The sequence below is a fragment of the Bifidobacterium margollesii genome, from assembly GCF_002860355.1.
Classification (GTDB): domain Bacteria; phylum Actinomycetota; class Actinomycetes; order Actinomycetales; family Bifidobacteriaceae; genus Galliscardovia; species Galliscardovia margollesii.
The window spans coordinates 1-41659 of record NZ_NMWU01000009.1 but is presented as its reverse complement, the minus strand read 5'-3'; the positions used below and the strand labels follow the sequence as shown (position 1 = coordinate 41659).

At 62.1% G+C, this 41659-nt stretch carries 38 protein-coding genes and 1 tRNA gene; 18 read left to right on the top strand and 21 right to left on the bottom strand.

The annotated features are described in order from the left end of the window. The 7 genes from Uis1B_RS03410 to Uis1B_RS03380 form a co-directional block, all read right to left on the bottom strand. Window positions 1–568: helix-turn-helix domain-containing protein (locus Uis1B_RS03410; RefSeq protein ID WP_133124819.1), on the bottom strand; the 568-nt coding region annotated here is incomplete at its 3' end. A gap of 69 nt (window positions 569–637) precedes the next feature. After that, window positions 638–1231, bottom strand: a complete 594-nt coding sequence (locus tag Uis1B_RS03405; protein WP_133124818.1) for a hypothetical protein — start codon at window positions 1229–1231, stop codon at window positions 638–640. 634 nt (window positions 1232–1865) lie between these two features. Then, window positions 1866–3545 carry an energy-dependent translational throttle protein EttA gene (gene ettA / locus Uis1B_RS03400; RefSeq protein ID WP_101615590.1) on the bottom strand — a complete coding sequence of 560 codons (1680 nt, stop codon included), beginning with the start codon at window positions 3543–3545 and terminating at the stop codon, window positions 1866–1868. A 144-nt stretch (window positions 3546–3689) separates the two neighbouring features. Further along, the gene (locus Uis1B_RS03395) at window positions 3690–4868 is read right to left on the bottom strand and encodes a PIN domain-containing protein (protein ID WP_101615588.1); all 1179 of its coding nucleotides are present in this window, start codon (window positions 4866–4868) and stop codon (window positions 3690–3692) included. A gap of 21 nt (window positions 4869–4889) precedes the next feature. Next, window positions 4890–5291, bottom strand: coding sequence for a helix-turn-helix domain-containing protein (locus tag Uis1B_RS03390; protein WP_165782708.1), 402 nt, complete (start codon window positions 5289–5291; stop codon window positions 4890–4892). A 93-nt stretch (window positions 5292–5384) separates the two neighbouring features. Next, window positions 5385–6836: a DHA2 family efflux MFS transporter permease subunit gene (locus Uis1B_RS03385; RefSeq protein WP_165782707.1), complete on the bottom strand. Its 1452-nt coding sequence runs from the start codon at window positions 6834–6836 to the stop codon at window positions 5385–5387. A gap of 121 nt (window positions 6837–6957) precedes the next feature. Next, on the bottom strand, window positions 6958–7788 hold the full coding sequence (locus tag Uis1B_RS03380; protein ID WP_101615602.1) for a YoaK family protein: 831 nt from the start codon (window positions 7786–7788) through the stop codon (window positions 6958–6960). Window positions 7789–8012: 224 nt separating this feature from the next. Between Uis1B_RS03380 and Uis1B_RS03375 the strand changes: the two genes are divergently transcribed. From Uis1B_RS03375 to Uis1B_RS03365, 3 genes are read left to right on the top strand one after another with little or no spacing between them, the layout of a single operon-like run. Then, on the top strand, window positions 8013–9056 hold the full coding sequence (locus Uis1B_RS03375; RefSeq protein WP_243390241.1) for an ABC transporter ATP-binding protein: 1044 nt from the start codon (window positions 8013–8015) through the stop codon (window positions 9054–9056). Beyond that, entirely contained in the window at window positions 9053–9865 is an 813-nt protein-coding gene (locus Uis1B_RS03370) for an ABC transporter permease (RefSeq protein ID WP_101615582.1), read from the top strand. The genes Uis1B_RS03375 and Uis1B_RS03370 overlap by 4 nt, the downstream gene beginning before the upstream one ends. Beyond that, window positions 9862–10740, top strand: coding sequence for an ABC transporter permease subunit (locus Uis1B_RS03365; protein WP_101615580.1), 879 nt, complete (start codon window positions 9862–9864; stop codon window positions 10738–10740). The genes Uis1B_RS03370 and Uis1B_RS03365 overlap by 4 nt, the downstream gene beginning before the upstream one ends. A gap of 11 nt (window positions 10741–10751) precedes the next feature. Here the strand turns inward: Uis1B_RS03365 and Uis1B_RS03360 are convergent, their stop codons facing one another. Both Uis1B_RS03360 and Uis1B_RS03355 read right to left on the bottom strand, forming a co-directional pair. Continuing rightward, a complete protein-coding gene (locus Uis1B_RS03360) occupies window positions 10752–11273 on the bottom strand; it encodes a hypothetical protein (protein ID WP_133124817.1) in 522 nt (173 codons plus the stop codon). An 86-nt stretch (window positions 11274–11359) separates the two neighbouring features. Next, window positions 11360–12064, bottom strand: coding sequence for an HAD family hydrolase (locus Uis1B_RS03355; RefSeq protein WP_101615576.1), 705 nt, complete (start codon window positions 12062–12064; stop codon window positions 11360–11362). A gap of 234 nt (window positions 12065–12298) precedes the next feature. Here Uis1B_RS03355 and Uis1B_RS03350 point away from each other — a divergent pair, with 234 nt between their 5' ends. The 3 genes from Uis1B_RS03350 (at window position 12299) to Uis1B_RS03340 (ending at window position 15393) form a co-directional block, all read left to right on the top strand. Then, a complete protein-coding gene (locus tag Uis1B_RS03350; RefSeq protein ID WP_101615574.1) occupies window positions 12299–12871 on the top strand; it encodes a PadR family transcriptional regulator in 573 nt (190 codons plus the stop codon). 126 nt (window positions 12872–12997) lie between these two features. Beyond that, window positions 12998–14185, top strand: coding sequence for a hypothetical protein (locus Uis1B_RS03345; protein ID WP_101615572.1), 1188 nt, complete (start codon window positions 12998–13000; stop codon window positions 14183–14185). Continuing rightward, entirely contained in the window at window positions 14182–15393 is a 1212-nt protein-coding gene (locus Uis1B_RS03340; protein WP_101615570.1) for a hypothetical protein, read from the top strand. Before Uis1B_RS03345 ends, Uis1B_RS03340 begins: the two co-directional genes overlap by 4 nt. 124 nt (window positions 15394–15517) lie before the next feature. Here the strand turns inward: Uis1B_RS03340 and Uis1B_RS03335 are convergent, their stop codons facing one another. Beyond that, entirely contained in the window at window positions 15518–16195 is a 678-nt protein-coding gene (locus tag Uis1B_RS03335) for an HD domain-containing protein (protein WP_101615598.1), read from the bottom strand. Window positions 16196–16513: 318 nt separating this feature from the next. Between Uis1B_RS03335 and Uis1B_RS03330 the strand changes: the two genes are divergently transcribed. From Uis1B_RS03330 to Uis1B_RS03320, 3 genes are all read left to right on the top strand, one after another. Continuing rightward, window positions 16514–17818 (top strand): class I SAM-dependent methyltransferase, encoded by a 1305-nt coding sequence (locus Uis1B_RS03330; protein WP_101615568.1) that lies wholly within the window; start codon window positions 16514–16516, stop codon window positions 17816–17818. 81 nt (window positions 17819–17899) lie between these two features. After that, window positions 17900–18859 carry an EamA family transporter RarD gene (gene rarD, locus Uis1B_RS03325; RefSeq protein ID WP_101615566.1) on the top strand — a complete coding sequence of 320 codons (960 nt, stop codon included), beginning with the start codon at window positions 17900–17902 and terminating at the stop codon, window positions 18857–18859. 176 nt (window positions 18860–19035) lie between these two features. Beyond that, entirely contained in the window at window positions 19036–19767 is a 732-nt protein-coding gene (locus Uis1B_RS03320) for a TetR/AcrR family transcriptional regulator (protein WP_165782706.1), read from the top strand. Here the strand turns inward: Uis1B_RS03320 and Uis1B_RS03315 are convergent. The 9 genes from Uis1B_RS03315 to Uis1B_RS03275 form a co-directional block, all read right to left on the bottom strand. Beyond that, the gene (locus Uis1B_RS03315; protein ID WP_101615562.1) at window positions 19734–21194 is read right to left on the bottom strand and encodes an MFS transporter; all 1461 of its coding nucleotides are present in this window, start codon (window positions 21192–21194) and stop codon (window positions 19734–19736) included. The two genes, Uis1B_RS03320 and Uis1B_RS03315, sit on opposite strands and share 34 nt — an antisense overlap. 198 nt (window positions 21195–21392) lie before the next feature. Continuing rightward, window positions 21393–22346 (bottom strand): nucleoside hydrolase, encoded by a 954-nt coding sequence (locus Uis1B_RS03310; RefSeq protein ID WP_101615560.1) that lies wholly within the window; start codon window positions 22344–22346, stop codon window positions 21393–21395. A 33-nt stretch (window positions 22347–22379) separates the two neighbouring features. Next, on the bottom strand, window positions 22380–23711 hold the full coding sequence (locus tag Uis1B_RS03305; protein WP_101615558.1) for a NupC/NupG family nucleoside CNT transporter: 1332 nt from the start codon (window positions 23709–23711) through the stop codon (window positions 22380–22382). Window positions 23712–23895: 184 nt separating this feature from the next. Further along, entirely contained in the window at window positions 23896–25194 is a 1299-nt protein-coding gene (locus tag Uis1B_RS03300) for a pyrimidine-nucleoside phosphorylase (RefSeq protein WP_101615556.1), read from the bottom strand. Window positions 25195–25396: 202 nt separating this feature from the next. Further along, window positions 25397–26338 (bottom strand): sugar-binding transcriptional regulator, encoded by a 942-nt coding sequence (locus tag Uis1B_RS03295; protein ID WP_207763369.1) that lies wholly within the window; start codon window positions 26336–26338, stop codon window positions 25397–25399. An 84-nt stretch (window positions 26339–26422) separates the two neighbouring features. Then, a complete protein-coding gene (deoD, locus tag Uis1B_RS03290) occupies window positions 26423–27130 on the bottom strand; it encodes a purine-nucleoside phosphorylase (protein ID WP_101615552.1) in 708 nt (235 codons plus the stop codon). A gap of 77 nt (window positions 27131–27207) precedes the next feature. Then, window positions 27208–28419, bottom strand: a complete 1212-nt coding sequence (locus Uis1B_RS03285; protein WP_101615550.1) for a phosphopentomutase — start codon at window positions 28417–28419, stop codon at window positions 27208–27210. 136 nt (window positions 28420–28555) lie between these two features. Next, window positions 28556–29230 (bottom strand): deoxyribose-phosphate aldolase, encoded by a 675-nt coding sequence (gene deoC, locus Uis1B_RS03280; protein ID WP_101615548.1) that lies wholly within the window; start codon window positions 29228–29230, stop codon window positions 28556–28558. A 196-nt stretch (window positions 29231–29426) separates the two neighbouring features. Beyond that, window positions 29427–30815, bottom strand: a complete 1389-nt coding sequence (locus Uis1B_RS03275; protein WP_101615547.1) for a polysaccharide deacetylase family protein — start codon at window positions 30813–30815, stop codon at window positions 29427–29429. 127 nt (window positions 30816–30942) lie between these two features. Between Uis1B_RS03275 and Uis1B_RS03270 the strand changes: the two genes are divergently transcribed. From Uis1B_RS03270 to Uis1B_RS03250, 5 genes are all read left to right on the top strand, one after another. Beyond that, window positions 30943–31016 (top strand) — tRNA-Ile (locus Uis1B_RS03270). Window positions 31017–31204: 188 nt separating this feature from the next. Beyond that, entirely contained in the window at window positions 31205–32020 is an 816-nt protein-coding gene (locus Uis1B_RS03265) for an SDR family oxidoreductase (RefSeq protein WP_101615545.1), read from the top strand. Between the two features lie 201 nt (window positions 32021–32221). Continuing rightward, the gene (gene rpmE / locus Uis1B_RS03260) at window positions 32222–32434 is read left to right on the top strand and encodes a 50S ribosomal protein L31 (protein ID WP_101615543.1); all 213 of its coding nucleotides are present in this window, start codon (window positions 32222–32224) and stop codon (window positions 32432–32434) included. A 131-nt stretch (window positions 32435–32565) separates the two neighbouring features. After that, window positions 32566–33660 (top strand): peptide chain release factor 1, encoded by a 1095-nt coding sequence (gene prfA, locus Uis1B_RS03255; RefSeq protein WP_101615541.1) that lies wholly within the window; start codon window positions 32566–32568, stop codon window positions 33658–33660. Between the two features lie 106 nt (window positions 33661–33766). After that, the gene (locus tag Uis1B_RS03250; RefSeq protein WP_101615539.1) at window positions 33767–34798 is read left to right on the top strand and encodes a N5-glutamine methyltransferase family protein; all 1032 of its coding nucleotides are present in this window, start codon (window positions 33767–33769) and stop codon (window positions 34796–34798) included. A 19-nt stretch (window positions 34799–34817) separates the two neighbouring features. Here Uis1B_RS03250 and Uis1B_RS03245 read toward each other — a convergent pair whose 3' ends face one another. Beyond that, a complete protein-coding gene (locus tag Uis1B_RS03245) occupies window positions 34818–35516 on the bottom strand; it encodes a sugar O-acetyltransferase (RefSeq protein ID WP_243390240.1) in 699 nt (232 codons plus the stop codon). Between the two features lie 378 nt (window positions 35517–35894). Between Uis1B_RS03245 and Uis1B_RS03240 the strand changes: the two genes are divergently transcribed. From Uis1B_RS03240 to guaB, 4 genes are all read left to right on the top strand, one after another. Then, window positions 35895–36638: an L-threonylcarbamoyladenylate synthase gene (locus Uis1B_RS03240; RefSeq protein ID WP_101615537.1), complete on the top strand. Its 744-nt coding sequence runs from the start codon at window positions 35895–35897 to the stop codon at window positions 36636–36638. Then, the gene (locus Uis1B_RS03235) at window positions 36635–37864 is read left to right on the top strand and encodes a glycosyltransferase family 4 protein (protein ID WP_101615535.1); all 1230 of its coding nucleotides are present in this window, start codon (window positions 36635–36637) and stop codon (window positions 37862–37864) included. The genes Uis1B_RS03240 and Uis1B_RS03235 overlap by 4 nt, the downstream gene beginning before the upstream one ends. 120 nt (window positions 37865–37984) lie before the next feature. Next, the gene (locus Uis1B_RS03230) at window positions 37985–38494 is read left to right on the top strand and encodes a Cg1360 family ATP-synthase-associated protein (RefSeq protein WP_133124815.1); all 510 of its coding nucleotides are present in this window, start codon (window positions 37985–37987) and stop codon (window positions 38492–38494) included. A gap of 198 nt (window positions 38495–38692) precedes the next feature. Further along, window positions 38693–40240: an IMP dehydrogenase gene (gene guaB, locus Uis1B_RS03225; RefSeq protein ID WP_101615531.1), complete on the top strand. Its 1548-nt coding sequence runs from the start codon at window positions 38693–38695 to the stop codon at window positions 40238–40240. A gap of 841 nt (window positions 40241–41081) precedes the next feature. On the opposite strand, the gene Uis1B_RS03215 is transcribed toward guaB, so the two are convergent. After that, window positions 41082–41659, bottom strand: a 578-nt coding sequence (locus tag Uis1B_RS03215) for a transposase (RefSeq protein WP_165782705.1), incomplete at its 5' end; no start/stop codon positions are given.

Genomic DNA, 41659 nt, shown 5'->3' with positions numbered 1-41659 from the left:
GGTCGGCGATCGGCACGCGCATCGGGATGCGCGCCCCCTTCGCCCTCCTGCCCTTCGAACGCGTGCGGTGCCGCTTGCCGCGCGGCAGGTACTGCCTGAGGTCCAGCGCCTTCTGGGGTTTGGCGTAGATCCACTGGTAGAGGCACTCGTGGCTTATCCGCATGCGCGGGTCGTCGGGCCATTCGATTTTGAGCCGTCCCTCGATCAGCTCCGGCGTCCATCCCTTGCGCAGCGCGTCCATCACCCAGGAGAGCAGCGGGTCGTACGCCATGCGCAGGGGCTTGCGCGACCTGCGGGCGCGGGTCTCGGCCTTGCGCTGCGCGGTCAGGGCCGAGTAGAACGGGCGCGCGGTCCATGCGCCCGTCTTCAGGCGTTTCGGCCTGTACGGACGGTAGGAGTCGTTCTCGTTGGACGCGAACCACAGGCCGCGCCTCAGCTCGCGGCTGACCGTGGACTTGTCCCGGCCGATCCTCAGGGCGATCTGGCGCACGCCGAGCCCCTCTCGGTTCCTCAGTTCGTCGATCCGGACTCGTTCCTCGGCCGACAGGTGGGAATACACTTTCGTCATGGGCGCAGCACTTTCTCTTCGGTTGTGGACTTGAACACTTCCAACCTTAGACAGGTGTTGCGCTTCTATTTAGAACCCGGGGGCACCTGATCGGAACCGCATTCCTGGTACGGTGTAGTTCGTTTCCGGTGCGGGAATTCCGTATTGAAGCAGCGTCAGTCGGCATAGCGTCTCCGGTGGAGACAGTACGTTGAGTCTGGCGAGCATCAGCGCTTTCCGGCATATTCGTTGCCCCCTGAACGATGTTCGGTCGAGAAAACTCCGCAATGTCGATAACGGGTCGTTGGTTCCCTCAACAAGCATGCGCAGGAGAATCGCATCGGTGAGCGCGATGAACTGATCCAGTGGTACGAACCTCGCCATATGCGCCCAAGTGTGTACGAGGTCAAGCGCATACACCCCTTCCGATATGCGGATCTGCGCGGTTGTGTCGAACGTCGACCAGACGTGTGCGGCCATCCGTTGTGATTGGATTCGTCGGTTTCGTGTGCTGGCGACGGCATGTAGCTTTTCCGTGTCGATCGAGCATTGTTGCGGAATCGGCACCATGTGCAATGCGAGTGCGGTGGTCAAGGAGAACAGTATGCTGCGATGAAAACGCCTGGTCTCGTCAAGACATCGTTGCAGTGTGTTCCGATAGCGTTCGGCAAGGATGTCGTTCATGGATTGGGACGTGTCATAAGGATGCATGATGGATAATGCTCCCGATCTCGGTGTGATCGGTCCGAATCCTGATGGCACTGCGATTGAGCTCGATGCTGTGAAGGCGTCTCGCGACTTTGCGTTTCGATGACCTTGGTCGGTTCGATGATGATTTCGATGTGATGTGACGGCTGTTGATGGTGATCGCATGATGTCCCCTTGGTGATCGGTGTCTCTACGCTAGCGGATCTTCACTCGCAGCGGAGGGGAAACCGAGGAATGTGGATAACTGTGGCGAAGCGGTGGCGTCAATGTGGAAAAGTGAAGGTGGAGGAGCGCTAATCGTTATGTGCTATGAATGCGATGGAGCAGACTGCAAATCAGCAAAAACGCAGCGTAATCCAAGGAATTGATATTGAGGGACTTTCCAGATCATTGGAATCATGCGGTTTTTGACTTACCGAAATGGGGAGAACGATGGATTAGAGCGTGTTTTCGCGGAAAAGCGTTTTGATCCATCGCAGAGGGATGATGATCGGCTTCGCCATGCTCGTCGATGGTCATTAAACGAAAACGGCTCCCGAAGTGGGAGCCGTTGAACGGTATGCAAACGGTAGCCGTATGCGAAGTGCCTACGATTGGCTACCGTCGCGGCTCACACGCGGGTGAGCTTGCGGTGCAGGCGGTGCGGACGGGCCGCATCCTCGCCCAAGCGCTTGACCTTGTTCTCCTCGTAGGCCTGGAAGTTGCCTTCGAACCAGTACCAGTTGGCCGGATTCTCGTCGTTGCCCTCCCAAGCGAGAATATGCGTGGCGACGCGGTCGAGGAACCAACGGTCGTGGGAGATCACCACGGCGCAGCCGGGGAATTCGAGCAGCGCGTTCTCCAACGATTCGAGCGTTTCGACGTCGAGATCGTTGGTGGGCTCGTCGAGCAGCAGCAGGTTGCCGCCCTGCTTCAGGGTGAGGGCGAGGTTCAGACGGTTGCGCTCGCCGCCGGAGAGCACGCCGGTGAGTTTCTGCTGATCGGAGCCCTTGAAGCCGAAGCTGGCCACGTAGGCGCGGGTCGGCACCTCCACGCCGCCGACCTCGATGTAGTCAAGACCGTCGGAGACGGCCTCCCACAGGTTCTTCTTCGGGTCGAGTCCGGCACGGTTCTGATCCACGTAGCTGATCTTCACGGTCTCGCCGATCTTCAGCTCGCCGCTGGTGAGCGGCTCCAGACCGACGATGGTCTTGAACAGCGTGGACTTGCCGACGCCGTTCGGGCCGATCACGCCGACGATGCCGTTGCGCGGCAGCGTGAAGCTCAGATCGTCGATCAGTACGCGGTCGCCGAACGCCTTGTGGATGTGCTTGGCCTCCAGCACCGTGGAGCCCAGACGTGGTCCCGGCGGAATCTGGATTTCGGAGAAGTCGAGCTTCTTGGAGTTGCGTGCCTCCTGCTCCATCTGGTCGTAGCGCTCCAGACGGGCCTTGTTCTTGGCCTGACGTGCCTTCGGCGAGGAGCGAACCCATTCGAGTTCGTTCTTCAGTCGCTTGGCGAGCTTGGCGTCCTTGGCGCCCTGGATCTCCATACGCTTGGCCTTGGTTTCCAGGTAGGTGGAGTAGTTGCCCTTGTACGGGTACAGGTGGCCGCGGTCGACCTCGCAGATCCATTCGGCCACGTTGTCCATGAAGTAACGGTCGTGGGTGACGGCGATGACCGCGCCCTTGTACTGGTGCAGGAACTGCTCCAGCCACAGGATCGATTCGGCGTCCAAATGGTTCGTGGGCTCGTCGAGCAGCAGCAGATCGGGGGCTTCGAGCAGCAGCTTGCACAGGGCCACGCGACGGCGCTCGCCACCGGAGCACACGTTCACCGGGGTGTCCGGGTCGGGACACTGCAGGGCGTCCATGGCCTGTTCGAGCTGCGAGTCGAGATCCCAGCCGTTGGCGGCGTCGATCTCGGTCTGCAGCTTGCCCATCTCCTCCATGAGGGCATCGAAGTCGGCGTCCGGGTTGGCCATCTCCTCGCCGATCTGGTTGAACCGGGCGACCTTGTCGGCGATCTCACCGAACGCCATCTTGATGTTCTCGCCCACGGTCTTGGTGTCGTCCAGCGGCGGCTCCTGCTGCAGGATGCCGACCGTGTAGCCCGGGGTGAGCGTGGCCTCGCCGTTGCTCACCGTGTCAAGGCCGGCCATGATCTTCAGCAGCGTGGACTTGCCCATGCCATTCGGGCCGACCACGCCGATCTTCGCGCCCGGCAGGAAGCTCAGCGTCACGTCGTCGAGGATCACGCGGTCGCCGTAGGCCTTGCGCGCCTTGATCATCTGATAAATGAATTCAGCCAAGTGAGTTCCTTATCTCTATCGTTGGTTGTATTCCGTTGATTTCCCAGAATTGCCCGCCCCGGCCGTCTCGAATCGTCTCGTAATCGTTTCGTAATCGCTTCGGGGTGTGGCAAAAAGTACCAAAGCCATTATTCTACAGGCCATCTACAGCCATGCGCAACGGTGTCGGGCACGGGGAAGGAATTCGGTATTGACTACGATGAGCGGGGGTGGAACGGCTGCGATGATCGTGACGGTCGCGACGGCCATGACCGGTCTGACGGGCACCGGGATTGCGGCGACTTCAGGCACGGGAGATGGAAAGGAACGAGCATGGCTGATGGTGATGCAAACGGCGCAGGCCTGTCTCATCGGGCATTGTCGCTTATCGCCGGAGTGGAGAGCGTGGCATGTTTTTTCGGATGGGTGGTCGTCTTTGCGTTGGGTGCGGATCATCCCGTTCCCTCGGGATTCCGGAGGCTGATCATGTTGATCGGAGGGCTGATGATCGCTCAGTTTCTCCATGTGCGTCGACTGCTCGCGGATATGCCGGTGCGATCGACGTTTCGGCGCAATGAGACGGCGTTCGCCGCGGCGGGGGCGTTGACGGCGATTCTGACGGGCTGGTGGAATCGAGCGGATTTCGCCGGCCCTGCCGGATTGATATGGCTGCTGGTGGTGACCGGGGTCGGCCTTCTGTACGGCGGTGCGCTGTGGGGTGTGAACCGGATGATGGTGTCGGCGTTGTTGCGGCATGGCCGTTTCGGAATCAGCGGTGATGGCAGTGATGGCGGTGATGTACCGGAAAGATAGTGTCGTGGCGTTTGTGGGAGATCGCCGCCACGGCGACGGTGATCGCCATGATGACGAGCGTGGCGGATGTTGTTTTGATGACACCAGTTCGCGCATGGCTTGGACCGCCTGCTCCGAATGGGCTTCGGCCGGGGAGACCAGAAATACGTCGGGATGGCGGGCGGCCAATCCTATTTTGGCGAGTTGGTTTGCCGGGAAGTCCTTGAGGTTGAATGTGACGATTACGTCGGCATCGCCGTTGTGGGCTGCGGCCGCTACGTGACGGTCGTTCGGATCCGGTAGGACGACTTCGTTGGCCAGCCCTGGCTCGGAGGGGACAAGGTAGTACGGTTTGATGTTTCGGATGGCGGCAAGATAACGATCCACCCATGTTGGGTCGCGGCCCAGATCTTCCACGAACGTTCGTCGAGCCTTTTCGAGCACATCATCCGAGAATTGGGGGTCGAACAGGTGATGGTCGGCAAACGTGAGCAATACGTCCGTCAGCCATGTGTGGGGAAAGATATTCGCATCAAGGAAGGCGATGACCATGGTGGATCTGCCTTGCCTGTTTCAGTTGAAATGAGACAGGCAGGCGGCATGGTCGACGTCGTCCAATCCGCCTCGACTGGCGGAGACCCGCATGTCTTCGAGCGCCTTGTGTCCGTTGGCTTCGGATTGATTGCGGTAGGCGACGACCCGTGCGCGGGAAACCATGCGATTGCCTTTCGCGCCGTATCGGGTGAATGGGATCTCCCCGGCGTCGCGTATGCGTGCGACTGTTTTCGAGGAGACGCCGAGGATCTGTGCGGCTTCGCCCGTGGTGATGAGATCTGAGTCGTCGTCATGCATGATTGCGTCGAACGCGCGACGCAGTTCCTCGGCGCCCAACGGGATCGCCTTGCCGTCGCCTGATGTGATGTATGCGGAGCCCTTGCTGATCCGGGGAATGGGGATTGCCTCGAATGTGGTCATGGCCGTTCCTTTCCGATGGCGTTTCCTCTGATTGGAAACTTTGCCGGACGTATCGGCAATATCGGACGAATCGGACATGATGTCGGTCGCGTCTCACTTGACCCGGCGCCCCCGGTCGCGAATGAACAGCGAGGCGGCGAGGCAGACCGCGCAGACGATGGCCACGTCGCGGAACGATGCACGCACGCCGAGGGCGGAGGCTGAGGCTTCATCCATGCCGGCCCGCACGGCGCTCGCCGCATGGGTGTTCATGATGGTGATGAGCAGGGCGATGGCCATGGCGCCCGAGGTCTGACGCATGGTGTTGTTCATCGCGGTGCCGTGGGGGATGCGATCGCCGGGCAGCTGATTCAGCGCGGCGGTGACCAGCGGCATGGAGCTGAACGCGGAGCCGGCCAGCAGCACCGTGAAGTACAGCGCCGGCTGCCACACCGGCGTGTGCTCGCTCATGGTGGCGAGCAGTGCGGCCGCCACGGTGAGCAGGGTGAAGCCGATCAGAGCGATCGGCCGGCCTCCGATGCGGTCGTACAGTCGTCCGGCCACCGGGTTGAGCAGACCCATCACGATGCCGCCGGGCATCATGATCAGACCGGATTCGAGCGCGTTGACGCCCAGATCGTTCTGCAGGTACAGCGGCAGTACGTTCTCGATGCCGATGAACGAGGCGAAGCCGATCACCGAAACCGTCAGACACAGCGAGAACATCGGCAATGCGAAGATGCGGAAGTCGAGCATCGGCTGATCGAGATGCAGCTGTCGGACGATGAGCAGCGTCAGTCCCACCGCGCCCACCGCCAGCGAGACCAGCACCGTCATGCTGGCCCATCCGGCCTTGCCGGCGTCGGAGAAGCCGAACAGTATGCCGCCGAAGCCAAGCGTGGACAGTACCACGGAGAGCACGTCGATATGCGGATGCGCCGGCTCGCCCACGTTGTAGACGGTGAACCAGGAAGCGATGATCACGCTGCCGGCGATCATCACGAGGATGATGAACATCCAGCGCCAGCTGAGCCATTCGATCAGCAGTCCGGAGACGGTGGGGCCGAGCGCGGGCGCGAAGGCGATGACCATGCCGAACATGCCCATGGCCTGACCGCGGCGCTCCGGCGGGTAGACGCGGAACAGCACGGTCTGCAGCAATGTCATGAGCACGCCGGCTCCGCACGCCTGGAGGATGCGTCCGGCGAGCAGCAGCGGGAAGTTCGGTGCCATGGCGCAGGCCAGGGAGCCGGCGAAGAACATGCCCATGGCATAGCCGAACAGCTGCCGTGTGGTGAAGGTTTCGATCAGGAACGCGGTGATCGGGATCATGACGCCGTTGGTGAGCATGAATCCGGTGGTGAGCCACTGCACGGTGCTGTTGGGCACGCCGAATTCACGCATCAGCGTGGGCAGTGCGGAGATCATCAGCGTCTGGTTGAGCACGGCGGCGAACGAGCCGATCATCAGCGTGACGATCATGGCCTGCGTATGCCGGGCCGTTCGCCGGGTTGTGGTGTGTTCGGTGTCGGTGCTTTCGTCGGTGTTGCTTCGGTTCGAGGTCATTGCTGTTTCGTCCTTCATATGGCGTTCATATGGCGTTCAGGGGTGTATCCGCGAGAAAATCCGAATGTCATTTGAGAAATCCGAATGTCATTGTAGTGCCGATCATCATGAAGTCGGACGCCTACCGTCCGGTGACCCATCGGGCGTCGGACCGCACATGTGGCGCCATCAGCGCGATGACCGCCAGCAGGCAGGCGAGCATGATCATCAGGATCACGTCCTCATGACCGCGGGTCTGCAGCAGGGCGCCGATGAGCGCGCCGATGGCCAATGCGGTCAGCACCAACGCCCGACGCCCCAGCTTCGACTGCTCATGCCCGTGGGCCGAGGTGTCGGCCACGATGCCGGTGAGCGTCATCGTGAGCACGGTGGTGGGCATGTCGGGCACCGAAAGCTTGCGGGCCGTGGAGTTCTGGATGCCCATCGCCGGCGCCAGCAGCACGATCAGCGTGATGACATGCAGATCGACGTGACTGGCCGTGGGGAAGTTCAGACTCGGGCCGGTGTCTCGGACCGCCTGCGCGACTGCCGCACCCGTTCCGGCGCCGCCCATCGCGGGCTCGGGGGCGAACCGATTGAGCAGATAGATGCCGATCAGCGCCGCGGCCACGAACGCGGCCTGCACGCAGGTCGAAATCAGCAGGTGCTTGGCGCGGTTGCCCTCGAACCGGTGGATGATGCGCCCGCCGATCACCGCGCCGGCGACGAACGCCACCAGGGTCAGCGTGGACGTCCACCAGACGAACCCTTCGGCATGGGCGATCGAAAACCCCAGAAAGACGATATTGCCGGTCACGTTGGCCACGAACACATGACCGAGTGACAGGTAGCTCAGCGCATCCACCAGCCCCGAGACGAACGTGAGGATCACCAGGGCGGGGGAGAGCAGTCCGTATCGGTCGTCCCTGCCGGGGACAAGCGTGTGGACGGCCTCGGAAAGATGCGATGTCATGGTGATCGACCTCGGAAGATTGTGGCGGCGTGGGATCGGGATGATCGGTTGGGCGATCGTCCGGCCGATCGGTATGGCCGATCGGTTCGGGACGGGTGGAGTATATCGCATCATGATGTCGGCGTCGGCAACATCCGATGGCATATGGAAACCGTAAGGACGATATGACAGCCGGTGCCCGCGAACCTATCATGAACCATGAGTCGTCACAGCCGAGGGAAGGGATGGCGATCGGGATGAGGGATGACGTCGTCGGCGGGGATCCGTCGGGTGATTCGGAAGGCGTGCCGGCGATCGTCACACGGCATCTGACCAAACGGTACGGCAGGGCCCGCGGCATCGAGGATGTGAACCTCACCGTGCGGCAGGGCGAGATCTTCGGATTCATCGGGCCGAACGGTGCGGGCAAATCCACCACGATCCGCACGCTGCTGGGATTGATCCGCAAAACGAGCGGCGAGGCCTCGATCTTCGGTCTTGACTGCGAACGGGATCGCACGCGAATCCTGGAACAGGTGGGGTATCTGCCCAGCGAGGTGTTCTACTACGACGGCATGCGCGCCCGCGATCTGCTGAACTATGCGGCGAGCTTCTATCGTGTGGACTGCTCGGCGCGCATCCGCGAACTCGCTGCACGACTTGACCTTGATCTGGATCGGAAGGTCGAGGACATGTCGCTCGGCAACCGCAAGAAGGTCGGCATTGTGCAGGGGCTGATGCACCGTCCGCGGCTGATCGTCCTCGATGAGCCGACCAGCGGGCTCGACCCGCTGATCCAGCGCGCGTTCTTCGACCTGATGCTGGAGGAGCGCCGCCGAGGGGCCACGGTGCTGTTCTCGTCGCATATTCTTTCCGAGGTGCAGCGCATCTGCGATCGCGTGGCCATCATCCGCGAAGGCCATGTGGTCGACGTGCGGAGTGTGAGCGAGATGAGACGCTCCGCGGTCAAGCGGGTGACGATCGGCATCGACCACGCCGATGCGGCGCACCGCGTATTCGACGATATGCCCGGCGTCCGTTCGCTGACCGTGGACGACGGGGGATCCGCCGGCGGAACGGCAACGGTCTCGTTCCTGTATGAAGGCGACTGCAACACGTTGATCGCCTCGCTCGCCGACATGAGCCTTGCCGACGTGGAGATCGCCGAACCGACGCTGGAGGAAGTGTTCATGCACTACTATCGACCGGATGACGAATCGTCGCGGCTGGATGCGACGTCGGGATCTCACGGTTCGGCGCGATCCCATGCGGGGGAGCTCTCGCGATGAACGTTTACCTGTTCGAGGTCAAGGCCCAGATGCGCGGATTCCTCGTCGGTCTCATCGTGCTGATCGGCGTCGCCGTGCTGTTCCTGGGTGGTGCGTACCCGATCTACCGGGATTCCAAAACGGACGTGGAGCGGATGATCGACGGGTTTCCGCCGCAGTTCGCCGCCCTGTTCGGCGTGAACGGCGACATCTTCTCGTTCGGTGGGTTCTATCGGTTCAGTTCGCTGTACTTCATGCTGATCATGGCGATCATGTCCTGTGCGTGGGGACTGTCGGTTCTCGGACGTGAGAGGCGCTCGAAGGCCGGTGACTTCCTGTTCGTCATGCCGTCGCCTCGGATTCGCCTGTATCTCGCCAAACTTGCGGCCGGTCTCACGCTGGTCGTCGTGTCCGGTCTGCTGTATCTCGTGGCCGTGGCGCTGATCTACGGCCATTACGGCGACGATCCCACGGCCACGTCCATACCGTTGTCCCGATTGCTGCTCGCCGCGGCTTCGCTGCTCGGCGTCGGCGTGCTGTTCCTCTCGTTCGGGGTGCTGGCGGCGGTGCTGCTCAACCGCATCCGCAGCGTTTCCGGCATCGCCACCGCATTCGGCGTGCTTGGGTTCATGCTGGTGTCGTTGCCGGAAATGACCGGTGAGACCAAATATCGTCTCATCTCCCCGTTCACCTGGTTCAATGTGTCCGAAGCGCTGGACCACGGGCGTTACGAGGCCGGTTATCTGACTCTCGCGGCCGTGGTGGCCGTGGCCTGTCTGGCCTGTGGGGCCGTGCTGTATGCACGCGGTGATGTGAGGGGGTTGCGATGAGATTCGGCGGAACCGGGGCCGTGGCCGCCATGATCCTGCGTGAGCTCAAGGCCAACGCCAAGGCCCTGCTGATATGGAGCGTGGCCATCGCGCTGTTCAACGTGGCCGGCGTGATGAAGTTCGAAGGCGTAGCGGCGGGCGACCCCGAGGCCGTGCGCAGGCTCACCGACGCCTTCCCGAAGGTGGCGCTCGCCGTCATGGGCATCTCCGATCTGGATATGTCCACCTTCGCCGGGTATTACGCGGTGCTCGAGTTCTACGCGGGCATCATGGCGGCCGTGTATGCGGTGGCGCTAGCCCGCAATGCGGTGTCCCGTGAACTGACGGACGGCACCTACGAGTTCCTGTTCGTGCGTCCGGTGTCTCGCGCGACGATTCTGACGGCGAAGCTCGCTGCGGCGCTGGCCGATGCGGTGGCGTTCGTCGCGGTCAATCTGGTTTCCTCGCTGCTGTGCCTCGGGATGCTGGAGAACGGCGATGTTCCGGGGTTGTCGTCGGGATCGTCCGAGCTGTCCGGGGGATCCGCGTCCACGGTGGTCTGGCGCTTCGCCGTCTGGCTGCTCGTGATGATGCTGGTGTTCGGCGCGATCGGCGCGTGCGCCGCCGCCCTGTGCCCGAATCCGGATCGCGGGGCGGCGGTCGGCAACGCATCGGTGGTCGCGGCCTACTGCGCGGGCGTGGTGTACGACATGTTCTCCGATCACGACGCATCGACGGTGGCCCGCGTGCTTTCCCCATTCCGCTACGCCACGCCGGGTGAGGTGATCGACGGGCGGGCGCCGGTGCCGTTCGTCGTGCTGGCGGCGGTCATCGTGGTCGCCGGCTGTTCGGCGACGTATGTGGCTTTTGCGCGCCGTGATCTGGTTGCTCGGTAACCATCCGGGATTCAGTGGGCCAGCACGGGGATGCGGGCGTCGGGCGAGAGCGGTCCGGTCGGCAGGAACCCGGTCGGTGGTACGTGCATGAGGTCGCGATCCCTTTCATCCATCGGATAATCGGCATAGGCGCAGATTCGATGCTGGCCGTAGCCGACCTGGTATCGGCCGTCGTCCGTTTTGACCGCCTCCACGCTGGGGTCGCCGTAGCCGAACCACATTTCCAGGAACGTGCGTTCCCGTATCGAGGGCACGTCGAATTCCAGTTCCGGATTGGCTTCCGGCCGCTGTTCCAGACGGTTCGCCGCCTTGCCGATCTGATCGCGAATGGCATGCCAATCCATGGCGTCCCATTGCAGACGGTTGTATTCCTCATGCCTGCTCGGCCAGAAATCGTCGTCGAAATCGCCGTCGTACGGCTTCGGCACCTGCGGGAATTCGAGACGTCCCAGCGGTATGGTCTGCCATACCGCGTTGGAGCCGATGTTGTTGTTGGCCGTCAAGGAGAACGTGCCCATTGTGAAACCCTCCACCACCCTGATGATCGTTCGTGCCGCGGGCACTCAGTTATGCGTCGCGGCCGGCTGGCGTGATTGCGACTTGCGCCAGCGATATTCCATTATATGGATTCTTGTTTATCATTTGGTCTTGCGATGCCGAGTCTGCTTCTTGTTTGACGGGCCGACTCGAATCGAATCGCCCGAAGTCCCGCCTGTTCGGCGGCTTCGACGTTGTATGGCGAATCGTCCACGAATACGGTCCGTGAGCGGTTCAGGCCGAATCGTTCGACCGTCAGGTCGAAGATGGCCGTCTCGGGCTTCTTCACGCCTTCGATGCCTGATACCACGATGCCGTCCAGCATGCCGAGGATGGCGCCCATCCGGTGTTGCATGACCGGCCAGGTGTCATGCCCCCAATTGGTGAGTCCCCATACGCCGATGCCGACGGCTTTCAGATCCGCCAGCAGCTCCGGCATTCCGGGGATTGCGCCGGTCAGCGTCTTGTCCACGTTTGCGGCGTACGCGCGCATTCGAAGTCCGAGTCGTGCCCCGTATTCGCGTTCGTAGGAGTCGATCAGCGCGGCGTAGTCCATACCGCCGTCGTGCAGATCATCGAAATACATGAAGCCGCAATGGTCGTCGGGGGCGAGGAAGTCGTCGATCTCCTCGCTGGTGAACGGTCCCTCCAATGCTCGTCGTGGCTGCCAGCCGACAAGCACGCCGCATAGATCGAAGATCACATCTGTCGGGGTTGTGATGTCTGAGCTTTCGATGGGTGTGTTTCCGGATTTCGGTGTTCCTTCATTTGTGGTTTCGATGCCCATTGCATACCGCCTTTCCGACGATACTGTCCCAAATTCATCTCAAATAATGAAACGATGACCGATTATAGGGAATTGCGCCGTTTGGTGCATGGTCGTTTTCGGGAGTCGGACGGGGTGGATCGGGGTGGATTGGAACGGATCGGACGGGGTGGATCGAGCATGGGTGGCGAATGCGGGCGACCGTGCTCACTGTGTTGCTTGTGTCGTACATAGATAGAATATATACTTAAGTATATGAATGACAAGTATGGTGGACGACGTGGCCGAGGCCGAACGGGGGCTCCGGATCGTCAGGAGGCGCGGTGGCCGGTGTTGTGGGTGCGGGCCGCCATGCGCACGGCGATTCTGATCTGTTTGGAATCCGGGCCGTTGCATGGCTATGGCATCGCCCTGGCGCTTGAGGAGTTGGGATTCGGCAGACCCAAAGGCGGCTCGCTGTATCCGATTCTGGAGGAGCTTAAGAATGCGCGGGCCGTCGAGGATGAATGGGAACAGCATGAGGGTGGCCCCGGTCGACGGGTGTATCGCCTGACCGATGCTGGTCGCGAGCGGCTGTCGCATGAGCGCGAGCAGTGGGGTGCGCTGGTGGACGTGCTGGTCGGAGATTCGAATTCGACAGAGGTTTCGGAATCGAAGGCCGGGGTCGGTGACGGCGGAACTGATGCCGGTGTCCGGGATTCCGACGTCGCCGGCGATGACGGTTCCCGGACTGCCATCCGGGTCGCCGACGACATTCTGCAGGAGGTGCGGCGGGCGCCCAATGCTGGCCGTCGCGTCGCCGAACGTTGGGAACGGAACATGAGATAGGGGGCTATCATGACTTTTCCGAGCAGGAAAGCGATCGGAAGTGGGAAAGCGGCTGCGCGTGGGAAAGCGGCTGGCGGTACGGTCGATTGCTCCGGCTGGTCCGATGTGCTGGAACGTTATCGGCGGATGCGTGGCGATGACGCCGACCGGGTCTGGGCTGCGAATGCGGCTGGCGAGCTGCGTGGGCGCTGGCATGTCAGTGATGACAGGGTGCGTCGTGCGTTGGAGGAACAGTGCGGATTGCTGCAGGAATTCCTTGACGAGTCCGATGAGGGGAGCGGAGGCGGTCGTTCGCTGGACGAGCTGCTGGGGAGCCCTCGGGACTGGGCGGCCGAGCGGGTCGAGGAATGGCGGGAAAGCGGCATCGACGCATTCTCGTATGACCGACCGAAATCCATGCGCGAGGTTATGGTGACGGCGATGAGGGCTTCGGCTCCGGTGTATGCGGTGTTCTGGCTGATGCTGGTGGTCGGCGGCTGGTCTTCGATGGCGGGATTTTCGATGATGTGGCGGAACGTGCTGGTTCCGTCCCCTGCGATTCCTGGGGATTCGCATACGCTGTGGTCCGGTGATGGTCTGTTCCCGCTGCGGGACCTGTTCATGCCGTTTGTGATCGTGCTGGCGATGGGGTTGGTGCAGACGACGTATCGCCGTGTGCTGCGTGGCGTATCCCACACGCTGGCCGTGCTGTCGGTGATTGCTCTGGCGGTTGCCGTGGGTCTGGCGGGCGCGATGGCGTCCGAATGGCTGCTGCCGCCGATGCGGGTGAACGCGGCGTGGCTGCTGTGGATGGCCGCGATGTGGGCGGTGGCGGGATATGTCGTGGGATGGCTGTGGAAGGAGCCCCTACCCAAGACCATGGCGAGTGAATCGAGCCCGTTCGTGGACGATGCGACGTGGATCCGCGACGTCGGAAGGCTACTGAGGGAGCGTGGCGACATCACCGATGGCACCGCCCGGCGTATCTGCGAGGAGGCGAAGGATTTCTCTTCGCAGACGGGGTTGCGGTTGGCCGCCGAGTTCGGCACTCCCGCGGAGTATGCCCACCGGTTCCGCGAAACGTCCGTTCGTGCTCGTCGGGAAATGATCGGCACCATCGTCACGATGGTGATGCTGACCGTGATCATGGGGGCTGCGCTGGTGCTGATCGTCAGAGGGGAATGGGAAGGATCGTTGGTGCCGGTGGTGGTGCAGGGCGTGTTCTATGTGATCGCAGCCGTCGCCACCGCGGATTCGATCAGCGGATATCGGCATGCTTCGCGTCTGATGAGCGACGGTAAGCGGAAACGCGGGATCGGACGGATGGCATCATGAAGTATGAGACAGGTCGGCCGCTGGTTGATGTATTCCGGGCATACGAGAGACTGAGAGATAGGCGGGATGATCGCCAGTGGGCCGAACGGGCCGCTTGGGATCTCGTGGAACGGCATCATGTCGGCGTCGATGCGGTGGGCGATGCTCTGAGTCGGGAGTTGACACTGCTGCGCGACATGCTGACGGCGGATGGGTGCGGGGATGATGCCGTCGTACGGGATGCCGATGGAACGGTATCCGGTCGACCCATACGGGATCTTCTTGGAATGCCGGAGAGCTGGGCGGAGGAGACGGCGAAATCTTGGCGCGACGACGGGATTGACCGGTTTGACTATGAGCAGCCGATGACGATACGCGATGTCGTGGTCTACGGCTTCGGGTTGTCGTGCGGATTGGCGTTGATGTTCTGGATTGCTCTGGCATTCGCCGTTCGAGATTGGGGAACGCCCGGAATGACGAGCCGAGTGTTTCTGCCGTCACCGGTACTGATCGATGTCGATGATGTGACGCAGGCGGGCAAGGCCGTGGGATTGATCGCCTGGCCGATGCCGCTGATTCCGTGGCTGCTGACCATGCTGGTGCTGTTGGTTGGCCGGGCGTATCGTCAGGTGCTGGCCGATCGATCATTCATCATGGCGGTGGCCTCGTGCGCGGTGTTGGCGGTGGCAGGCATTGCGCTGATGGTTGCGGTGATGATGATGGCGGCGAACGGTCCGTATGCGCATACGGCGTGGATGCTCGCATTCGCGGGATTGTACGGACTGGCCGCCTATGGGATCGGACGACTGTGGCGCGAACGTGACGACGATGATGCGGACGTTGGCCCGATGGCTGATGACCTGCTGATGAATGACGACGAATGGCTTGAACGGGCCGCATCGCTGCTCCGGGAGCGCAATGATATGACGGACAACGATGTACGACGAATCTGCAGCGAAGCGAAGACCCATGCGAAGCACAACGGTTCCACGCTGGTTGCCGAGTTCGGTACTCCCGGAGAATACGCGCACAGGTTCGCACCTACCGGGAAGAATCGCCGTCGAGAGTTCTGGTACTGGGTGTTCGCCGTCCTGCTGGCTCTGGCGAATATCGCATGGCTCATCGTTACCGGAGGTGCGGTGACATGGTGGGTCGTCGGGCAGCTGATCTGCTTCGACATCGCCATGATTCTCGCCTGGCGCGGCTGGAAGGCGAATCGGAATCACTAGGAAACGACGTCGCCGGCGAATCCGTCGGTGGTGAATGGAACCGCGAGCTCGCGGATGATCTGTCGCGGTGTTCCGTGCTGTGCGGATATCCTACCGCTTACCGGCCCTGTTGTTTACCGTTTGATTACCGGCCTCGCAGGGCGAGCAACGTGTGATAGGCGCCGGAACGAATGGAACCGATGCCGTCGGTGTTGTTGAGGGCCCGTTCCACTGACTGCACGGCTCCCAGCGACGGTACCTTGGGCAGGGAATCAAGATCGGATGCGGAGCGACGACTCCTGCGGTTATGCATACGGAACCGGTCGCGGCTCATCGCCTCACCGGTGGCGCACATCTTGTCGCTGATGCTCACCAGCCAGCCCTCGGTGTACTTCGGCTGCACGTTGGTGAGCGGATACATGTGATTGATCAGACTGTCGGCCACCACATCGTTGACGATATCGCGCCCGTAGTCGCGGATGGCGTTCAGACAGGCGATACGACCGTGGGTGAAACCGTGCAGACGATGCCAATCCTCGTGATCATGCCAATCGTAAAGGAAATAGTCGTGGAGCAGCGACGCCACCACCAGCGACCGCATGTCGACGATGTCGTCCAGACCGAAGCGGTGGGCAAGCCGCACCGAACGTTCGGCCACGGCTAAGGAATGCTGAAAGGTGGTGGTGTTGCCATGCTGGAAATAGCGTTTTTCCGACTGCATACCCGGAGATTCGATGATGTCGAGACCGTACTCCAGTACGGTGAGAAAGGCGTCGCTTGCCGAATCGGCATCGGCATTGGCTTCGGTATCGGGAGTATTCATGGTATCCATCGCGAAGAGATTCATCACGGTAGTTCGAAGTCCTCTCTGAGTTTGCCCATCGCTGAGTTGACCCACCATTTAGAGTAGACAACAAGCCCAAAGTTGTCCATTGCGATCCACCATTCATCACCTTCTCGTGACTTGATGTTCACTGTTGTCGCATCGGTTCGGCCCAAAGCGGAAAACGGTCATATTGTTACGGACTGTTGACTGAAATCACGGTGGGAAAGGACTAAGCTCCCACACTGAATGCACCGACCCCATACGGGATCGATAAGAGACGCTTACGATGTAGTGCTGAGAATTTGGAGGTCCGGCATGGCCAGCGGCAAAGCGATGACGGTAAGTGAAATGGTCGGTCTGTTCGTCTCCCCGGAGGCGCCCCTTCGGGTCGACGCCTTCGACGGTTCGACGTTCGGTTCGCAGCGGGCGGATCTGCATGTGAAGATCAACAATCCCGATGCCATTTATCAGATCGCCGAACATCCCAACGAGATCGGTGTGGTGCGCGCCTACATTCTCGGAGATTTCGATGTGGAGGGCATTGATTACGCCGATCCGTATCCGGTGCTGCGTCGATTCGTCGAGCTGGCTCCCTATGTGCTCAAGCCCAGTCCGCTGGATATTGCCCGCGTGGTGGCCGCGGTGTTCAGCCACGGATTCCGCAAGGCTCCCGTGCCCGAAGTGGAAGGGCCTTCGAAGTGGCAGCGCATCAAGTCCGGTCTGCTGCCGCACACCGAAAAAGCCGATTCGGAAACGGTGAGCTACCACTACGATCAGTCCAACGACTTCTACGCCGATTTCCTCGGACCCTCGATGACCTACACCTGCGCGGTGTTCGAAAACGAGGACATGAGCCTCGAGGATGCGCAGGCCAACAAACTGCGGCTCATCCTCGACAAACTCGGCCTGAAGCCCGGCCAGCGTCTACTCGACATCGGCTGCGGCTGGGGGTCGATGGTCATCACCGCGGCCCGTCGCGGCATCAAGGCGCTGGGCGTCACGCTGTCCAAGGAACAGGCCGCCTACGCGCAGGAATGGATCCGCCGTGAAGGACTCGAGGATCTGGCCGAAGTGCGCGTGATGGACTACCGTGACGTGCCCGAACGCGACTTCGACGGCATCTGCTCGATCGGCATGATGGAGCATGTGGGCGTGAAGAACTACAAGAGCTATTTCGGTGAGATGTTCAAGCTGCTCAAGCCAATGGGCCGTCTGCTCAACCATCAGATCACCATCAGCCACGGCAAGCCGAACGGCAAGCCCGGCACCGACGAGTTCCTCGACCGTTACATCTTCCCCGACGGCGATCTCGGTACGCCCGGATTCATCGAAAGCTGCATCCATGACTCCGGATTCAACGTGGTGCATCAGGAGAACCTGCGCCAGCACTACGCGCTGACGCTGCACCATTGGAACCACAACCTTTCCGAGCACTGGGATGATGCGGTAAAGCAGGTGGGATTCGACCGTGCCAAGGTGTGGGGCCTGTACATGGCCGCATGCTCGCTGAACTTCGAACTCGACGGTATCCAGATTCACCAGTTCCTCGCCGTCAAGCCCGACCGCGTCGGACACCCCGACGGCAAGTGGTATCCGCTGCGCCCGTGGTGGAGGGCCTGACGGTTCGGATCGTGCCTGACCGGATGGACTTGCGGTCTGCGGCTGGCGGGTCGTGCCGTAAGGTTCGGGTCGTGCCGGACGATGGTCTCGCGGTATTCGCGGTATTATCGTCCGGTGAAGAGAACCGAGCAGATCAAGCAGACTCCCCAAGGCGTTGCGGCCACGGTGGCCCAGGCCTTCGTCTATGGCATCTTCCCCCTGTACTGGGCTGCACTCGACAGTGTTTCCGCGATGAACGTGATGCTGTATCGCATCGTCACCGCGTTCGCGGTGATGTTGCTGGTCATGGTGGTTTCCGGCCGATGGGGGAGGTTTCTCGCCTCCGTGCGATCGCTGTGGAGGACGCCGAAACTGTTCTGGCTTGAGGTGCTCGCCGCGGTGCTGGTGTCGATCGATTGGGTGGTGTACATCTATCTTGTGGTGATCGGCCACACGTCCGAGGCCAGTGCGGCGAACTTCCTGATGCCGCTGATCAACATGCTGCTGGCGTTGTTGCTCCTGCGCGAACGGACCACGCGGCTCGGCATCGTCTCCATGATCATCGCGCTGGTGGGCGGCGGGCTCTATGTGCTGGACACGGGGGCGTTCCCGACGTTGGCGTTGCTGATGACCTTCAGCTACAGCGGATACTGTCTGATCAAACGGTTCATTCCGCTGGATTCCTTTGAGTCCCTCACCTTCGAGACCGGGGTGCTCACCCCTGTGGCGTTCGTCGCGTTGGCCGTACAGCCGCGGTTCGGCGTGCCGGCCGGAGCCCCCGCGCAGGTGTGGGTGCTGCTGGCTTGTTGCGGCATCCTTACGGTGGTGCCGCTGGTGCTCACCTCGTATGGCGTCAAGCATGCGCATTTCCTGACACTGAGCTTCACCCAGTACATCACGCCGACGATCCAGTTGATGCTCGGCATTCTGGTGCTCGGAGAGCAGGTGCCGGCTCACCGGTTCATCTCGTTCTCGGTGATCTGGTTGGCCCTGGTGGTGTATTCGATCGACATCGTGATCCAGCATCGTAGAAAGTTGACGTTGGGCGGGATCGCCGGGTGAGGACGTTTGGCGACGACGTTGGGCGACGACGTTGGGCGGGATCGCCGACTGTTGAAGGTTTGGTCTTGTGCGGTGAACCATACGGTGGTTGAATGGCTTGCAGAGTAGGGGAGAATGGAGCGGCCATGGAATCATCGGTTGGGGGCGGCGGGCACGGTGTCGGTGTCGGAACTAGGATGAATCAGGGGGCTGAGCGTCAACTGGGGGCGGAGCGTCAACGGGGATCTGAGCGTCGTCGGGGGCGCCGGCCCGGTAACAGTCCCAGTCGTCAGGCGATTCTGGACGCGGCGTGTGAGGAGTTTTCGCGCAATGGATATCGCGGCACTACGCTCAAGGGGGTGGCGTCCGCGGCCGGCGTGGATGCGAAGCTGGTGAAGTACTACTACAAGGACAAGGAGACGCTGTTTATGGCAGCGGCCTCCGAACTGTTCCGTTCGCAGGAGTTCTTCAGCCTGCTGCATGAAAACCGGCATGATCATGCGATGGATTCCACTGGATGCCGTTTGGTATACGCCTTTCTGATGCAGGCGGTCGATCCACGGCGTCGTCTGCTGCTCGGGCTGCTCAAGGATCTCGGTGCGAACGAGGAGTTCCGGAACTTCTATGTGCGGTTCCTGCGCAACGAAATCGCAAACAGCGTTCAGCCGCCCTTGAACGACGAATACGCTTCGGAGCGGCTGGGGCTGGTGTTCTCGCAGATCATCGGACTGGTTTCCAGTTGGCATCTCATCGAGATTCCGGCACTGAGAGAGCATACGGTGTTGGAGATGGCGAGGATCGTCGGACCGGTGGTGGACCATTATCTGTACGACGATCTGCCGCTCGATCAGATTCGCGGTGATCGACGAATCGACGGGAGTCAGGCCGAGGGGAATCAGGCCGAAGATGAGTCGGAGGCACCCCGGTAGATCGATGTGCGGTGGATGACGAGCCATGCCACGCCGAAGACCATGACCGCTGTGTAGATGAACAGCAGTGTGCCGAAATGCGCGTTGGCTGCCGGAATCGACTGCGTGGCGGTCTGAGTCACCGCGGAGGCGCTGAGCGAGGAACCGAAGATCGCGATGCCGATCGCACCGGAACCCTGCATGGCCAGATCGTTCATGCCGACGCCTCGGCCGCTCTGCTCGGGTGGCAATGTGGCGAGTACGGTATCGACCACGGGGGAGTAGGTCATCGCCATGCCGATGTAGTACACCGAGATCGTGACGGCAAGCGGCCATGAGCTTGACGATCCGGCCGCCAGATACAGGTACAGTCCGCTGGCCAGCAGGCCGAGTCCCATCAGCGTGCCCGCGGTGAGGATGGAGCGGAATCGTCCCAGTATGCCGACGATGCGGCCGGACAGCGTGCCGGTGACGGTGGCGAGGATCAGAGCCGGCAGCAGGAGCAGGGAGACCTGCGTGGCGCTCATGCCGTAGATCATCGAGCCGGCGGCGTTGAACAGCGGGGTGACCGAGAAGTTCAGCGAGTAGAAGATCACGATAAGCAGCACGGCCTTGATCCAACGGGTGTTGCGGAAGAACGCCGGGGTGACGAACGGGTTGCGGGCCTTGCCGATGTATGCGGCGAAGCAGACGAACGACAGCAGGGATGCGGCGATCAGCGGCCACATGAGGTTGGAGAAGAACAGGGTGAGGAACAGGGCTCCCGCGCCGAACAACGCGAAGCCGATGGCATCGATGGAGGTGCCTTTGCCCGCCACGTTCGGCAGATCCTTGATCAGCGGAGGAACCACGAGTATGGAAAGTGCGGGGATGAGGAACAGCCACGACCAGTCGATGGCGCTGAAGATGCCGCCGCACAGTACGCCCAGCGCCGTGGAAAGCTGGAACACCGCGGTGAACAGGCCGAAGTACAGCAGTTTGGTTTCAGGCTTGAGGTATCGTGCCACGATCACCAGGTACACCGAGCCGGCCGCCTGGAATCCGACGGTCTGGACGCAGCGGGCCACGATCACCAGAATCAGACTGCCATGAAACAGGAATCCGAACGCGCAGCCGATCCACAGGAGGACCATGCCGACGAAGGTGAGTTTCTTCAACGAAACGAAGTCGCACAGCGAGCCGTAGATGAAGCAGGCGATGCCGAGGACCACGCCGGGGATGGCGGTGATCAGCGAGGCTTCGGACACGGCTCCAAGATCGGTGCCGATGTGTTCGAAGACCAGATTGAACGCCTGCAGGCATAGTACGCCCAGCAGATAGACGAACAGCAGGGGGAATAGGGCCCTGTGGGCCTTGTCCGCGATGACGTCGGTACTAGTGGCGGGAATGGTGGCCGTGGTGCCGGTCGCCTTGATTCCGGTCGTTGCTGATGATGGCCGATTGCTCATGATGAGTCCTTACCTTGTTCGCGGCCTTGATTGGCGGCGGTTGGGGTCTCTTGGGTAATCGGCTCGGATATTTCTTATGCGGAGGAGCCGGAGGACCGCAATGCCCAGTGTAGTGCCATGGGGGGATTGAGACGGATCGATCGGATCGGGGATGAGAGAACAATGGCTCCCCGGTAAGGAGTCCGGGGAGCCATTGGATCAGGCCTTGGCGAGGCCGGTGATGCGGGTCATGAACTCGTTGAGGAATCGCGGTACGTCGACGCCGACCGCGACCTTCATCGTCTTGACCGGATCGTTGAGCCTGTCGTTGTCGCCGATCGTGCGACCACGGGTCGGGCCTTCGACGTCCACCTGCATGTTGATGTCGAGCGTGGAGACCAGCGACGGGTCCACGGCCACACCCACGGCGAGCGGATCATGCAGTCCGCAGCCGCCGAGCTTCGGGGCCGTGGTCTCGTAGGCCTTGATGTAGTAGTCGGTCATGTCGGCGAGGAACCTGCCGGCTGGGGTGCCGAGGTCGCGCCACAGTTCGGTCTGCTGGTAGGTGAGCAGAGTCTGCAGCGTGACGTCGAGACCGATCATCGTGGCGGGGGCTCCGGAGCGGAACAGCGCATCCGCGGCGTCCGGATCCTGCGAGATGTTCGCTTCGCTCCATGCCGAGACGTTGCCGCGGACGGTGAGCGCGCCACCCATCAGGACGATCTTCCCGATCTCATCCTTGATCTCCGGCGCCTTGGCCAGCGCGGCGGCGATGTTGGTCATCGGGCCGGTGGGCACGTAGACCAGATCCTTGCCGTACGTCTTCACCGCATCGATGATGAAGTCGACGGCGGATTCGGATTCCGGCTCGCGGTTCGAATTGGGGATCTCCACGTCGCCGATGCCGTTCTGTCCGTGGATGAAGGCGGAGACCGGCTGCACTTCGAACGAATCCTTGGTGCTGGCATGCGGCAGGCCCTTGTACACCTTCACTTCGGGGTGCCCGAACAGGTCGGTGACGGCCAGTGCGTTGCGCACGCCCTGATCGAGCAGTACGTTGCCGTAGGTGCCGGTGATGCCGATGAGTTCGACTTCGGGGCTGCCCAGCGCATAGGCGGTGGCCAGCGTGTCGTCGATGCCGGTATCGAGATCGAGGATGAGTTTCTTAGCCATGATTGACTCCTTAGGAAAGCCGGATCTGCGGGATCACCAGACGAACAGGCCGACGGTGGCGGCGGAGAGCAGGGAGACCAGAATGCCGGAGAGCAGCATGCGGCCGACCTGCTTGGAGATGGCGTCGTTCTTCTCCTTGGAGACGATGCCCTTGAAGCAGCCGATGACCATGCCCAGCGTGGAGAAGTTGGCGAAGGAGGTGATGAACACCGTCAGTACGGCCTTGTAGTGGGCGGCGTAGGTGGCGACCTCGCTGGTGATCTGGCCCATGACCACGAATTCGTTGGTCACGAGCTTGAGACCCATGAGCTGCGAGAAGTGCCATGCGGTGCCCGGGTCGAGACCCATGAGCCAGGCCGGCACGTACATGATCACGCCGAGGATGGATTCGAGCGAGAGCTTGTCCCAGATCATGCCGAGACCGGCGTCGATGAGTGCGGCGAGCGCCACGAAGGCCACCACGTTGGCGGTGATGATGAGGATCAGCCTGCCGCTGCCGAGGATCGAATCGCCGAGGAAGGAGAAGAACGGTTCCTTGACCGGCTTGCTCGGATCGTGCTTGAAGAATCGCTTGTACGCCGGCAGGGCCTTGTATTCCTCGATGGCCTTGTCCTTGGCGGCCTGCTCCTCGGCGGTGAGCTCCACGACGTCGTCTTCGGAGGCCGGGTCTCCCAGACCGTAGATCACGTCCTCGTCCTTGGTGACTTCGACCGGGTAGAGCATGTGGCTGACGATCAGGGCGTTGATGCAGTTCAGCGGGATGGCGGTGATCACGAATTCGCCGGGCACCATCTGGATGTAGGAGCCGATGATGGCGGCGGTGACGCAGCTCATCGACATCATGGCCAGAGTGACGTTGCGCCCGGCCTTCATGCGCTGCAGCTGCACCTTGGAGACGGCGAGGGCCTCGGTGTTGCCGAGGAACATCATCTCGACGGCGTAGAAGGTCTCGAACTTCGGGCGACGGGTGACGAAGCTCAGTCCGCGGCCGATCCACTTGATGATCCACGGCAGGAAGCCGATGTAGGTGAGGATGTCGAACAGCGGGACGATGAGGAGGATCGGCAGCAGGGCGCTGGCGATGAAGTTCACCGGGGCGGGGTTGGTGCCGTCGGCGCCCACCCAGTTGGCGAGGGCGAAGTTGACGCCCTTATAGGAGATGTTGACGATGGCGGCGAATCCGTCGGCCGCGGCCTTCACCGCGGCGCGTCCCCATTCGAAGCTGGTGAGGAACCACGCGATGACGAGGTTCAGGGCGAGCATGCAGCCCACGGACATGTAGTCGATGCCTTTTCGATTGTTGGAGAATACCCAACCCAGGGCCAGGAAGACCACCAGGCCCAGAATGTTTACCGCTAGATACATGAGTTCCCTTCCTTTGGTTCTCAGTTCTCGGTACCGTTCAGGACTGTGTGCGCTGTTCGGTACTCCGTTGCCCACGATAGTGGGCGTTTATGTCCTTCGATTGATGGATCGAAGGAAGAGTTTTCGATGTCGTTCCGTCATCGAGCGGTGTGACGACGGGACGACATCCCCGTCCGGCGATTCGTCAGACGATGATCTGGTGGATCAGTGTGATCGGTTCAGCCTCCTTGCCGATAGTGATGTTGTCTCGGATGAGTCGTTCCACGTCCGCGATGTCCTTGCGGTCGCTGTGAACGGTGAGCAGCACGTCGCCCTTATGCACTTCGTCGCCCACCTTGTGGTTGAGCACGAGTCCGACGGCGTAGTCGAGCTCGTCGTCCTTGGTGGCGCGCCCGCCGCCGAGCATCATCGAGGCGATGCCCATCTCGTCGGCGCGCATGCCGGTGATCACGCCGTCGGATTCGGCGGTGATCGGAATGCGGTACTTCGCCTGAGGCATGATCGTCGGATCGTCGACCACCCGGCCGTCGCCTCCCTGGGCTTCGATCATCATGCGGAAGCGCTCGAGGGCCGAACCATCGGCGATCTTTGCTTCCAGCTTGGCGCGCGCCTCGTCGAGATCCTTGGCCTCGCCGGCCATCACCACCATCTGGCTGCCGATGGTGAGCACCAGATCGGTCAGGTCCGCCGGACCTTCGCCGCGCAGCACGGCGATCGACTCTTCGATCTCCAGTGCGTTGCCGATGGCGAGGCCGAGCGGCTGGTTCATGTCGGAGATCACGGCCATGCAGTCCATGCCGACGCCCTTGCCGATATCGACGAGCGCTCGGGCCAGAGCCACGGCGTCCTCCTCGTTCTTCATGAACGCGCCGGCACCGGTTTTCACGTCCATCACCAGCGCGTCGGTGCCGCTGGCGATCTTCTTGCTCATGATCGAACCGGCGATCAACGGAATCGAATCGACGGTGTCGGTCACGTCGCGCAGCGCGTAGATCTTCTTGTCGGCCGGGGCGATGTTGCCGGTGGCACCGGCGATGATGCAGCCTACTTCTCGCAGCTGACGCTTGAAGGCGTCCTCTTCGATCTCCACGGTGTAGCCGGGGATGGCTTCGAGCTTGTCGAGAGTGCCGCCGGTGTGTCCGAGTCCACGGCCGGAGATCATCGGTACCACGATGCCGAGCGAGGCGACCAGTGGGGCGAGCGGGATGCTGACCTTGTCTCCCACACCGCCGGTGGAGTGCTTATCCACCTTCCTGCCGGGGATGTCGCTTAGATCGAGACGGTCGCCGGAGTGCAGCATCGCCATGGTCAGGTGGCTGGTCTCCTCCGAGGTCATGCCGTTGAACCAGATGGCCATCAGCAGGGCGCTGGCCTGATAGTCGGGGATGTCGCCGGCGGTGTATCCGTCGACGAAGAACCGGATCTGTTCGTCGGTCAGTTCGCTGCCGCCGCGCTTGGCGTCGATGATGTCGATCATTCTCATGATGCTGGCTCCTTTGCCACGATGATGATAAAACGTTAAATCAAAATTACGGATTTTACAAATGTGCGTGTCGTTGAGTGAACGATTGTTCGCGTAGTGGAAGGTTTCGCTGAACCAATGTTCATTGTGGCGTGGTTCTGTTATGTGCTGGTGCTCCGTTGTGCTGTTGCTGTGTGGATGATGCCGGATGTCACCGGAGTCGTCATGACTGGAATTCCAACAGATCCGTAGCGCTGATCTCATCGATTACCAGGGTGTTGGCGTATCCGGCGCTTAATGCGCCGTGCGCTGCGGGAACCTTGATGGGGGTGGATATCACGAGGATGCTGTGCGGCTTGTTCCTCAGGTCGTCCAGATGCAATCCGATCGTCCTGCCATCGATGTCCTCGTCGATGATCCGTCCGGTACGGTCGATGAACCGTGAGAGCACGTCGCCCACCGCCTCGTGCTGCAGTCGGTCGCGCTCGTCCTTGGTGAGATACCCCAGGCGGAACAGCAGGGCGGAATCCTGCACGGAACCGACCGTGAAGATCGCGATGTTCGCCCGCCTGCCCATGTCGAAGATGTGGGAGATGTACGTTTCCTGCTCCACGAGCTCGCGGGTTTCCCGTCGGTCGAAGATCACCGGCAGCGGCAGATACTGCGGCAGCGTATGGAACGCCGCCGCGAAGGCGTTGGCGCTTTCGAATGCGAAGTTGTTGCTCTCCGTGTTCGAGACGCTGCCCTTGATCTGCACCACGGTCACGCCGCGAACATCCTTCGGCGCCAGATGCGTGCCGATGGCGTACAGCGTACGACCCCAGCCCAATCCGATGATGTCGTCGTCCTGAACGATCGACTCGATGTAGTCCGAAGCGGCCTCGCCGACGGTATCGAGCCGATCCTTGGGAGCGACGGTGGTCATCGGCACCACCACGACGTGCTTCAGCCCGTACTTCTGCTGAATGCGTTCGGCCAGATTCGGGGCTTCGCCGCTTGGATCGGCGATGTCGATGCGAACCAGACCGGTTTCTCGGGCGTACTGCAGGAGCCTGGAGACGGTGGGGCGGGAGATGTGCATGAGCGTGGCGATCTCGACCTGGCTGAGATCCTGCTGATAGTACAGTTTGGATACCTTCAGCGCGTCCTGGGTTCTCTTCGCCATGGTGTTCATGCTTCGCCTCCCGTCCCTTTCGATTGCTGTCTCTTCGGTCGCTGTTCCGTGAGCTCTTGACTTTCGTTACGCCGATCAGGCGATGGCGGTCTCCAGCGCAATGGTGATCATGTCGTTGAAGGTCTTCTCGCGTTCCTCGCTCGTGGTTTTGCCCTCACCGAAGATCAGGTCGGAGACGGTGAGGATCGACAGCGCGCGGAAGCCGAGCTTGGCGCCGAGCAGATACAGACCGGCCGACTCCATTTCCGTGCCGAGCACGCCGTAGTCGGCGAGCTTCTTCATGTCGATCTCGTCGTTGTAGAAGCGGTCGGCCGCGAAGATGTCGCCCACCTTCACATCCACACCCTGCTCCTTCGCCACATGGTAGGCGGTGTCGAGCAGTTCGAAGTTGGCCAGCGGGGCGTAGTGAACGCCGTGGCCGAAGGTGTTGGTCACCACCGCGGAGTCGGTGGTCGAACCGGAGGCGAGCAGTACGTCGCGCAGCTTGACGCCTGCGGCCATGCCGCCGCAGGAGCCGACGCGGATGATGGTCTTCACGCCGTAGATGGTGGCCAGCTCGTTGGTGTAGATCGACAGCGAGGGAATGCCCATGCCGCTGGCCTGCACGGAGACTCGCCGACCCTTGTAGGTGCCGGTGAAGCCGAGGCAGTTGCGCACGCCGTTGACCTGAACGGCGTCGTCAAGGAAGTTCTCGGCGATGTACTTGGCGCGCAGCGGATCGCCGGGCATGAGCACGACGTCGGCGTAATCGCCCGGTTCTGCTTCGATGTGAGGGGTTGCCATGATGAAGGTCCTTTCGTTGATGATTGTCGTTGACTGAGGATGATGCCGGGAATGGGAATGCGGAACGGGCTGGAGGGTCAGCTGATCTGGTCGAGGAAGCTGGTGCCGTTGCCGTTGCCCTCGACGCCGAAGTTGTCGAGGATGGTAGCGCCCATGTCGGAGGCGGTTTCACGGATGCCGAGCGACGTGCCCGGATTCGGCATGCCGGGGGAGTAGGCGAGGATCGGCACGAACTCGCGGGTGTGGTCGGTGCCCTTGTAGGTGGGGTCGTTGCCGTGGTCGGCGGTGATGAGCAGCAGATCGTCGTCGTGCATGCTGTCCATCACATGGCCGAGCCTCTCGTCGAAGGCCATCAGCGCGTCTCCGTCGCCCTGGGCGTTGCGTCGGTGGCCGTACATGGCGTCGAAATCCACGAGATTGGTGAAGCACAGGCCGGTGAAGTCGCTGGCCATGGCCTCGTCCACATGGTCCATACCGTCCATGTTGCTCTGGTTGCGCCATCCCTTGGTGATGCCGTGGCCGGAGAAGATGTCGTTGGTCTTGCCCACGGCGAGCACGTCGTAGCCGGCGTCATGCAGGAAATCCAGCACGGTCGGCGCGATGGGCTCCAGACCATAGTCGTGACGGTTCGACGTGCGGGTGAAGTGATCCTTGTCGGAACCCACGTACGGGCGGGCGATTACGCGGCCCATCACGATCTCGGGTCCGTTGATCAGCGTGCGGGCGTACTCGCAGATGCGGTAGAGCTCGTCGATCGGGATCACGTCCTCGTGCGCTGCGATCTGCAGCACCGAATCGCCGGAGGTGTAGAGGATCAGGTCTCCGGTCTTCATCTGATGCTCGCCGTAGTCGTGGATCACCTCGGTGCCGGAGTACGGCTTGTTGACGATGACCTTCCGGCCGGAGAACCGTTCGAGGGCGTCGACGATGGACTGCGGGAACCCGTTCGGGAACGTGGCCATCTCGAACTTCACCGGCAGGCACATCATCTCCCAGTGTCCGTCGAGCGAGTCGTTGCCGTGGGAGGTGATGGTCATCTTGCCGAAGCATCCTTCGGCCGGGTCCGCTGCGGGCACGCCCTTGATGGGGGAGACGGCGGGTTCGATGCCGCGGATGTTGCCCAGACCGATGCGGCCGAGATTGGGCAGATGCAGCCTGCCGTCGAAGAATTCGCCGATATGGCCGAGGGTGTCGGCCCCGACGTCATCGAACTTCGCCGCGTCGGGCGCTTCTCCGATGCCGATGGAATCCAGCGCGATGGCCAGAACTCGTTTGTAGGTGTATGCCATGGAAAGGCTTCCTTTCACCATTGAAAGACAGAAGACATATGAGTGGATGAACGATGGTCATGGGAGGCTCGGACGGTTGCGTGTCGGATGACATCGACGCAACCGTCCGGCGTATAGGGACCCGTAGGGGGGGGGGTTACTGCTTTGCGGCCTCTTCGAGGATCGCGACGGAGGCTGAGACGCCGAGGCGCGTGGCGCCGGCGTCGATCATCGCGTAGGCGTCGGCGAGATTGTGGATGCCGCCGGCGGCCTTCACGCCGAAGTCGGGGCCCACGGTCTCGCGCATGAGCTTGACGTCGGGTGCCGTGGCGCCCGCGGTGGAGAAGCCGGTGGAGGTCTTGACGAAATCGGCGCCGCCTTCGACGGTGAGCCTGCTGGCGCGAACCTTCTCATCGTCGGTGAGCAATGCGGTTTCGATGATCACCTTGAGCAGCTTGCCCTTGGCGTGGGTGGCATCGGCCACGGCCTTGATGTCGTCGCGCACGACGTCGTCGTTGCCGCCCTTGAGTTCGCCGATGTTGATGACCATGTCGATCTCATCGGCGCCCTTGTCGATGGCGTCGTTGGTTTCGAAGACTTTGGTTTCGGTGGTGCTGGCGCCGAGGGGGAATCCGATTACGGTGCAGGTGGCGATGCCGGTGCCGGCGAGGGCCTTGGCTACGCGGGGAACCCAGTAGGGGTTGATGCAGACGGATGCGGTGTTGTACTTGATGGCTTCGGCCACGGTGTTGTCGATCTGTTCGGCGGTTGCGTTGGCCTTGAGGAGCGTGTGATCCATGTACTTGGCGAGCTGAGCCTGGGTGAGGGACATGATTGGCTGTGCCTTTCTGATAATTCACGGATTGCCGTGAAGGGCTGGCCTTCGTTGGCCGGCTTGTGATTTGATTGTAGCACCGAATGTTACAAATGTCCACCTACGTAGTTGAACGTTTGTTCAATATGATTCATGGAACGCTGCACCGATGTACCGAATGCCGATCGCTGCCGGTCGCCGCCGCGCCCGACCCCTACCACTGCTCGGCGAAGTACGTAGACGGTCTCCATGACTCTCCCGGCCGGACCACCTGCGTCCGTGAATAATAGACGTACCCCGGTTTCGGCCGTTCGCCAAGCAGCTGTTCTATGGTCACGAACGTGAATCCCTCGGCCTTCAGATCATCGATGATGCCTTTCACGGCCTGCGCCGTGCTGCCCTGCAGATCATGCAGCAGTACGATGTCGCCGGGGCGGGTCCATTGCAGTACGGCGTCGTGCACGCCCTTCGCATCCTTCTCCCAGTCGAATCCCATGACGTCGAAGTTGATGATCGAGGAATTCATCGCCACGGCCTGATCCCGCACGTCATTGCTCCACTCGCTATACGGCGGGCGGATCATCGAGGGATACGCCCCCACGGTCTTCTCCACAAGCGCGCTGGTCCGCGTCAGCTGCGAGGCCACGTCCGACCGGCTCAATGTGCGCAGATGGGGATGATCCCACGTATGGTTCTCGATCGGATGGCCGGAATCGCGTAGCTGCCTGAGCATCGGAGCCGTCCGTTCGTCGATGTGCTGGCCCACCGAGAAGAACGTCGCGACGGTCCCGGTCTCCTGCAGCGCCCGGATCACCGGCGGGGTGTTCGTCGCGTCGGGCCCGTCATCGAAGGTGAGCGCCACGCATTTGGCCTTGGCGCAATCAACCCCGAGCTTCGCGATGTTCGAGGTGGTCACGGCATCCATGGCGGCGTTCAGGCCATCGATCGAACGCCGGTATTCGGCCCCGTCCGAGATCGTCTCGTCGTCGGTGAGCTGCCGGTCGGCCGCATCCGCGAGTCGCTTCAGCCTGACGCGGGTTGAATCGTCGGTCACCTTGCCGGACGTGTCGGAAAGCAGCTCCTTCGCCTGTGAAACCGCGGCTCGAAGCGTATACCGCACAGCCTCGTTGGACTTGTTCGCCGTGCTGCGCCGAACCGCCGCGGCCTCGACGGGCAGCGTCTTGGTCTGCTTTCGGGCCCGATCGGCAGCCTCGGCGATCGCAACGGTTCGGGAATCCAGTTCATCGGCGGTCATTTCGCCGGAACAGGCGTAATCGTCGCCGGCTGTCCTGTCGATCAGCTGCCGGGAGGACTGCACTTCGGCTCGCGCGGTGGCGAGCACGCCGGCATCCTCCAGAGAGGACGGACTGACGCTCATGACGGAAGACGACGATTCCACCGCCTTGCGCAGTGCGTCCGTCTCCGCGATCAGACCATTCCGCGCGCTTTCGCATTGCGCCAGCGCACGTCCATGCCGCGCCCGCCATGACCAGACCACGCCGCCGCCGATCGCAAGGGCCGCGATCAGGGCGATGGCGACGATGACCGCAATCGGACGTCGGGAACGTCCCGCCTTGTCGCGAGGGGATCGATGCTGAACCATATCTGCCCTTCTTCCTTGTTCCGCCTATCGCGACGACCGTGCCGTATTCCGGCCGGTTGCGCCCATTGCGGTCGGTGTGGAATTTCTCCGGCGTTTGCTACCATAGCAAAGTTGCCTTGCGCAACGTGGGGCTGTAGCTCAGTCGGTTAGAGCATCGGACTCATAATCCGCCGGTCCAGGGTTCAAGCCCCTGCGGCCCCACTCGTCGTTTGCCATTATTCCCGCTATCGTTTATTCCCGCTATCGTTCCCGGCGACCCCGACTCTGTGTCGCTTCGGGTCTCGCTGCGTTTCCGGGTTTCGTCTGAAATCCGCCCATAGTAAATCCGCCCATATGGGCCTCATGCGAATATGGGTCTCGTATGAATGATGACGATCCAAGGAGTCGCAATGGCACAGACGCATGAAGAGCCGACCTCGACAATCAAGCCGACCTTAGCGGCCGAATCGACCTCGACAATCAGACGAGCCGTGGTGACGGGCGCATCCAGCGGCATCGGAGCCGCCTCGGTCCGCGCATTGGTGGCCGACGGATGGCAGGTCGTGGCGCTCGCCCGGCGTGAGGAGCGGCTGGCCGCGCTCGCCGACGAGCTGGGCGAGGCCTGTACCTACCAAGTCTGCGACGTGACCGACGAATCCTCCACGCAGGCCGCGGTGGACGCCGTACTGGCCGGAGGGTCGGTGAAGGCGCTGGTCAACTGTGCGGGCGCGGCGATCGGCAAGGACCCGGTGGCCACGGCGAATCTCGACGACTGGCGGGATATGTACGAGCTCAACGTGCTCGGCACGCTGCGCATCACGCAGAAGCTGCTGCCGGCATTGAAGCGCACCGAGGGCACCGTGCTGGTGATCTCATCCACGGCCGGCATCGAACCGTATGAGGGTGGCGCGGGATACTGCGCCTCGAAATTCGCCGAACGGGTGATGGCCCGCGTGCTGCGGCTGGAGCAGATCGGCGAACCGGTGCGCATCGTGGACATCTCGCCGGGCATGGTGGCCACCGACGAGTTCTCGCTCAAGCGCTTCCATGGCGATGCCGACAAGGCCGCGGCCGTGTACGCCGGCGTGCCGAACCCGCTCAAGGCCGAGGACATCGCCGAATGCGTGCGCTGGGCGCTCGACCAGCCCGACACCGTGGACATCGACTCCATCGTCGTGCGTCCCCGTGCCGAAGGCTCCTACACCAAGGTCTACCGCGAACGCTGATCGCGCTGCTCGCATCCGAGGCGGCGCACTGCGTCACCTCGGTCTCATTGCGTCACCTCGGTTTCGCTGGCCCTCCCGTCGCGTCGCCGCCACCCCGGTTGACCGAACCTGACTGTGCGAGTATAATCTCATCGGTTCCGGTTCACGTTGCGCCGCAGGGGCGTGGCGACCCGGTCCTGAAATAACCCCTAGGAGTTCATTATGAAGCAGGGAATCCATCCCGAATACGTGCCGACCGAGGTCGTGTGCTCGTGCGGCAACACCTTCATCACCCGTTCCACCATCACGTCCGGTCACATCACCGCCGACGTGTGCTCGAAGTGCCACCCCTTCTACACCGGCAAGCAGAAGATCCTCGATACCGGTGGTCGTGTGGCCCGCTTCGAGAAGCGCTACGGCAAGAAGGCCAAGTAACATACGTTGCCACGCCAGTCTTGCGTCCGGGTACGATCGATCCGGCGCGGACTGGCGTTTTTGTTTATCCGTTTATCCGTTGATCCATCCGGCTGCCCCTCAGAACCCTCGGAATCCGCGAAAGGCATGGCATGACAGCAGCAGAAGAGTTTCCCGCGGCACAGACCGCGTTGGACGAATACCGCAACCTCGAAGAGGACATGAGCCGCCCCGAAGTGGCTTCCGACCCCGACAAGATGCGCAAGCTCGGCCGACGTCATGCCGAACTCGCGCAGATCGTCTCCGTATACAGCAAATACTCCGCGCTGTGTGACGATTATGACGCGGCGAAGGAGATGGCCGCCGAGGACCCGGATTTCGAGGAGGAGGCCAAGCGCATCGAGGCCGAGCTGCCCGAGGCGCGCGAAAAGCTTCGTACTGCGCTGATTCCGCGTGACCCGGATGACGCCCGCGATACGATCATGGAGATCAAGGCCGGTGCCGGCGGCGAGGAGGCCGCGCTGTTCGCCGGCGATCTGCTGCGCATGTACACGCGGTATGCGGAACGTCGCGGATGGACGGTGACCGTGCAGTCCGAGAACTCCACGGAGCTCGGCGGCATCAAGGACGTGCAGATCGCCGTCCGTGCCAAGGGTGCCGTGGCCCCCGCCGACGGCGTGTGGGCGTCGCTCAAATACGAAGGCGGCGTGCATCGCGTGCAGCGCATCCCCGTCACCGAGTCGCAGGGACGCATCCAGACCTCGGCCGCGGGCGTGATCGTATTCCCCGAGGCCGATGACGACGATGACGAGATCGAGATCGATCCGAAGGACCTCAAGATCGACATCTTCATGAGCTCCGGTCCCGGTGGACAGTCCGTGAACACCACGTATTCCGCCGTGCGCATGACCCATATCCCCACCGGCATCGTGGTGAGCATGCAGGATGAAAAGTCGCAGATCCAGAACCGCGCCTCCGCGCTTCGCGTGCTCAAGTCCCGGCTGCTGGCCATGAAGCACGAGCAGGAGGCCGCCGAGGCCGCCGACATGCGTCATTCGCAGGTGCGTTCGCTCGACCGCTCCGAACGAATCCGTACCTACAACTTCCCGGAGAACCGCATCGTGGACCATCGCACGAACTACAAGGCGTACAACCTCGATCAGGTGCTCGACGGCGATCTGCAGGCCGTGATCGACTCCGACATCCAGGCCGACGAGGCCGCCCGTCTCGCAGCCGCCCAGCAGTAGGCCTGCCAGCCGTTATTTGGTCGAATCATTCATGAAGAGCCGATTATTGACGTCTTCATGCATGCTTTATGCCCAATAACGATCAAACGGAGGGAATACGGAGGGAATGATGAACGAACCGTCCATTGCCGGATTGCTGAACGATGCGGCGCGAATCCTTGCACAGGCCGGCATAGATACCCCCCGTTTCGATGCGAAGTTGCTGCTGGCCCATGCGGCCGGCGTGGAACCGCGCAACGTGGACAAGGCCATGCTGCTTGGCGCCGATCCGGATGAGCTGAACATCGACGAGCCGGCCCTTCGCCGCATGATCGACCGAAGGGCCGAGCGGGAGCCATTGCAGTACATCATCGGCACGGCACCGTTTCGCTATTTGGAAGTCGAGGTCGGCCCCGGCGTGTTCATCCCCCGTCCGGAAACCGAGATCGTGGTGCAGGCCGGTTTGGACTGGCTGACGGAACAGCATGTCGAGCACCCGCGGATCGTGGATCTGTGCGCCGGCAGTGGGGTGATCGGACTGTCCGCGGTCACCGAGATTCCCGACAGCGAGGTGTGGGCCGTGGAATTCAGTGCCGATACCTACCGGTGGACCGATCGCAACCGGAAACGGATTCTCCTCGGCGAGGCTCACGATTCCGATGATCACGATTCCGATGATGATCGGATTGTCCGGAACGGTCGTGCCGGTGACGGCCATGCGGACGGTGACCGATCATCCGCATATTCGCGATATCACCTGATTCTGGGTGACGCCACCGATTCCGAAACCCTGAAGGAACTGGACGGCACCATCGATCTGGTGATCAGCAACCCCCCGTACATCCCCGAATCGGAGATCCCCGAGCAGCCCGAGGTGCGCGACCATGATCCGGCACTGGCCCTGTACGGAGGATCCGCCGATGGTCTGCGCATTCCACGGCTCATCATCGACCGGTCTGCGGCGCTATTGCGATCGGGCGGAGTGCTGGTGATGGAGCATGACATCGGCCAGGGCCCGGCCCTTGTGGATCATGCGCTGCAGGACGGTTTCTCGGAAGCCCACACGGGGGATGATCTCACCGGCCGACCCCGATATCTGTTCGCCCGGACCAAGCAGCTCGCAGACCGGCCCGGTCCGGCTCAGGGAGCGGGGTTCTAAGCGGTTCTCGTATGACGGCCTACTGTGCGTACTCCTGCAACGCGGAGGCATCCGCATCCGAAATCGTCTTGATCACGCGGGCGGGATTGCCCACGGCCACCGAATTCGGCGGAATATCGCGGGTGACCACCGCTCCCGCGCCGATCACGCAGCCATCGCCGATGGTCACGCCGCCCAGCACCGTCACGTTGCCGCCGAACCAGCAGTTGGAGCCGATCACGATCGGCAGACCGTATTCGTAATCGTAGAACGTGCCGTCCTCCCGTTGACGAACGTTGCGATCCTGCCAGCGCAGCGGATGCATGGGCGGCAGCAGGGACACGTTCGGGCCGAACAGCACGTCGTCGCCGATGGTCACCGGCGCGCAGTCGAGCACGGTGAAGTTGAAGTTGGCGAAGACTCGCCTGCCGATCGTGGTGTGGATGCCGTAGTCGAAGAACACCGGACCGAGCACGTCGAGTCCTTCGCCGTGATGGGGGATCAGCTCGTCGAGCACGGCCTTGCGTTCGTCGGTCGCGCCGCGAGGCAGCGCGTTGAATTTCGAACACAGATCCCCGGACTTGGTGCGCAGACGGTCGAGCTCGGGGTCGGAGGCGTCGTACAGTCGGCCGGCCAGCATCTCCTCGCGCTCGCTGGCCCGCGGCATGCGCAGTTCGACCGGGGGATACCGCCCGGCCGGTGGATGGGGGGTGATCTCACTGACGTTGTCGTTGGACATGATGCGCTCCTTCGGATCATTATCGGATGCGGGCCTGGGCATTCGCCATTTAGTAAACCCGTTCAACCAGAATGTTGGTATTCTAGCGACGACCGATGACCCGACATGCGTCTCCCTTGCTCCGATACGATGTGCGGGCGGCGGTCCGGAGTGGTGCGACGACGTCGCGGCGCCGGTCCCGCCGGCTGCGGGACGATCCGGAGACCATGCCGATAGCGGGCTTGTGCCATACTACTTGTGCCATACTAGGTAAGTTCGTAAGGCGACCGGGAATCGGAAGATCGTGCACGCACCTCGGACAGCAGGCACGATGAGCGACGGGCACGATGAATAACGGGCACGGTGAATAACGGGCACGATGACGAAAAGGAGCGCATGATGGTGGATATCCGTCCGGTGAATGACGAGTCGTTGGCGCTCGCCGCCCGTCTGGTCCATGAAGGCCAGCTGGTGGTGATTCCCACGGATACGGTGTACGGAGTGGCCTGCAATCCACGCAGTGCCGAAGCCGTGGCGAACATTTTCCGAGCGAAACGCCGTCCTCGTGCAAAATCATTGCAGGTGCTGCTCTCATCGATGCCCGAGCTCGTCCGTCTCGGCCTCGACCTGCCGGTGCCGCTGAACAGACTGTCACGAAGGTTCATCCCCGGCGCGTTCTCCCCGATCTGCGTGGCCGGGCCGAACTGCGATCTGGCCACGGTGCGATACGCGCCGAACGAGCATCCGACCCGAACGCAGGGCATCCGCATTCCGAATTCCGAAACCTCGCTGCGTATCCTGCGCGCCACCGGCCCGTTGGCCGCGTCCAGTGCGAATATTTCCGGCGGTGAATCCGCCCAGACCGTTCGGCAGGCCGCCGATGCGCTCGGCGATGCCGTGGCCCTGTATCTCGACGGCGGGCCGACTCCGGGGCCGGTCTCCAGCACCGTGGTGGCCGCTGATCCGCACGGCAGGGACGGCATCGCCGTACTGCGCGAAGGCGTGATCCCGCAGTCCGTGATCCGCTCCGCACTGCACGAATCGTCCCCCTACGGATCTTCCGGGTCCGGATCGTCCGGATCGCATGGATTCATCGCCCGAGATCATCCGCGATCGGCCGTGCGCGGGGGGATCCCGGCATGAGAACGTATCTGTTCGTGGCCGCGGTGGCCGGCGGCGTGACCTATCTGCTCACCCCGCTGATCCGCCACATGGCCATCGAGTTCGGTGCGGTCGGCGAAGTGCGCGCCCGCGACGTGCATACGGTGCCCACGCCTCGCATGGGCGGCGTCGCCATGCTGCTGGGATTCGTGGTGGCGATGATGTTCGCCAGCCGACTGCCGTTGACGAGTCGCCTGTTCGCCGGCAGCATGCAACCGTGGATCATCGTCATCGGTGCGATCGGCGTGTGCCTGCTGGGCGTGTGCGACGACCGCTGGGATCTGGATTGGATGCTCAAACTTGCCGGCCAGCTCATCATCTCCGTATTCGTGGCGTGGGGCGGACTGCAGGTCGTCTCCCTGCCGTTCGGCTCTCTGGTGGCCGCCTCGCCAAGCATGTCGATGGCGATCACCGCCATACTCATCGTTGCCTCGATCAATGCGGTGAACTTCGTCGACGGTCTCGACGGCCTGTCCTCGGGCATCGTGGCGATCGGCGGCATCGCCTTCGCCATCTACTCGTATATCATCGCCCGCTCGTCTCCGAACTATGCGTCGATGGCCACGCTGCTCGACGTCGCGCTGGTCGGCATCTGCATAGGATTCCTGCTGCACAACTGGCATCCCGCCAAACTGTTCATGGGCGACTCCGGGTCGATGCTGCTGGGATATCTGGTCACCTGCGCGTCGATCGTGATGACCGGCCGCATCGATCCCACCACCATCCACACCAGCATCTACCTGCCGGTGTTCATGCCGATCCTGCTGCCGGTGCTGGTGCTGTTCCTGCCGGTGCTCGACATGTGTCTGGCGATCATCCGCCGGGTGAGCAAAGGGCAGTCGCCCATGCACCCCGACCGCATGCATCTGCACCATCGCATGCTGCGCATCGGGCATAGCGTGCAGGGGGCGGTGCTGACGCTGTGGGGCTGGGCCGCGCTGATCGCCTTCGGATCGATCATGGTGCTGTTCTTCCCGGTGCGGTACGTGGGCGTCGGATTCGTGATCGCCGCGGTGCTGCTCACCATCATCACGATGTACCCGTATCTCAAGCATCGCATTCCGGAAATCCGGGCGGAGAACGCCGCGCTCGCCGCTGCGGGTGGCCGAGACCATGCGGGCGGTTCACGGCGACCGAAACACAGCTCCGGTATGCTTGCGCGAAGCGGGCGGCGGGATGCTCCGGATGGTACGACGAACGACGAATAGCGTCGATGCGGATAAGATACGGACAGCAGATACAGCAGATACATCAGATACAGCTGATACGGCAGATACGGACTACGAGGGTGATCCCGACAAGGGATGCCCGGCATGGGAGAGGTACCGATGAGCGAATTGAACGAGATGAACGGGACTCATGAGATTGAAGAGACCGCGGGGAGGAAGAAGGGACGCAAGCGTCTCGGCGAGGAAACGGTCGGCGATCTGATGGGTCGGGCGATCCATGAAAGCCTGTTCTTCATCGGTGTGTTCGTGGTGGTTGCCGTGGTCGTGGGGTATATGTTCGTGGGATGGCCGGGCATCTGGTCCGCGGTGATCGCCACGCTCACCACCGTGATGTTCTGTCTGTCGAACCCGCTGCTCGTGTCGGTGCTGAGCCGTCTGCATCTGCGTCCGGCCGCATATCTGACCTGGTTCCTGCTGGGATGGCTCGTCAAGGTGGGCATCTGCTTCGTGGTACTGCTCGCCATCCAGCGGCAGACGTGGCTCGACCCGAAGCTGTGCGCGATCTTCATCGCGGTGGGCGCGGGCATCATCCTGCTCGCCGAAATGCATACCGCCGCCACCAGTCGGGTGCCGTACGTCGATCCGCCGGCGCGCAAGGCCGGCGAATGATGGACCGGCGCGGTCGCCGATGGTGAACGATCGGCCATCGGCGTGATCAGAGACGGTCTCCGGCATGATCGACGGCCTCCGATGGTGAACGCGAGCTGTCGGTCAGGTGACGATCCGGTTCCCGTCGTCGTCGCTCCGATGGCGCCGCAGCGACACCGTGGTATTCATGAAGTCTTCAAGCGCTTATAGAGTGGGTTCATGGCTTCAAACAATCCTGTAGCAGAAGAGTCCGTATTTAACCCCCTTCCGTCGCCGTTCCAGAAGCTTGGACTGGCTTACGATGATGTGCTCCTCCTGCCGGAGGAGACCGATGTCATCCCCTCCGAAGTGGACACCACCACTCGTCTCACCCGAGAAATCACGATGAAGGTTCCGGCCATTTCCGCAGCCATGGATACCGTCACCGAGTCCGACATGGCCATCGCCATGGCTCGTAACGGCGGTATCGGCGTGCTGCACCGCAACCTTTCCATCGACGATCAGGCCTCGCAGGTCGACGTCGTCAAGCGCAGCGAATCCGGTATGATCACCGATCCGCTCACCGTGCACCCCGACGTCTCCCTCGCCGAGCTCGACAAGCTGTGCGGCCGTTTCCACATCTCCGGTCTGCCGGTGGTGGACAACGACGACCGTCTGGTCGGCATCATCACCAACCGTGACATGCGCTTCATCGCCTCCGAGGACTACGATCACCTCAAGGTGCGCGACGTGATGACCAAGGAGAACCTGATCACCGGCCCGTCCAACATCACCAAGGACGACGCCCACCGTCTGCTGGCCAAGTACAAGGTAGAGAAGCTGCCGCTGGTCGACGATGCCGGCAAGCTCACCGGTCTGATCACCGTGAAGGACTTCGTGAAGACCGAGCAGTACCCGGACGCCACCAAGGACGGCCAGGGCCGTCTGCGTGTGGCCGCCGGCATCGGATTCCTCGGCGATGCGTGGCAGCGCGCCACCGCGCTGATGGAGGCCGGCGTCGACGTGCTCGTGGTCGACACCGCGAACGGTCAGGCTCATCTCGCCTGCGACATGATCAGCCGCATCAAGAACGATCCGGCCTTCCGCGACGTGCAGGTGATCGGCGGCAACATCGCCACCCGCGCCGGTGCGCAGGCCATGATCGATGCCGGCGTCGACGCCGTGAAGGTCGGCGTGGGCCCCGGCTCCATCTGCACCACCCGCGTGGTCGCCGGTGTCGGCGTTCCGCAGCTCACCGCCGTGTACGAGGCCGCCCAGGCATGCCGCGCCGCGGACGTGCCCTGCATCGCCGACGGTGGCATCCACTACTCCGGCGACATCGCCAAGGCTCTGGTGGCCGGTGCCGATTCCGTGATGCTCGGCGGTACGCTCGCCGGCTGCGAGGAGGCTCCGGGTGAGAAGGTGCTCCTGCACGGCAAGCAGTACAAGCTGTACCGTGGCATGGGCTCCCTCGGCGCCATGGCTCCGCGTGGCAAGAAGAGCTACTCCAAGGACCGCTACTTCCAGGCCGACGTGACCAGCAACGACAAGGTGGTGCCGGAAGGCATCGAAGGCGAGGTGCCGTACCGCGGACCGCTGAACGCCGTGCTGTACCAGATGATCGGCGGCCTGCACCAGTCGATGTTCTACATCGGCGCGCACAACATCGCCGAGATGCGTGAACGCGGCCACTTCATCCGCATCACCGACGCCGGTCTGCGCGAGTCCCACCCGCACGACATCGTGATGACCGCCGAAGCCCCGAACTACTCCGGCTTCCACAACTGATCGGCGGCGTATGGGTCGGCTGATCGGCTGATCGGCTGATCGGCTGTAATGCCGGCCGGTACCGCATAGCCGTTCCGAATATTGCAATGGCCTTCTCATGCAGGAGAAGGCCATTTTGTTTTGCGGCGGTGCCGTCCAACCTGATGATGGTTCCAGTTGATCGATGGTGTTGATCGATGCGGTCCGTTGAATCGTTGCCGTATGCCGATGAAATCAAATCCGGAAAGAAACGTTTCAGGCAAGCATTCGTTGTACTAGGACGCATTTGATGCAGGAACGCCTCTAATCCACGAATGTTGGAGCTGGAATGGTATCGGAGCCGCAGAATTTCAGCGATCCTGAGACCGAGGATTTTGGGTCTTGAAGGACGGAGATCGCAAAACGGCGATTTGTGGCTTGGTCCATCGGCGATATCCAGTCGTGTTGAGGATATAAGTCGTGAGAGGTGTAAAGCGACGCGATGATGGTTTATGAGTGAATGCAGGTCAAGGTACCCTGCTGCCCGATGTATACGGAACCATTCCGAATTCGGAATAGTTCCGCATGCACATAGGGGTATGGCTATCAGAACGAATCGGACTTTGCTCACGTGGCAGGAGGCCTCTCGCTTACTCGGAGTGAGTGAGCGGCGAGTCGGCGCACTGTGCGCTGCGGGCCGGCTTGAATCGATTCTGGACAGTGGCACGCTGATCACGGAGGCGCCCGTACGCCGCCAAGCGCGCTGGCGGGGTGCGAACGTTCGCCCGTATTTACCGAACATGGTGTTCGCCTCGGCTGCCGGTTCTCGGCAAGCGGTACCGGTCCAGATGAAAAAGTTCGAGGCTTCTGTTGTTTTCGTGGGTTAGTTGGTGGGCTCCGGCAGTCGGATGTCGAGGCCGCCGCATCTGAGCATGACGAAGCTGATGAGGTTGTTCACGTGGTGGAAGCCGTAGGCCATGCGGATGGTGACCTTGATGCGGTTGTTGAACGCCTCGAGCCTGGCGTTGGAGTAGCCGAGCTCGATCGTGCGCAGGATGTCGGGCCGGCGTCTCCTGATCTTCCTGGAGAGTTCGACGATCTCGGGGATGCGGCTGTGGGACGCCCAGAATACCCAGTGTTTGAGCTCTCCGCGGGCCTGTTCGATGGGGTGTCTGAGCAGGTTGCGCAGGAGTTCCTTGAGCCGCCATGCGCGGTAGAGCTGTCCCCTGGGATCCGTGTTCCCCAACGCGGTGAGGGATTCGTCCTGCCGTCCGGTGAGATGGTCGGGGTTCTTCAGGACCGCGTACCTGACGCCGCGCATGCGTTTCGTGGTCTCCTCGTCGCCTTCGCGTCTGGCCTGGTTCCAGAGGCGTTTCCTGACCTGGTCGAGCGCGTCGCTCATCCAGGAGACGATGTGGAAGCCGTCGAGCACGCGCTGCGCGTCCGGGCACCATTCGCGCA

Coding starts and splice junctions, on each gene's coding strand:
- Uis1B_RS03405 (WP_133124818.1), bottom strand. CDS start 1,231: ATGAACGACATCCTTGCCGAACGCTATCGGAACACACTGCAACGATGT.
- Uis1B_RS03395 (WP_101615588.1), bottom strand. CDS start 4,868: ATGGTCATCGCCTTCCTTGATGCGAATATCTTTCCCCACACATGGCTG.
- Uis1B_RS03390 (WP_165782708.1), bottom strand. CDS start 5,291: ATGACCACATTCGAGGCAATCCCCATTCCCCGGATCAGCAAGGGCTCC.
- Uis1B_RS03385 (WP_165782707.1), bottom strand. CDS start 6,836: ATGACCTCGAACCGAAGCAACACCGACGAAAGCACCGACACCGAACAC.
- Uis1B_RS03380 (WP_101615602.1), bottom strand. CDS start 7,788: ATGACATCGCATCTTTCCGAGGCCGTCCACACGCTTGTCCCCGGCAGG.
- Uis1B_RS03375 (WP_243390241.1), top strand. CDS start 8,013: ATGGCGATCGGGATGAGGGATGACGTCGTCGGCGGGGATCCGTCGGGT.
- Uis1B_RS03370 (WP_101615582.1), top strand. CDS start 9,053: ATGAACGTTTACCTGTTCGAGGTCAAGGCCCAGATGCGCGGATTCCTC.
- Uis1B_RS03365 (WP_101615580.1), top strand. CDS start 9,862: ATGAGATTCGGCGGAACCGGGGCCGTGGCCGCCATGATCCTGCGTGAG.
- Uis1B_RS03355 (WP_101615576.1), bottom strand. CDS start 12,064: ATGGGCATCGAAACCACAAATGAAGGAACACCGAAATCCGGAAACACA.
- Uis1B_RS03350 (WP_101615574.1), top strand. CDS start 12,299: ATGAATGACAAGTATGGTGGACGACGTGGCCGAGGCCGAACGGGGGCT.
- Uis1B_RS03345 (WP_101615572.1), top strand. CDS start 12,998: ATGCGTGGCGATGACGCCGACCGGGTCTGGGCTGCGAATGCGGCTGGC.
- Uis1B_RS03340 (WP_101615570.1), top strand. CDS start 14,182: ATGAAGTATGAGACAGGTCGGCCGCTGGTTGATGTATTCCGGGCATAC.
- Uis1B_RS03335 (WP_101615598.1), bottom strand. CDS start 16,195: ATGAATACTCCCGATACCGAAGCCAATGCCGATGCCGATTCGGCAAGC.
- Uis1B_RS03330 (WP_101615568.1), top strand. CDS start 16,514: ATGGCCAGCGGCAAAGCGATGACGGTAAGTGAAATGGTCGGTCTGTTC.
- rarD (WP_101615566.1), top strand. CDS start 17,900: ATGGTCTCGCGGTATTCGCGGTATTATCGTCCGGTGAAGAGAACCGAG.
- Uis1B_RS03320 (WP_165782706.1), top strand. CDS start 19,036: ATGAATCAGGGGGCTGAGCGTCAACTGGGGGCGGAGCGTCAACGGGGA.
- Uis1B_RS03315 (WP_101615562.1), bottom strand. CDS start 21,194: ATGAGCAATCGGCCATCATCAGCAACGACCGGAATCAAGGCGACCGGC.
- Uis1B_RS03310 (WP_101615560.1), bottom strand. CDS start 22,346: ATGGCTAAGAAACTCATCCTCGATCTCGATACCGGCATCGACGACACG.
- Uis1B_RS03305 (WP_101615558.1), bottom strand. CDS start 23,711: ATGTATCTAGCGGTAAACATTCTGGGCCTGGTGGTCTTCCTGGCCCTG.
- Uis1B_RS03300 (WP_101615556.1), bottom strand. CDS start 25,194: ATGAGAATGATCGACATCATCGACGCCAAGCGCGGCGGCAGCGAACTG.
- Uis1B_RS03295 (WP_207763369.1), bottom strand. CDS start 26,338: ATGGCGAAGAGAACCCAGGACGCGCTGAAGGTATCCAAACTGTACTAT.
- deoD (WP_101615552.1), bottom strand. CDS start 27,130: ATGGCAACCCCTCACATCGAAGCAGAACCGGGCGATTACGCCGACGTC.
- Uis1B_RS03285 (WP_101615550.1), bottom strand. CDS start 28,419: ATGGCATACACCTACAAACGAGTTCTGGCCATCGCGCTGGATTCCATC.
- deoC (WP_101615548.1), bottom strand. CDS start 29,230: ATGTCCCTCACCCAGGCTCAGCTCGCCAAGTACATGGATCACACGCTC.
- Uis1B_RS03275 (WP_101615547.1), bottom strand. CDS start 30,815: ATGGTTCAGCATCGATCCCCTCGCGACAAGGCGGGACGTTCCCGACGT.
- Uis1B_RS03265 (WP_101615545.1), top strand. CDS start 31,205: ATGGCACAGACGCATGAAGAGCCGACCTCGACAATCAAGCCGACCTTA.
- rpmE (WP_101615543.1), top strand. CDS start 32,222: ATGAAGCAGGGAATCCATCCCGAATACGTGCCGACCGAGGTCGTGTGC.
- prfA (WP_101615541.1), top strand. CDS start 32,566: ATGACAGCAGCAGAAGAGTTTCCCGCGGCACAGACCGCGTTGGACGAA.
- Uis1B_RS03250 (WP_101615539.1), top strand. CDS start 33,767: ATGATGAACGAACCGTCCATTGCCGGATTGCTGAACGATGCGGCGCGA.
- Uis1B_RS03245 (WP_243390240.1), bottom strand. CDS start 35,516: ATGTCCAACGACAACGTCAGTGAGATCACCCCCCATCCACCGGCCGGG.
- Uis1B_RS03240 (WP_101615537.1), top strand. CDS start 35,895: ATGGTGGATATCCGTCCGGTGAATGACGAGTCGTTGGCGCTCGCCGCC.
- Uis1B_RS03235 (WP_101615535.1), top strand. CDS start 36,635: ATGAGAACGTATCTGTTCGTGGCCGCGGTGGCCGGCGGCGTGACCTAT.
- Uis1B_RS03230 (WP_133124815.1), top strand. CDS start 37,985: ATGAGCGAATTGAACGAGATGAACGGGACTCATGAGATTGAAGAGACC.
- guaB (WP_101615531.1), top strand. CDS start 38,693: ATGGCTTCAAACAATCCTGTAGCAGAAGAGTCCGTATTTAACCCCCTT.